At 47.1% G+C, this 57671-nt stretch carries 56 protein-coding genes, 1 tRNA gene, 6 pseudogenes and 1 riboswitch; of the genes and pseudogenes, 30 read left to right on the forward strand and 33 right to left on the reverse strand.

The window, feature by feature from the left end; genetic code table 11:
* Window positions 1–665: 665 nt before the first annotated feature.
* From JCM2765_RS03115 to JCM2765_RS03125, 3 genes are all read right to left on the reverse strand, one after another.
* Complete coding sequence (locus tag JCM2765_RS03115; RefSeq protein ID WP_054733605.1) at window positions 666–1094, reverse strand: EutP/PduV family microcompartment system protein; 429 nt, start codon at window positions 1092–1094, stop codon at window positions 666–668.
* A 164-nt stretch (window positions 1095–1258) separates the two neighbouring features.
* The gene (locus JCM2765_RS03120) at window positions 1259–1945 is read right to left on the reverse strand and encodes a DUF4430 domain-containing protein (protein WP_054733609.1); all 687 of its coding nucleotides are present in this window, start codon (window positions 1943–1945) and stop codon (window positions 1259–1261) included.
* 35 nt (window positions 1946–1980) lie between these two features.
* A complete protein-coding gene (locus tag JCM2765_RS03125; protein WP_156301659.1) occupies window positions 1981–3027 on the reverse strand; it encodes a fucose-binding lectin II in 1047 nt (348 codons plus the stop codon).
* A 320-nt stretch (window positions 3028–3347) separates the two neighbouring features.
* Between JCM2765_RS03125 and JCM2765_RS03130 the strand changes: the two genes are divergently transcribed.
* A complete protein-coding gene (locus JCM2765_RS03130) occupies window positions 3348–3653 on the forward strand; it encodes a MazG-like family protein (protein ID WP_054733614.1) in 306 nt (101 codons plus the stop codon).
* Here JCM2765_RS03130 and JCM2765_RS03135 read toward each other — a convergent pair.
* Window positions 3638–4891 (reverse strand): annotated as a pseudogene (locus JCM2765_RS03135) (MFS transporter). The gene JCM2765_RS03130 and the pseudogene JCM2765_RS03135 overlap by 16 nt on opposite strands.
* Window positions 4892–5440: 549 nt before the next feature.
* On the opposite strand from JCM2765_RS03135, the gene JCM2765_RS03145 reads away from it, so the two are divergent.
* The 7 genes from JCM2765_RS03145 (at window position 5441) to JCM2765_RS03180 (ending at window position 11472) form a co-directional block, all read left to right on the forward strand.
* A complete protein-coding gene (locus JCM2765_RS03145) occupies window positions 5441–5815 on the forward strand; it encodes a hypothetical protein (RefSeq protein ID WP_054733617.1) in 375 nt (124 codons plus the stop codon).
* A 70-nt stretch (window positions 5816–5885) separates the two neighbouring features.
* Window positions 5886–5958 (forward strand) — tRNA-Ala (locus JCM2765_RS03150).
* 471 nt (window positions 5959–6429) lie between these two features.
* A complete protein-coding gene (locus JCM2765_RS03160; protein WP_054733625.1) occupies window positions 6430–7857 on the forward strand; it encodes an MFS transporter in 1428 nt (475 codons plus the stop codon).
* A gap of 14 nt (window positions 7858–7871) precedes the next feature.
* Window positions 7872–8558: a YjjG family noncanonical pyrimidine nucleotidase gene (locus tag JCM2765_RS03165; RefSeq protein ID WP_054733629.1), complete on the forward strand. Its 687-nt coding sequence runs from the start codon at window positions 7872–7874 to the stop codon at window positions 8556–8558.
* A gap of 316 nt (window positions 8559–8874) precedes the next feature.
* Window positions 8875–9849, forward strand: a complete 975-nt coding sequence (locus tag JCM2765_RS03170; RefSeq protein WP_054733632.1) for an asparaginase — start codon at window positions 8875–8877, stop codon at window positions 9847–9849.
* A gap of 108 nt (window positions 9850–9957) precedes the next feature.
* Window positions 9958–11124, forward strand: coding sequence for a hypothetical protein (locus tag JCM2765_RS03175; protein WP_054733635.1), 1167 nt, complete (start codon window positions 9958–9960; stop codon window positions 11122–11124).
* Between the two features lie 12 nt (window positions 11125–11136).
* Window positions 11137–11472, forward strand: coding sequence for a hypothetical protein (locus JCM2765_RS03180; RefSeq protein WP_054733638.1), 336 nt, complete (start codon window positions 11137–11139; stop codon window positions 11470–11472).
* A gap of 70 nt (window positions 11473–11542) precedes the next feature.
* On the opposite strand, the gene JCM2765_RS03185 is transcribed toward JCM2765_RS03180, so the two are convergent.
* Window positions 11543–12190: a C40 family peptidase gene (locus tag JCM2765_RS03185; protein ID WP_054733642.1), complete on the reverse strand. Its 648-nt coding sequence runs from the start codon at window positions 12188–12190 to the stop codon at window positions 11543–11545.
* A gap of 203 nt (window positions 12191–12393) precedes the next feature.
* Here JCM2765_RS03185 and JCM2765_RS03190 point away from each other — a divergent pair, with 203 nt between their 5' ends.
* On the forward strand, window positions 12394–12588 hold the full coding sequence (locus tag JCM2765_RS03190) for an LBP_cg2779 family protein (protein ID WP_173585537.1): 195 nt from the start codon (window positions 12394–12396) through the stop codon (window positions 12586–12588).
* Between the two features lie 368 nt (window positions 12589–12956).
* Here the strand turns inward: JCM2765_RS03190 and JCM2765_RS03195 are convergent, their stop codons facing one another.
* From JCM2765_RS03195 to JCM2765_RS03290, 19 genes are all read right to left on the reverse strand, one after another.
* Window positions 12957–13454 (reverse strand): O-acetyl-ADP-ribose deacetylase, encoded by a 498-nt coding sequence (locus JCM2765_RS03195; RefSeq protein WP_054733649.1) that lies wholly within the window; start codon window positions 13452–13454, stop codon window positions 12957–12959.
* 552 nt (window positions 13455–14006) lie between these two features.
* A complete protein-coding gene (locus JCM2765_RS03200; protein ID WP_054733652.1) occupies window positions 14007–14369 on the reverse strand; it encodes a hypothetical protein in 363 nt (120 codons plus the stop codon).
* Window positions 14370–17828: 3459 nt separating this feature from the next.
* On the reverse strand, window positions 17829–18248 hold the full coding sequence (locus tag JCM2765_RS03205) for a hypothetical protein (protein ID WP_054733654.1): 420 nt from the start codon (window positions 18246–18248) through the stop codon (window positions 17829–17831).
* Complete coding sequence (locus tag JCM2765_RS03210) at window positions 18245–18520, reverse strand: helix-turn-helix domain-containing protein (RefSeq protein ID WP_156301655.1); 276 nt, start codon at window positions 18518–18520, stop codon at window positions 18245–18247. The genes JCM2765_RS03205 and JCM2765_RS03210 overlap by 4 nt, the downstream gene beginning before the upstream one ends.
* An 83-nt stretch (window positions 18521–18603) precedes the next feature.
* Window positions 18604–18849: a hypothetical protein gene (locus JCM2765_RS03215; RefSeq protein WP_054733660.1), complete on the reverse strand. Its 246-nt coding sequence runs from the start codon at window positions 18847–18849 to the stop codon at window positions 18604–18606.
* Window positions 18842–19120, reverse strand: a complete 279-nt coding sequence (locus tag JCM2765_RS03220; protein WP_054733663.1) for a hypothetical protein — start codon at window positions 19118–19120, stop codon at window positions 18842–18844. The genes JCM2765_RS03215 and JCM2765_RS03220 overlap by 8 nt, the downstream gene beginning before the upstream one ends.
* A gap of 5 nt (window positions 19121–19125) precedes the next feature.
* A complete protein-coding gene (locus JCM2765_RS03225; protein WP_054733666.1) occupies window positions 19126–19455 on the reverse strand; it encodes a hypothetical protein in 330 nt (109 codons plus the stop codon).
* A 95-nt stretch (window positions 19456–19550) separates the two neighbouring features.
* Complete coding sequence (locus tag JCM2765_RS03230; protein ID WP_054733669.1) at window positions 19551–19967, reverse strand: HTH domain-containing protein; 417 nt, start codon at window positions 19965–19967, stop codon at window positions 19551–19553.
* A gap of 10 nt (window positions 19968–19977) precedes the next feature.
* On the reverse strand, window positions 19978–20391 hold the full coding sequence (locus JCM2765_RS03235; protein WP_054733672.1) for a hypothetical protein: 414 nt from the start codon (window positions 20389–20391) through the stop codon (window positions 19978–19980).
* Between the two features lie 866 nt (window positions 20392–21257).
* Window positions 21258–22691 carry an AICE element replication initiation protein gene (locus tag JCM2765_RS03245; protein ID WP_156301656.1) on the reverse strand — a complete coding sequence of 478 codons (1434 nt, stop codon included), beginning with the start codon at window positions 22689–22691 and terminating at the stop codon, window positions 21258–21260.
* A 2-nt stretch (window positions 22692–22693) separates the two neighbouring features.
* Entirely contained in the window at window positions 22694–22987 is a 294-nt protein-coding gene (locus JCM2765_RS03250) for a primase alpha helix C-terminal domain-containing protein (protein WP_054733679.1), read from the reverse strand.
* On the reverse strand, window positions 22977–23516 hold the full coding sequence (locus tag JCM2765_RS03255) for a bifunctional DNA primase/polymerase (RefSeq protein ID WP_054733682.1): 540 nt from the start codon (window positions 23514–23516) through the stop codon (window positions 22977–22979). Before JCM2765_RS03255 ends, JCM2765_RS03250 begins: the two co-directional genes overlap by 11 nt.
* Before the next feature lie 15 nt (window positions 23517–23531).
* The gene (locus JCM2765_RS03260) at window positions 23532–23792 is read right to left on the reverse strand and encodes a hypothetical protein (protein ID WP_054733686.1); all 261 of its coding nucleotides are present in this window, start codon (window positions 23790–23792) and stop codon (window positions 23532–23534) included.
* Entirely contained in the window at window positions 23782–24084 is a 303-nt protein-coding gene (locus JCM2765_RS03265; protein WP_054733689.1) for a hypothetical protein, read from the reverse strand. Before JCM2765_RS03265 ends, JCM2765_RS03260 begins: the two co-directional genes overlap by 11 nt.
* Window positions 24081–24371, reverse strand: coding sequence for a hypothetical protein (locus tag JCM2765_RS03270; protein WP_054733691.1), 291 nt, complete (start codon window positions 24369–24371; stop codon window positions 24081–24083). The genes JCM2765_RS03265 and JCM2765_RS03270 overlap by 4 nt, the downstream gene beginning before the upstream one ends.
* Window positions 24372–24728: 357 nt before the next feature.
* Window positions 24729–25022: a hypothetical protein gene (locus JCM2765_RS03275; RefSeq protein WP_054733694.1), complete on the reverse strand. Its 294-nt coding sequence runs from the start codon at window positions 25020–25022 to the stop codon at window positions 24729–24731.
* Between the two features lie 5 nt (window positions 25023–25027).
* Entirely contained in the window at window positions 25028–25297 is a 270-nt protein-coding gene (locus tag JCM2765_RS03280) for a hypothetical protein (protein WP_054733697.1), read from the reverse strand.
* Window positions 25294–25881 carry a BRO-N domain-containing protein gene (locus JCM2765_RS03285; RefSeq protein ID WP_263849310.1) on the reverse strand — a complete coding sequence of 196 codons (588 nt, stop codon included), beginning with the start codon at window positions 25879–25881 and terminating at the stop codon, window positions 25294–25296. The genes JCM2765_RS03280 and JCM2765_RS03285 overlap by 4 nt, the downstream gene beginning before the upstream one ends.
* A gap of 97 nt (window positions 25882–25978) precedes the next feature.
* The gene (locus JCM2765_RS03290; protein ID WP_054733700.1) at window positions 25979–26167 is read right to left on the reverse strand and encodes a hypothetical protein; all 189 of its coding nucleotides are present in this window, start codon (window positions 26165–26167) and stop codon (window positions 25979–25981) included.
* Between the two features lie 157 nt (window positions 26168–26324).
* Here JCM2765_RS03290 and JCM2765_RS03295 point away from each other — a divergent pair, with 157 nt between their 5' ends.
* The 4 genes from JCM2765_RS03295 (at window position 26325) to JCM2765_RS03310 (ending at window position 30496) form a co-directional block, all read left to right on the forward strand.
* Window positions 26325–27269 carry a helix-turn-helix domain-containing protein gene (locus tag JCM2765_RS03295; RefSeq protein ID WP_054733702.1) on the forward strand — a complete coding sequence of 315 codons (945 nt, stop codon included), beginning with the start codon at window positions 26325–26327 and terminating at the stop codon, window positions 27267–27269.
* An 82-nt stretch (window positions 27270–27351) separates the two neighbouring features.
* The gene (locus tag JCM2765_RS03300; RefSeq protein ID WP_054733704.1) at window positions 27352–28530 is read left to right on the forward strand and encodes a site-specific integrase; all 1179 of its coding nucleotides are present in this window, start codon (window positions 27352–27354) and stop codon (window positions 28528–28530) included.
* A 205-nt stretch (window positions 28531–28735) separates the two neighbouring features.
* Window positions 28736–29575, forward strand: a complete 840-nt coding sequence (locus JCM2765_RS03305) for a DegV family protein (protein ID WP_054733707.1) — start codon at window positions 28736–28738, stop codon at window positions 29573–29575.
* Window positions 29576–29902: 327 nt separating this feature from the next.
* Complete coding sequence (locus JCM2765_RS03310; protein ID WP_054733710.1) at window positions 29903–30496, forward strand: hypothetical protein; 594 nt, start codon at window positions 29903–29905, stop codon at window positions 30494–30496.
* 94 nt (window positions 30497–30590) lie between these two features.
* Here JCM2765_RS03310 and JCM2765_RS03315 read toward each other — a convergent pair whose 3' ends face one another.
* The 5 genes from JCM2765_RS03315 to JCM2765_RS03335 form a co-directional block, all read right to left on the reverse strand.
* Window positions 30591–30941: a hypothetical protein gene (locus tag JCM2765_RS03315; RefSeq protein WP_054733713.1), complete on the reverse strand. Its 351-nt coding sequence runs from the start codon at window positions 30939–30941 to the stop codon at window positions 30591–30593.
* A gap of 70 nt (window positions 30942–31011) precedes the next feature.
* Window positions 31012–31668 (reverse strand): energy-coupling factor transporter transmembrane component T family protein, encoded by a 657-nt coding sequence (locus JCM2765_RS03320; RefSeq protein WP_054733715.1) that lies wholly within the window; start codon window positions 31666–31668, stop codon window positions 31012–31014.
* Window positions 31665–33119 carry an ABC transporter ATP-binding protein gene (locus tag JCM2765_RS03325; protein ID WP_054733718.1) on the reverse strand — a complete coding sequence of 485 codons (1455 nt, stop codon included), beginning with the start codon at window positions 33117–33119 and terminating at the stop codon, window positions 31665–31667. Before JCM2765_RS03325 ends, JCM2765_RS03320 begins: the two co-directional genes overlap by 4 nt.
* A gap of 17 nt (window positions 33120–33136) precedes the next feature.
* Window positions 33137–33709: an ECF transporter S component gene (locus JCM2765_RS03330; protein WP_054733721.1), complete on the reverse strand. Its 573-nt coding sequence runs from the start codon at window positions 33707–33709 to the stop codon at window positions 33137–33139.
* A gap of 139 nt (window positions 33710–33848) precedes the next feature.
* Window positions 33849–33938, reverse strand: a riboswitch (TPP riboswitch).
* A 218-nt stretch (window positions 33939–34156) separates the two neighbouring features.
* Window positions 34157–35392: an MFS transporter gene (locus JCM2765_RS03335; protein WP_054733723.1), complete on the reverse strand. Its 1236-nt coding sequence runs from the start codon at window positions 35390–35392 to the stop codon at window positions 34157–34159.
* 702 nt (window positions 35393–36094) lie between these two features.
* On the opposite strand from JCM2765_RS03335, the gene pyrF reads away from it, so the two are divergent.
* The 5 genes and pseudogenes from pyrF (at window position 36095) to JCM2765_RS03360 (ending at window position 40238) form a co-directional block, all read left to right on the forward strand.
* Entirely contained in the window at window positions 36095–36817 is a 723-nt protein-coding gene (pyrF, locus tag JCM2765_RS03340; protein WP_156301660.1) for an orotidine-5'-phosphate decarboxylase, read from the forward strand.
* Window positions 36810–37442 (forward strand): orotate phosphoribosyltransferase, encoded by a 633-nt coding sequence (pyrE, locus tag JCM2765_RS03345; RefSeq protein ID WP_054733727.1) that lies wholly within the window; start codon window positions 36810–36812, stop codon window positions 37440–37442. Before pyrF ends, pyrE begins: the two co-directional genes overlap by 8 nt.
* A gap of 167 nt (window positions 37443–37609) precedes the next feature.
* Window positions 37610–38458: a hypothetical protein gene (locus JCM2765_RS03350; protein ID WP_054733730.1), complete on the forward strand. Its 849-nt coding sequence runs from the start codon at window positions 37610–37612 to the stop codon at window positions 38456–38458.
* A gap of 118 nt (window positions 38459–38576) precedes the next feature.
* Complete coding sequence (locus tag JCM2765_RS03355; protein ID WP_054733733.1) at window positions 38577–39386, forward strand: Cof-type HAD-IIB family hydrolase; 810 nt, start codon at window positions 38577–38579, stop codon at window positions 39384–39386.
* A gap of 55 nt (window positions 39387–39441) precedes the next feature.
* A pseudogene (locus tag JCM2765_RS03360) lies at window positions 39442–40238 on the forward strand (Cof-type HAD-IIB family hydrolase).
* A gap of 50 nt (window positions 40239–40288) precedes the next feature.
* Here JCM2765_RS03360 and JCM2765_RS03365 read toward each other — a convergent pair.
* Window positions 40289–41247: pseudogene (locus JCM2765_RS03365) on the reverse strand (nucleoside hydrolase).
* A 156-nt stretch (window positions 41248–41403) separates the two neighbouring features.
* Between JCM2765_RS03365 and JCM2765_RS03370 the strand changes: the two are divergent.
* From JCM2765_RS03370 to JCM2765_RS03385, 4 genes and pseudogenes are all read left to right on the forward strand, one after another.
* A complete protein-coding gene (locus JCM2765_RS03370; RefSeq protein ID WP_054733736.1) occupies window positions 41404–42423 on the forward strand; it encodes a PrsW family intramembrane metalloprotease in 1020 nt (339 codons plus the stop codon).
* Between the two features lie 18 nt (window positions 42424–42441).
* A pseudogene (locus JCM2765_RS03375) lies at window positions 42442–43430 on the forward strand (NAD(P)/FAD-dependent oxidoreductase).
* Between the two features lie 90 nt (window positions 43431–43520).
* Entirely contained in the window at window positions 43521–44177 is a 657-nt protein-coding gene (locus JCM2765_RS03380) for a histidine phosphatase family protein (RefSeq protein WP_054733741.1), read from the forward strand.
* A 623-nt stretch (window positions 44178–44800) separates the two neighbouring features.
* Window positions 44801–46938: pseudogene (locus JCM2765_RS03385) on the forward strand (LTA synthase family protein).
* A gap of 364 nt (window positions 46939–47302) precedes the next feature.
* Here JCM2765_RS03385 and JCM2765_RS03390 read toward each other — a convergent pair.
* A complete protein-coding gene (locus tag JCM2765_RS03390; RefSeq protein WP_173585538.1) occupies window positions 47303–48226 on the reverse strand; it encodes a VOC family protein in 924 nt (307 codons plus the stop codon).
* Window positions 48227–48540: 314 nt separating this feature from the next.
* On the opposite strand from JCM2765_RS03390, the gene JCM2765_RS03395 reads away from it, so the two are divergent.
* Both JCM2765_RS03395 and JCM2765_RS03400 read left to right on the forward strand, forming a co-directional pair.
* The gene (locus JCM2765_RS03395) at window positions 48541–48963 is read left to right on the forward strand and encodes a GNAT family N-acetyltransferase (RefSeq protein WP_054733744.1); all 423 of its coding nucleotides are present in this window, start codon (window positions 48541–48543) and stop codon (window positions 48961–48963) included.
* A gap of 112 nt (window positions 48964–49075) precedes the next feature.
* Window positions 49076–49522 (forward strand): MerR family transcriptional regulator, encoded by a 447-nt coding sequence (locus tag JCM2765_RS03400; RefSeq protein WP_054733747.1) that lies wholly within the window; start codon window positions 49076–49078, stop codon window positions 49520–49522.
* Window positions 49523–49933: 411 nt separating this feature from the next.
* Here the strand turns inward: JCM2765_RS03400 and JCM2765_RS03405 are convergent, their stop codons facing one another.
* Entirely contained in the window at window positions 49934–51490 is a 1557-nt protein-coding gene (locus JCM2765_RS03405; RefSeq protein WP_156301657.1) for an MMPL family transporter, read from the reverse strand.
* Window positions 51491–51510: 20 nt separating this feature from the next.
* Window positions 51511–52677, reverse strand: a complete 1167-nt coding sequence (locus JCM2765_RS03410; RefSeq protein WP_054733754.1) for an MMPL family transporter — start codon at window positions 52675–52677, stop codon at window positions 51511–51513.
* A 237-nt stretch (window positions 52678–52914) separates the two neighbouring features.
* Here JCM2765_RS03410 and JCM2765_RS03415 point away from each other — a divergent pair, with 237 nt between their 5' ends.
* The 6 genes and pseudogenes from JCM2765_RS03415 to JCM2765_RS03440 all read left to right on the forward strand — a co-directional run bounded on the left by JCM2765_RS03415 (window position 52915) and on the right by JCM2765_RS03440 (window position 57308).
* Window positions 52915–53157, forward strand: coding sequence for a hypothetical protein (locus JCM2765_RS03415; RefSeq protein ID WP_054733757.1), 243 nt, complete (start codon window positions 52915–52917; stop codon window positions 53155–53157).
* Between the two features lie 2 nt (window positions 53158–53159).
* A complete protein-coding gene (locus JCM2765_RS03420) occupies window positions 53160–54137 on the forward strand; it encodes a linear amide C-N hydrolase (protein ID WP_054733760.1) in 978 nt (325 codons plus the stop codon).
* A gap of 140 nt (window positions 54138–54277) precedes the next feature.
* The gene (locus JCM2765_RS03425; RefSeq protein WP_054733762.1) at window positions 54278–54901 is read left to right on the forward strand and encodes a glycoside hydrolase family 73 protein; all 624 of its coding nucleotides are present in this window, start codon (window positions 54278–54280) and stop codon (window positions 54899–54901) included.
* Between the two features lie 454 nt (window positions 54902–55355).
* Window positions 55356–56128: pseudogene (locus JCM2765_RS03430) on the forward strand (TerC family protein).
* Window positions 56103–56423: a thioredoxin gene (gene trxA, locus JCM2765_RS03435; RefSeq protein ID WP_054733765.1), complete on the forward strand. Its 321-nt coding sequence runs from the start codon at window positions 56103–56105 to the stop codon at window positions 56421–56423. The pseudogene JCM2765_RS03430 and the gene trxA overlap by 26 nt, the downstream one beginning before the upstream one ends.
* An 18-nt stretch (window positions 56424–56441) precedes the next feature.
* On the forward strand, window positions 56442–57308 hold the full coding sequence (locus JCM2765_RS03440; protein WP_054733768.1) for an NAD(P)-dependent oxidoreductase: 867 nt from the start codon (window positions 56442–56444) through the stop codon (window positions 57306–57308).
* Window positions 57309–57671 lie beyond the last annotated feature (363 nt).

Genomic DNA, 57671 nt, shown 5'->3' on the forward strand with positions numbered 1-57671 from the left:
AACTAAGTGAAATTTCACGGCTGAGCACAATTTTCTGACCGACCTCTTGTTTGCGGGTTTTCGGCAGCAAGACCGCACTCCCGAAAATTTATCATGAAGGCCAAACTGTCACACGCTGACAATTGATAACATCTCAGTAAACGTTAAATGATAACGTTACAGCATTGCTGCACAGTCCATTCAAGCACATTAAGTCAACGTTCAGAATAGATCGACATCTTGTCCGTCACGATGACGAGACATCGACTGCTAATCAACTTTAGCGTTTGTCGACGCAACGTCAGTCATTGTGATACTGTCGCAAGCCGTTCAGTTAAGCACTTGAGATGATCTGCAATAGCGCCGAATTACGCAATGTGAGATGCAGGTAGGCGACTAGGTGGATGCTGTGTCGCGATAATTTGGTGGTTGTTGGTGCTCTTCCAACAACCGCCAATTATCGGGGACGAAGTTAAGACTCGCGTGGGTTTTGGCGAGGCTTAACTTCGAGGTCTGAGACCGCCCTTCGGCTCAGACCGGCCCCACAGCAGGAACCTAGTCGCCTACCGAAATCGCCAGTCCACGCAAATCACCACACTTCACAAACTGAACAGAAGAATGCTTACGCTGGACACAAGCGTAAACAAAAACAGCACCAACACAAAAACGTGCTGATGCTGTTGAAGTTAAATTTCCAAGTAATCTGAGATTTGATCGATATTGATGTCATCAACGGCGGAAACCGCGAAGATTGGTTTGGCGCCGGCGTCTTTTAGGCGAGCTGAGACGGTATCGATATCGGCTTGGGTAGCTAAGTCGGTCTTGGTGACGATGCCGATCGTGTCGCAGCTAAACATGGTACTGAAGCCGGTGGGTAAGATGACCCGTGAATCGGTGGCGCTTTGCATCAGAACGATGACTTCAGCGCCCATGGCGGTGGTCATGAGGTTGGAGTACATATAGCGGTGCTCCACGTATTCGCCGGGGGTGTCGATGATGTTGTCGTAGTACTCGATAGTTTGGGTCTTATCGTAGTGAATGGCGTTATCGTTGAGACGTTGGATCAACGTTGTTTTACCACAACCGATGGCGCCGATGAACATTGCTTTTTTCATGGGGAACCTCCAATGAATCGAATAAGATATTAGTTCCATTATACCAAGATTAAGCGCTCACAACAGCGTTCTGACTCAATCTTTCTGACCAAATGACCACAATAAAACGCGTCCCAAGATAGTGACCATCTTAGGGCGCGTTTTAAATACGATTTTATTGAAATTTAGTAGCCATTAACCGCAAAATACCAGTGAACCGTGTCGCCAGCTTTGACTTTCTTGCTGTCGGCGGCGGTTTCGATGAATTTGCCATTAACGTTATACTTCCAGCCACTCCCCACTTTAATGTCGTTTTCGGTTAAGCCGTTGATGGTCTTCACGTAGACGTGAGGCATCTGGGTATAACTGATTTTGAGTTTGGTTGCCTTCAGGAGTGAGAACACCGTGGTTTTACTCGTGACCGGTAACTTGTGGGCGTAGAAGGTTTTCTTGTTGCCGGTGACCTTAACGTAGACGGTCCGCTTAGGGGCTGTCGTTTTGGCCTTGGTTGTCCGTTTGGCCTTTGGTTTGGTGACTGGGGCTACTCGGCTACTTTTGGTGGTCGTGTGCGCCTCCGTTACTGATTCTTTTTGGGTTGATTTCGTCAATGATTTGATACTGTCGGCGCTGGCAGTAGTGGTCGACGATTCAGCAGCTGAGGTGGCTGTTGTGGCCGCTGACGACGAACTTTCAGCTTTTTCGGCAGTTCGGGTTTGACTTGAGGCAGATGACTGACTCGATTCACTCTGGGATTTGGCGACTTGATGGGTTTCGGGTTTAGTTTCACTGTGTGAAGACACGACCTGTTGAACACCCAGCGCGAGTCCCAGTGTGGCGATGATCGCCAAGAGGATCCCAACGATTTTATTCAATGTAAACACTCCTTAAGCAGTGACTAGTTTGATGATTATAGGGTATAGATCGAGTGTTTTTGTTGTGCCTTTTGGTAGGCTGCGGTTGCCAAGTTCACTTGACCAACTCCGAGTAATTGACTAGTAGCGCCCTTAACAGAACCGGTTGAGCGGACGTAGCTGAGCATTGACTTAAGCGCAGTGGTTGATTGACCGGATTTGGCAGCGCCGTTCACGTACTTCAAGGTGTTGAGTTTCGTTGAAAATGCCGTGATGGCTTGAGCGGTTGAGTTGGCGTTCAAGTAAGTTTTACCGCCGTAACTGAAGCCGTAAGCCCCGTTTTTAGCAACGGATTGACGTAGGTAACTTTGGCCCTTGGTGATGGCTGAAGTGACGGCCTTGCTGGATGACTTACTCCGAGCGAGCGCAATCACCGCAACGCCGGTGGTATCACTATCGACACTCTTAACGTCGTTGTTGTAGGCCCAACCGTTGTTGCTGAGTTGGCTCTTTGCGATGGTTGACGCGAGGCTGGTCTTGGAGAACTTAGCCTTAGCTGGTCGCTTGTAAGCTGAACTAGTTGATAAGGCAATCAGGGCTTGGCTCTGCACGTTGACGGTTTGGTGGGTCATCGATTGCTTGTAGAGGGTCGACACGAGGTTGACGCTCTTCTTAGCACCGGCGGGTTTGAAACTTTGAGGGTTCAAACCAACCGCCTTCAACGCAACGATGGCCGTTGACAGTGTTGCCGGAGTGGACTTACCGTTGATGACCAGGTTAGCCTTGATTCGGCTCAGATCAGTTTTGGTGAAGTGGTAACCGTGACCGCGAAGGCCTAGCAACAGGTCAGAGTAACCAGCAGCGGCTCCTGTTTCGGGATATGCTGATTTACTAAAGATCGTACTTGTTTTACCAGATAAAGCGGTCTTGTTCTTCGCTAACATTTTCTTAGCGTACTTGTAGTTAGCAGCAATGGTCTTCTTTTGAAGGCTGCTGCTGGCGGTACTAATGCTACTTGCTGAAGCGGTTGTTGCGGGCAGGTAGCTGCCGAGGGCCATAACCCCAATGAGTGATAGCGTGGCGAATCGGTGTCCCTTGTGCATCATAAGTAATCCATCCTTTTTAGTCATTTAGTGGCCTTACTAGCAATCTAGGCAGTAGTTTGCTTTCATGAAAAGTAAGTCCTTTCAGTAGTATAACATTAAACTGCGGGTTGGCGAAACTAGTAACGGGCTATCTTAATCAAACTGTCATGAGCCGTTAAGGTCGGGGGTTAACAAAAAAATAGGTCAAAGTGGATGGGGTGAATTGTAGTGAATTATTTTCTGAAAATTGTAATAAATTAATGGCGTTAACAATCAGGTTTAACCATCGAAATCACAGGTGTACAATAGAAGGCATCAAACGAGTTGGAGGTCCACCAATGGACGACTTATGGCACCAAATTCAGCAGGCATCATCTCAGGAACCTAAAACACCGGATCAGCAATTTCTCAAATTAATGGAAGAAGTTGGGGAAGCCAGTCAGGCGTATTTATCCAGCCAAAAGGCCTCTGGTGCGGATTACAAGCAATTAACAGTCGCGAATACCCAAGAAGAGTTGGTTGATGTGTTGTTAGTCACCTATGCGTTGCTGCAGAAATTAGGTACGAGTGATGAAACGTTAACCACGCTTCTGCGCACTAAGACCGCCAAGTGGTTAAGCAAACAAACTCATTCAACGGACTGAGTGGGTTGCTGCGGTTGTAAGTGTTGATCATATTGACGCGCTTGTGGGAATAGGTAAGTGATCAGACCGCAAATCAGGGTGCCCACTCCGGCGATAATGAACAGTTTCTCAACACCGATTGCATCCGCTAAGGGACCCGCAAAAATTAAGCCAACTGGTCCGGTTAGACTGAGTAGGGCATTGATAATCCCCATAATGCGACCAAGTTGCTGTGGGGGATAACTTTGTTGGATCATGGCCATTAACAGGGTGTTGAAGAACGGCGTTGCGATGCCGGCCAGTACGTTGAGGGCAACGAACCAGTAGAAGCCGGTCTGGTTGCCAGGCAGTAAACCGCTGGCCCCAATGGTGATACCAATGACAACGTACGCCAGTAGCACTAATTTAATCCGATCAGACCACTTACCAAAGAGGCTGATTAGCGCGCCACCAGTCAACATACCGCCTGCGTAAACCATTTCGATCAAGCCAGCTTGGCCAACTGTGCCATGAAAGTAGCCCATGGTCATCAGTGGGTACAGACTAGCGGCTGGCATGAACAGGAGCGTGAACAGGGCGCCAATGATCGTAATTGCCCAGAGTCCGCGATTTTTAATGAGTTGCTGAAGGCCGAGCTTTGTATCTGAGAGGACGTGCACTTGTTCGATAGCGTGAGTAATGGTGGGAATGTGAACGACCATCAAGAGCGCAACGCCAATGATAGCGCCCAAAACGTCTAACAGAATCAGCCATGGCAGAGGCAACACGGCAAACAGAAACGCGCCCAGTGCTGGCGAGATGATCATATTGGCAGATTGGACCATCAAGCTGACCATTGGCGCGGGTGAGTTGGTCGTCGGGGACCATGATGGGTAGAATTGATTGAATCGTGGGCATTTGGAACGTCTGGGCAACTGAACGCACCAGTAACGCCGCAAAGATGAGCCAGATGGGCAGTTGGTGAAAGAAGGTGCCGGAGGTGAAGAGCAGAATGGCAAATGCCGCTGCGACTAAATCAGGAACAATCAAGAGCGCCTTCTTGTTAAAACGGTCAACTAACGGCCCAATAAACGGACTCAGTAGCACCATCGGAGCATCCCAAGCAGCGTTGCCATGCTGAGAATCGTAGCTGAACCCGTTTGCTTGGTGAGGTACCAGATGATGGCGTACTGAACAGTCATACTGGTGATACCAGAACAGAACTGACCCGTTAAAAAGAGGCCGAGGTTGCGTTGCCAGTGTTGGGGAATGGGTGTCATAGGGAAACCTCCGTAGCTGTGACTTAGGCAAACAAAAGGCCATCCTGCGTGGGGTGGCCTTTTGTTGTATCACTGTAAAATTGGTTTGAACGGGTTCCTGCAAGTTCCCGTTACCTGTTATCTTGCGAAGGAGAGACAATTGTGAAAATGGCTAGATTAAACGTTAATTTATGAAATCGCTTACAAGATAACTTGGTTTTAATTATAACCGTCCCGTTTTGATTTGTGAACCCCAAATTGGCACTTTTTTTCGACGAACGTGATTTTTTTGTAGGCGAGGCGTGTCAAAATACATTGTTTGGCAAAATGACACTAATTCTGGTTCTTGAGGCAGGTTAGTTGCCATGTAATCAAAGGTTACTTAGCGCCAATAACCATTAAATTGTGCTAGTTTGGTGGCGAGTTGGTGAATTTTTGAAAAATTGAAATCGGGCTCGCAAAATTTTGACATTTCGATGATGACTTTATATATTGGAAGAGATAGTTACTGGGAATAATTTTTGAAGGCACCGGTGACTTGGAATTCTAGAGATTGAGGGAACAATTAATATGACAACGGATGATCGTTACTACCAGCCCCAAAACGCCAAGGATGCGTTGCGCTACATCGAAGGGCTGTTTAACCAGTACGCCCAAGCGCCATTAACGATGGAACTAGTTGCTTACCACCAAAAGTTGGTCAAGCAACTGCAAGAAGACATCTTGCCAACGGCGCAAGCGGCGGGGCAAAAGGTCCAGGTGGAAAATACGCAACAGATGATCCAAACCATGCAATCGTGGTTGCGAATCCGAATGAGCGGCCAACCGTTTGCGGGGAAGATGCATCACTTTAAGTTCGAAGCGGATAACGCCAAGCCGAAGTTCAAGCGCCACGTCATCAAGGGCCGTCGAAGTGGCGGTGGCCACCGGTCAACGCGACACTAGAAACGGCGGTGTAACCGAAAAGGAAACGCTTAACAAACCAATCGAGAAGTGTTATCCTACTACTTGTATCGGGTCCTTAGCTCAGTTGGGAGAGCGCCTGCTTCGCATGTAGGAGGTCGACGGTTCAAGTCCGTTAGGATCCAGAGTGGGAAATAGCGCGGTTAGATCCCAGAATATAAGCAAAGAAAGCAACGACTTGCCGATTTTTGGCAAGTCGTTGCTTTCTTTGCTTATATGGCCGGGATCTGCGCTATTTCCCACGTTTCGGCGTGGCAGCCAAAAAGCAGTTAACTCACCAAACTTCACTAGAGATAAGTTAATCAGCATCAAAAAGTCAAAACCGAGCCGAAACAAACGTAGCCAGAGAGCGCCAAAGCATGCAGTAAAGGACAAGGCGGTGTGCTTTACTTATATGGCCGGAGTCTGAGTTTTGGCCCACGTTTCGGCGTGGCAGCCAAAAAGCAGTTAATTCACCAAACGTAGCCAAAACGGTAGCCACGTCCCAACACCCAACGCCTACCACCCCCATAATGTTCCTACTTGACTACCCCACCACCAAAGCGTACATTTAAACGTTGTTAAAGAAAATTGTGCGGTTAATAAGGAGGAACATCGTGGCGGAAAAAAGTTATTTGGCAGACCCACACGTTCAAAAGCACCGGTGGTTGATTTTAGCGGCCGTTGGGCTGTTTACGTTTATGTCAACGCTGGATGGGAGCATTGTTAATATTGCGTTGCCCGTGATCAGTAAGGATCTAAAAGTCCCAATGAATCAGGCGGAATGGGTGGTTTCCATTTACCTGATCGTGATTTGTGCGTTATTGCTATTGTTCGGAAAACTAGGGGATTCCCTAGGGAAAATTAAGATTTTTCGCATCGGAACAGTTTTATTTATTATCGGATCACTTTTCGCGGGCTTTAATGGGAGCTTTCCCATGTTACTGGCGGCACGGGTCGTTCAAGCGTTAGGGGCGTCGATGACCATGTCAACGAACAACGGGATCATTACAGAAATTTTTCCGTTTAATGAACGCGGTCGAGCACTTGGGATGATTGGTTCCTTCGTGGCGCTGGGGTCGATTGCCGGTCCCGGTATCGGTGGCATCGTCCTCGCTCATTTAAGCTGGGGCTACATTTTCTGGCTGAACGTGCCAATTGGAATCGTGACGATTATCGTTGGGCAACTGATTTTGCCGAAGGATATTACGATGTCACACGATCATATCGACCGAACGGGAGCGGTGACCATGGCATTGCTGATGGTGTCGTTGTTTACGGGCATCTTCTTGGGGCAAGAGGTTGGCTTTACTAATCCAGCCATTTTAGCCCTGTTCGCGGTGGCGTTGATTGTCAGCGTCATCTTCGTTCGAACGGAGAACCGGCAAGCCAAGCCATTATTATCGTTTAGTTTATTTAAGAATAAACAATTCTCACTGAGTTTACTGTGTGGCTTCCTAATTTTCGTCACGAACTTCTTCTTCAACGTGATCTCACCGTTTTACTTGGAAAATGCTCGGGAGCTCAAACCCAACGTGGCCGGCTACATCCTGATGATTTTCCCAATTGTTCAAGTCATCGTGGCGCCGATTGCAGGGTCGTTATCCGATCGTATCGGACCTGAATTGATCACCTTCGTTGGCTTAGTGTTGATTTTGCTCAGCCAAATTGGCTACATGCTGACAGACTTGGGCACGCCGCTTTGGCTATTCACCGCCAACATCGGGTTAGTTGGGTTTGGGAACGGGATTTTCCAAGCGCCAAACAACACCATTGTGATGAACGCGGTAGCGCCAAAGGACTTAGGGATTGCCGGTGGCATGAACGCGTTAGCTCGAAACCTCGGGATGGTGATTGGGATTTCCAGTGCCACGACGGTTTTGTTCTCGGCAATGAGTTATAATAAGGGACAACACGTGACCACGTACCTTGCGGGGCAGCCCGAAGTCTTTATTTACGGCATGCACGTGTCATTTTTAATTTCGATTCTGATTTGTGCGGTGGCAACGGCAATTACCGGCTACCGTTTAATTACGCGACACTAGAAAGGACGACTTTGATGACCTACAAAACGCTACTTTTCGACATTGACGATACTTTGTTAGATTTTCAGGCGGCTGAAAAGCAGGCCCTCGTTTCGCTGTTTGAGCACCTTAAATTACCACTGAGTGCTGAAAATTACGCCTACTACCATGAACTCAATGCCCATTTGTGGCAACAATTTGAGCGTGGCCAGATCACAAAACCGGAGCTATTGGTACGCCGATTCTCAGGACTGTTCGAACACATGGGCAATACGGAACTGGACGGTGGTGAAGTCGAACTGCAGTACCGCCACTATTTGTCACTAGGTCACCAGCAGATGCCAAATGCCACCAAGTTATTGGCCAATTTGAGCCAGCAACACCAACTGTACGTGGTCACCAACGGCGTAGCCAAAACGCAGGAACGTCGCTTGAGCGAGGCTGACTTTAACCGCTACTTCCAGCAAGTCTTCATTTCGGAACAAATCGGTGCGCAGAAGCCGGAACCGGCTTTCTTTGAACACGTTGCGGGGGCCATTGAGGATTTCGATAAGGACAAAGCACTGGTTATCGGTGATTCACTGTCATCGGATATTAAGGGGGCCAACGGTTTCGGGTTAGACTCAGTTTGGTTTAATCCGACGCATAAGGCCAACGATGGTGTGGCGAAACCAACCTATGAAATTGACCAGTTGTTAGAATTGGAGTCAATCGTTGCTTAAACATAAGCGCTATTAAAAAACTAGCAGTCATTGCCATCATTGGCGTGACTGCTAGTTTTTAGGTTCAACTACTTCTTACGCGATTTAAATAACGATTTGACCCACCCAAACAGCGGGCCCCAGTTCATAATGCCCCCAGAACTCGGCGGAACTTTCACGTCGACTTTGATCTCCGGAAGACTGTGGTGGGGCTTGTTTTGATCCTTTGGCATGAGATTGCCACCTCCTTTTCACGGCTTGTTTAGTTTATTTTAACCTAAAATCAGCGCAAAGCGATTAAAATAAAAGCATTAACTCACCAAACGGAGGAAAACACTTGAAAACGATTTTAGCGATTCATACTGGCGGGACGATTTCAATGTCGCAAAACGAGCAGGGCGAAGTGGTACCAAATACAGAAAATCCGATTGCCAAGGAGGCGACGATTCTAAACGGGCGGGTCAACTTGCTGACGGATGAACTGTTTAACCTACCTTCACCGCACGTGACGCCCAGTGTCATGTTACAACTGAAGGAACGCATTGATGAAGCTGAAGCCAACGGTGTCGATGGGGTGGTCATCACCCACGGGACCGATACGTTGGAGGAAACGGCCTACTTCTTAGATTTAACTCTGCCAAGCACGATTCCAGTTGTGTTAACGGGAGCGATGCGGTCGTCTAATGAAGTTGGTTCGGATGGCCTGTATAACTTCCAGAGTGCGATTATGGTTGCTGCGACCGACGAATCACGTGGTAAGGGTGCTTTGGTCGTCATGAATGATGAGATTCATACGGCGCGGTACGTCACGAAGACGCATACGACTAACGTAGCCACGTTCCGGACGCCAACCTTTGGCCCAATTGGGGTCGTGGCGAAGGGCAAGGCCCAGTATTTCCAAGAACTGATTCGACAAGCCACTTGTCCAATCGACCACGTGGTGGACCACGTTTTCTTGATCAAGGCTTACGCTGGCATGACCGGTGAATTGTTTGATGCTTTAGCGGAACAACCAACGCAAGGGTTAGTGATCGAAGGGTTAGGTGCGGGTAACTTACCGCCACAAACGATTCCGGCTGTGCAACGCTTGTTGGATCAAAATGTGCCCATTGTGTTAGTGTCGCGCTGTTATAACGGTGTGGCCCAAGACATCTACGACTACGAGGGTGGCGGCATTGAATTAACAAAAATGGGCTTAATTTTATGTCAGGGATTGAACGGACAGAAGGCACGGATTAAACTGTTAGTAGGGTTAAGTAACGGGATGACCGGTGCTGAATTAAGACAGTTTGTGAGCAACGCAATTTCTTAAAGGGGTTGCGCCAAATTTTGCGCTTAAGCGGGTCTGACTGTTACACAGTTGTAATCAAATTATGGTATCATGGCTGTTTAGAATACCGGATGAAAGGGTGGCATGTGAATGAATTCAATCGTCAGCGACCTACGATATGCATTGCAGCGTAAGGCGCTCGTGAATGTCTATCAGGTAAAGCAAGACATCGTGTATACGGGGTACGTCGCCATTATCGACGATCAGGGGATCATTCTCACCACGTTCGATGATAGTGGCATTGAGGATGGGGCCGTGTACCTCACCTTTGGGGTCATTGAATTTGTCGAGTTCGATAGTAGTGATTTGGACAGTATGCAGTTTCGAATTGAAAACGCTACGGATGAACATTTCGTGACGTACGGGCAGATGGTATCAGCCTTTGATACCAAGCGGCCACTGATTCGCCAAGTGTTAGAGAACTCGATGGTTGACGAAAGTGCTGTGATGGTACTGGATGCGGATGACCAGTCACTCAACGAGGGTCAGGTCGTTCGGATCTCAGGCGATGACTTTGACTTTCGGATCTTTAATAAGTTTGACTTAGGCGATCGACCGAAGAAGCACTTTACCTTTGATCAGGTTGGCCTGGTCGAATTTGAAGGCAAGGAGTTAACGCTGCAGACGGTGTCCATGGCGTTTTTTGATACCATGACGTCGGTCCCAACGAAGCGCATCAGTAGTTTGACCGGTATCACGGAAATCTTGCATCAGGCGCAGGAAACGCAACAGTTGTTGTCGTTTAATCCGGTTGCTGATGAGGGAATGTTCTTTGTCGGCACGGTCAACACGATTACGGATGAGAACGTGATGATCAACCTAGTTGACATGACTGGTCAGTTCGGTGGTTATTGGCTGGTACGGCTAAATGCCATTGCACAGGTCACCACCCAATCGGACTACCTTGAAGTGATGCAGATGTACATCTCCATCGACCAACGCTTAGGGGTCACGAAACAACCGGGCTTGAACGATGAACGGTTGTTTGATGCCACCACGGATCTGTTCCAAACGGTGTTGGCGCAGGCCACAAAGTTCCACCGCGTGATTCGGTTGCAACTCAAGGATGATCAGGTTGTTGTCGGGTATTTAAGCAAACTCGGCGACAAGCAAGTGATCTTCCACCAAGTTGAACAGGGGACCGTTATCGATCCGCTGGGCACGCTAATTAAAATATCGGAAATCGACGAGGTCGCGTTTGACTACCTAGATGCGATGTTGATCGAAAAACAACTTCGCAATCAGGGCGAATTATAAGGGGCGAGTGTCGTGTACGAAAAGTGGGACAAGTTACCAAAGTGGTTGAAGGATACGGTTCAAGTGGTGCTCATGATGGGCATTTTGTTAATTGCGTATGACTTAGTGATGCCACAATTGACGCATCAGGGGTATTCGATCAACACGATGGTCTCGTTTGCGTTTCAGATGCTCTTTGGCTTCTTAGCAGTGGGCATCTACAACTACTTTAAGGCTAAGTCAAAGGCGAAGGAACTCGCTCGGAAGGCTGAAATCGCTCGAATCGAACGGGTAAAGAAGGAACAACAGGCGCGGCAACATGAAGAAAATGCCTCGCGGAATGCTGGTAAACAGCCAGTGAATAAATAAATCGAAAAAGCCCCGATACCAATCTGAATGACTGGTACCAGGGCTTTTTTAGTTGTCATTAACGCTTAAATTAACCGTTCACTTTTCCAGCAAAGCTTGGCATGAAGTAGCTACTGATGGTTTCAACTTCAACGTTGTCACCGGGTTTTGGTGCAGCAACAAATTGATTGTTGCCGATGTAGATGGCAACGTGGTAAGTTGCACCTTGACTGCCCCAGAAAAGGAGGTCGCCAGGTTGCGCTTGAGAAACGGCTTCCTTAGTGACTTTACCTTCTTGGGTGACGGTGTAGTGACCGAGACTAATGTTGGCCGCGTGACGGTAAACGTAGTCGGTTAACCCTGAGCAGTCCATCCCGCTCAATGATTCGCCACCCCAAACGTAAGGGATATTTTGGGTCGCCAGTTGTTTGGCTAAGGCAACAACGGCCTTGGCTTGGCTGGTGCTAGCAGTGGTGTTTGCGTTAGTTGTTGTGCTAGTCGTTGCATCGCTCGTTGAACTAGCCGAGCTAGTTGATGCGCTTGTTGCAGTGGTCGTAGTTGCTGAACTGGTTGTGGTGGTGTCGTTTTCAACGGCATCGTGAGCGGCCTGGGTTTCAGCTTGGTTTGGTAAGGCCTGAATCGTTGTGCTATCAGTTGTTGCGGCCGAAGCAGTAACAACGGTCGTGCCGAAGACGGCAGTGGTAGCGGCTAAAACGAGTAGGGTTTTAGTTAATTTCAAATGAACACCTCATTTTCGAATTTTTGAAAGGCGTGATCGCCATCACACGCTCTCCAAGTCTATACCAATAGCATAACCGCTCAACATCACAAATTGATGACAGGCAAGTTGAAATGTGATAACAATTCCCAAAAACAATGCTAGAATAGAGACAAGAACCTGAATTAGTTTAGCTTTAAGTCTATTAAGTGGAGGGAAATTTTATGAGTCAAGAGATGAGCGATATTGCAGAAAAGATTATCAACTATCAACGGAAACATAATTTGACGGATACTGAACTGGCTTTAAATCTTCACATTACGGTTGAACGGTTGCACAATATCAAGTCGATGGAAGCCCAACCAACGACGGAAGAAACGGCTAATTTAACGCATTTTATTGGGCAGAGTGTCAAATAAAGCGGTTAAACCCCAGAATATAAGTAAAGCACGCAATGACTTGCCGGGTTTTGGCAAGTCATTGCGTGCTTTACTTATATGGCCGGGGTTTGCTTTATTTGACACGTTTCGGCGTGGAAGCCAGAAGGCAGTTAAATAACCAAACTTCACAAAGAAATATGAACCCCAAGAAGGCAAAATTCACCCAGCGCCGAAAACAACGTAATAGCAAAGCGCGTCGCCAGTAGCACAAAGTAATATCTGGGATTCTGACCTTTGTTGCGCTTATATGGCCGGGGTTTGCTTTATCTGACAAACGCGCCCCAACCACCTCGCTATCTAGGTCAGCTTTGAACTATCAACTTTTCTCATAACCACCTAGACCACTACTAAGCCTCACCAACCGCCTGCTTAAACGCCTCCCAAGTCGGCTCATCCCAACACACTATCGTCACATCCAACGGCGCATCAAAGCTCCGAATCGCATCAATCGCAATCTGAGTCGCTGCTGGCAACGGATATCGGTAAACGCCAGTACTGATTGACGGAAAAGCAACGGTGTGACAATCATGAGCAACGGCTTGTTTTAAACTGTTTACATAACTACTGCGTAACAGCTTCGCTTCCTCAAATGAACCATCACGCCAGATAGGACCGGGCGTGTGAATGATGTATTTAACGGGCAAATTAAACCCTGGCGTTGTTTTGGCTTCACCAGTTGGACAACCACCGAGTTTGCGACAGGCGATATCGAGTTCTGGACCCGCCGCCCGGTGAATTGCGCCGTCAACGCCGCCACCACCAAGTAGGCCGGTATTCGCGGCGTTAACGATGGCGTCACCGTGGAACTGCGTGATATCACCATGAACGATTTTTAAGTACGCCATATTAATCACTCCTTTGGTTGTTTGCGCGACCACCAATGACGCTTTTTCGGCTTCGCATCATCGGTTAAGCCACGGCGCTTTTTATCATCGGCCCAACGATCCATGCCAACCCGCATGGGTTCATGGCTAGGTCCGAGATATTGAGCGGCTTTTTTTCAGGGGTTTCATCGGTTAACTTCTTGTCGGAATCGGGCATTTTACGGATTCTCCTTTGAAAAATACGGTATAATGGTTGTAAAGCGTATTTGTATAATTGCGAGATTTTGTGATGGCTCGCATACCTTGATACAATAGCTTTTCTACTCGTAATCATTTTACTACAACGTTCTTAAATAATCTGTAATGGCATTCAAAAGGGCATTCAATTTCACCACATATTGAACTACAAATTCACCGGTGGGCGGTGGGGTGTGAGCTAGTTAACGCTAGCTCTTTTTATTTGCCCTGAGACATAAAAAAACGGCCGCTGCGAGAGCGAACCGTTTAGCCTGATTGATGACTTCAACCAGCTTGATGAATGATCGTGCTGTAATTGTACCACACTGGCGGTAGCTATGCGCCATACAGTACGCCGGGGTGATACCAGTTCATGAAGTCGGCATCTCGTTCTAGCTGGCAGCCTAGTTTCTTCACAGCATGGTATTTAATTCGATTGTAGGCGGTTAGGCTTAGGCCCATCCGTTCACTGGCGTTCTTTGCACTCAGGCGCTGCACGTAACCAAATTTGATAGTATCTAGCTCTTGTTGGTCGAGAGCTTGTAAGGCATGTTCCATGATGACGTTGAAGCGAATGGCGGGGCCGTCATAGGATGATGGGAGTTCCCGGCCCTGTTGTCGCCAGTCGGCACCGAAAGCGGCCAGCATTAGCGCAAGGTGGTAGTCATACATAATCGTTTTAAACGTCTTCGTTTGCATTTACTCACCCGCCTACATAAAATAACCGGCTACCTTGTGTGGTAGCCAGCTATCGTTAAATTGTACGCTAACAAAGCCAATCTAAATTAATTGTATTTGTTAATTGCATTATACATCTAATGTGGTCATGGTTCACTGTCTCAAAGCTCAATGTTGAATTCTGATCCTACTTGTTTCAGCTCTCCAAAGCTATGCTAAGCTCTCCCGAACGGCGTAACGATAGCAACGGTAATAGCTGGCTAAGTGCCTAAGTTAAACTTAGGGCGTCATGGATAACATCAATACGGATGCACTTTAAACGTGGACAAAAGTAGACAAGTGGGGAACTTTTACGACCGTTCCAACACGCAACTATACTTAGTACATCAACGCTTATAGCGATAAGTTCATAGCCCCGTTTGTCCTACTACACAAACCTTAGCAAAACTACTCAACCACCTACCCAAAACCTACCCATTTTTTGGTTGTCTACCTAGTCAAAACCTCATTACTTTACTCGAAGTTCATCAAATGAGCCTTAACTTTTAAGGTTCATCTAATGAACCTTAAACCGTGGTAAATCTAATTGACCTCGCTATGCTTCTGATGCAGAGCGGATTTTCTAAATACTCCTGATGTATTTAGAACAAATGGCTCAGCCCCATCTGTTTTGGGCAATTTACCACTTCGCTATTGCTTTGAACAAGAGCAGCTCGTTATGGGTCTGTTCCATCACGGATGTACTCACTAGCGCCGCTCTCACTGTCGAATTTTCGACCGTAGCATTCTCAACTAACCCTTTCCTTACTCCAGTGCACTAAAAAAGAGCTGCACCCACCACAGTGCAACTCTTCCAGCATACTAGGCTGCATGCTAAACGTTGATACGTGCTTATTGTATGATGTTTTACCCCCCCGTCAATCCATTGCGTTATCGCTTTGCTGATCTGCCTCGTTAAAACCTCGTTAATTTTAAACTGGTCGAAATCGACGGGTTTAGAATTCCTTTTCTGCACCTAATCTGCATGTTATGACTACCAGCACCGGTGCAACGACGTTTATTCTGCATTCTTTCTGCTGGTTTATCTACGATTTATATTTGAAATGGTTAACAAAAGTTAACATGCCGGGGCTGTTTATATTTGATAATTATTTGAAATAGGGTATCGGTACTGTATCAATACCGTATCTGAGTTTGAATTCAATCGAAGCGCTTAGCCTGAAATCTGAAACAAACATAACACGAATTACCGAAACAACTCAACACAGATTACCGAAACAAACAACACAAATTCTGAAACAAACACAACACAGATTAGGCACTGGAACGCCGTTACATTGGTAATCGTGCAGTTAATTGAAAAGGATTGCTCAATGGTAACGCTCCTATTGAACGCTCCTTTTGAATGGTAACGCTCCTTTTTCAGCGCTTCGATTCAATCGCAGGTTTTAACAGGTTTCAGCTATCAAAACATGTCAAGTTTTGACAAGTTCCAGTTAACAATTTATGTCAGGTTTTGTAAGGTTCCAAGGTCGTTTCTGGTTACAAGGGTAGTTGTGACTACGGTTGTTAAGTTGATGTTGAGTTGATGTTAGATTCTGTTTAGCCCATCCGTTCAAAACGGCCGTATGATAGCGATACATGGGCCTAATTGGTTGTTACGTTTTGCAGGTCGCTTGTTAGTTGCCTGTTAGTTGCTTGTTAGGGTAATTGTTCATTTAGAGCTCAACGGAACACTGGCGGGCGTTTTGAGGTTACTAGTTGCTTGTTAGTTTTTAGGATATTTGTATGCGTACTCTTTTGCGCACTATCAGGCCATTAAAGTACGCAAGTAGGGTGTAGTTGTAACTACTCCCTTTTAAGGGTGTCCAATTTGTCCAGTTTTACGGATGAAGGCCGGTAAATAAGCACTGCTTTCTGGTTGATAATTGGACAATCAACTTCAAATTCCAGTTAGGTGTCCAGCAGCTTAGATATGTCCATTTTTGGACCGCCCCCAACAAACGCGGTTCTGAAATATCAACAATTCTCTCAGCAAAAAGGGTGCACATCTTGGGGAATCTTGGTAAAAAGGGTGCACCCTCTCACTGGTTATATGGCGCAATAGCATCCGTTTAAGCGCTCCTTTTCGATTAGGAACGCTCCTATTGAACGCTCCTTTTCAGACTGCAACACTGTTGCAACGCAACACGCAACAAAACGCAACGCTGTTGCAGCAAGGATGCTAATATTCTGCGTTTTCTTGCCGATCAACGAACACAATAAGTTCCCGAAATCTTAGCAATTCTTGATGCAAAAAGGGTGCAGTAAGTCTCTGAAATCTGAGTAATTCTGAGCATCATAAGTTGCAGTGAAGTGCTGAAATCTGGTGAATTCTGGTAATGAAAAGGTTGCAATAAGTTCCTGAAATCTTAGTTATTCTTAGTCTAAAAGGTTGCAACCATACGCCTCAAATCTTGTGAAATCTTGCAATCTAAGGGTGCACCCCTTTTGAGCTTTAGGGTGCAGTATGGGTGCACCCCCTTGCGATTCAACTGCACCCTTTTTGTGTGCACACCTTTTTCATTTTGTGTGCAACCTTCGCATACAGTTTTGGACGCAAAAGGTTGCAACCATCGACGCTAAAAATACCATCATCCATGCTGGGGTTTGCTAGGGTACTGCCGTCCAAAAAATACCATCATTTACCATCATCAACGGCGTTCTAATAACGATTGTATTACTATCGAATCAGCACAATACCCGTTGCAACAGTGGTGCATTTTGTTGCATAGTTGGCACTGATCTACAAAACGCCATCATTCGCTAACATCGTTGCATTTACTTTCGCTTAATACCAGCGTTTGTGAGTGTTGCGCTGTTGCAAAATGCTCGGAATTGCTCGGATAGTGTTGCGCTGTTGCGAGGTGCTAGGTTTTGCTAGGTTATTATGTTAGTGTGCTGGTAGCGTACTACCTTAGCATTACTTAGCATCAACGCCAGTATGGTAGGGGTTAGGGCCTTGGTATTACGTGGGGGAGAATCGTGCAACACTGTTGCAACACGTTGTGATTTCGTTGCGCTTCTCATGAATGATGTTGCAACAATTTTAAGAATTTCAGTTTTTCTCCTTTTAGGGCGTCAGAAATGTCAGATTATCTCTTTTTAAGGCCTCTGAAATCTCGGGATGTTTCTTTTTTAGGGCCTCCCGAATCTCCGGTTTATTCTTTTTAGGGCCTCTAGAATCTCTATATAGCGAATGCAAAAACGCCCCCGTATGAACGAGGGCGTTGCTTATTCTGCTTTTTAAGGTGTGCATAATTTGCAGAGTTTATTCTAAACGATTTTCGTAGGTGTAACCGGGATGTTCTATGTCGTCATTGAAGTATATTTCAATCTTAACGCCACGAATACGTTGGTAGTCCTTGAATATGCGGTGTAAGGTACTCACGCAATACCATAACAGTTGCTCTTGCATCATGGGCCAATTCATAACCGGTTTCATTCGTTGCCCCCTGATTCGTTTAATTGTGCTAACATTCCATAGGCCATTTGTCGCTGTTCTTCGGTAGAATCTGGATCGTTTAACTGTTGATTAGCAACTGCACGAATTACATAGGCGTCTGCTATCCAGCCTAGTTCAGTTCGTTTAAAATGGCTGTCTGCAAACTGTTCGTACATTGGGTACATCCGTTTCATGCCTGCCACGGTGGTTGGCTCATAGTCACCGTTTGAAGTCTGTTCACACTCATCAATCAAGCCATTATCAATAGCTGCTTGGGTAGGCTGTCCGGTTTTGTCAATCATACCGGTGTCAATCATTCGCTTGTAAACCTGTTCTTTAGTTACGTTTAGGCCCGCTTTTTTCATCATCGCAAAACCTTGTTCTACTAACGTGGGATATTCAATATTCATCTTCATTGCTCGTTCTCCATTCTGGTTAGTTTGTACTCGTTACCGTGGTTGTCGAAGTAGCGGTGACTATCACCATTGTAAGTCACGTCATAAAGCGTCATTGCTTGCTGTTGTACCTTGGGCATATCGTGAGTACGGATGTACTGTTTAACGGCTGTCGCACCTATTTTGAGCCGTCTAGCGATAGCCTGAACACTTAACCCGGCCCATATTAGTTCAGTCATGTGCGCTTGTTGGTATGGAACGGTAACAGTGCCAGTTTGTTCGCCAATTTTCAATTCTATCTGTACGGGTTCCTGCCTTACTCGTCTGTGGGGGCGCTTAGGCTGCTTATACAGCTTTACGGCTGTGAGATACTTAATCACCTTGTCATCAGCCAATCAACGTTAAACGCAATTTCTCGCACCGTCATGCCATCTAGGTAGCGGGCACTGATCCATTCTTTCGTACTCAGGCGGCCGGGTTCCTTACGTTCGGCTTGTTCACGTAAGCGAGTGGCGTACTCCCAAAAGGCTTTGCAAGTGGGACAGTCGGGCTGGTTGCAATGATAAACATCGTGCTGGCCCTCGATACTGGTCAGTTCCTTAACAGTGTATTGGTCATTCATCGAACCACTTCTTTCGATCGAATAGGGTGGCCAGCAGTTCAATCAATTCACGGCGCTGGTATTGTTCCATGCCGTTAGTCATGTCCCTAGCAGTGGCGGTAATTTCACCAGCTAACACGCCTTGCGTTAGTAGTGCGGTAAGTTTATCCTGTTGGGTGCCGGAATGTGATAAACAGTACATTTTGGCGCCCGATTCAACTACTCGCTTGCGTAGCGCACATAAATACTTGATTCGTTTGGTGTCTTCTTCGGTTGGTCTAGTCTTAATCATGGTTGTTATCCCTCCAGTTCATTTTCTAGGTACTGGCGTTTAGCGGGGCCGTCTTCAATCTGGCCCCATGTCATATCATTCAAACGGTCGGCAACGTCATCGAGGTTAACCAAACCGTTGTTCACATCGTGGGATAGTTTAGCAATCTCGGTTTCAAGCTTTGCCGTATAACGGATGCGGTCAGCTAACAACTGATCTAAATGCCAGTCATCCGTTGCCAGCAGCTCTTTAATGAGTTCTGCAATGCGGGCCTGTTCGTAGCGGTAAAAGTCACCGTGTTCCATGAAGTCCCGAATCTGAAACAGGGTAGCAGCGTCAATATATTTTTTAGTCATCGTTTCACCTCGGTTAGTAGTGGCAACGCTATGGGTTTGTCATCCGTTCGCATTACCAACGCATAGCGAACGCAATGCGATTCTATGCGGCCGCATTATAGTGTGTCCTTAATGCGGATGGTGGCCCCGTCACTGGTAGTGGTGACTTCTAACAAGTCAGAACCAAGTTCCCGCCACAACACGGGATCGTCAGCAACGGCACTCAGGTAGCTGTTAATGTCGGTCTGCTCTAGTTGGCTTAGATTGCGCTGCTCAGTGGCAATTTGTTTCTTGTACTGCGCAATCCCGGCTTGTTTCTCGTCATCCGTTTCAGCGAGGTAGTAACCTGAATCTTTGTTGTTGCGGCTGGCCATGATGGGGAGGCCCACCGCTCTTAGTGCTTCGATTGAATCATATACGGCCCGTTCGCTTAGGCCAGTGGCGGTAATAAGCTGCTTCTTACTGGTTTTGTGGGCTTGACCCTTGTGGATGCAGCGTAACACGGCAACGTCTTGCTTGATTAGTTTTCTCATGATAGCCCCCTTAGTTCCACTGATTAGTTGATACCTGACGTACCCGTTCAACACTGGTTGCTGTAATGTGATACCGCCAATTCATTTCGTCGGCGTTCCATGGTTCAAAGCCAGCAATCAACATAGCTCCTTTGAACTCACCATTAGTCACGTAAAAACCAAGTGGTGAGTGTTCAAAATAGTGCTTTAGTCCGTATGAAGTGTGTTGACGGCAAACTTTAGTCGCTGGTTGAAACACGTTAATCATCCAAGCAACTAAAGTCGTTTTTTCGTTGGCTGCTAGTCGTTTAAACTGGTCAGCGGCATTGTCATTCGAGTTGTTGGCCACTCCTAATTTGCTAACCCGTGGTTGATCTAATACGGATTCACGTTCAGTAATCCAAGCTAACAATTTCTCTCTATGGTGCTGTAATAATGTTGTCAAAATAGTTCACCTCGTTATTTGATATTCGTTAAATACTGAGCGTTACGGGTAACCAGTGTAGTTGTCGATAGCTGCGCTGAATCCGTGCGATTGGAAGTGTCAGCGTCTTGCCATCGGTGTAATATGTCAAAAGGTCGCTGACGTGCATTTTGATGTGGTCACGCACGAGTATGCGATTGATCAACTCGGTAGCCTGTTGGTTCCAGTCTGACCAATAACATAGGTTTTGATGATGACTGGAAGCGATGAGTTGGTTACCATGCCATTCAAAATTGCAGTCGTCGAATAATTGTTCGAGTCTGCGAAGCTGGTGCCGGGATTATCTTTCACATAATTAACTATGTGCTGTTCTACGTCAGATACGGTTGTGGTTTTCATATTGATTACCTCGTTTTATAGTTGGTTTGGGTAGCGGTGGTAGCGATAGAGCGGGTTTGGGTAGCGATACAAATGTTATATCGCTACCCACCTAAATGCCGTTAGATTAACGTTTGTAGCAATTTGGGTAGCGATGGTAGCGATAGGGTGCTAGCTCTTTATTATTATGGTTATGGTTCTTTTTTTAGATTTATCTATAAAAAGGAACAGATAACCGCTACCACCGCCACCCAACCGGCCTGCATCTCTTTGATACCAACGGATGTGGGCATTTTTGTATCGCTACCCAAAATTGGTTGTACCGCTACCCAACATTTTCAAACGTAGTTGTACCAAGGTGTTTCGGCCTTGGGGTATCGCTACCCATATCGCTACCCATTTTTATTGCTCACGCTTAAATTCAACGTATTTTTTGCCATGGGACTGACTTTCGATGTACGTAATGCCAGCTTGTTTCAGTATCGGCTGATCACGCTTCAATCTACCTTTTACCTGATTGGACTTCGGAATAGCCCCCCGGTTGTCGTAGGGTCGTAGCTGTCGAGTTGCTTAATTTTATTAATGAGTTGGGCCTTTTGAATTCGTAGTTCGGACTGACTACCCATTATTTCTAGAATGCCACTCACGAATGGGTTAGTTTCGATGGTGTCCATTACTGACTGGTGACGGTTCTTGTCGTATACATCACCGAAGTAGGTTCGGATGGCGTTTAGTCGTCGGTGTCCGTCTTCGATGAAACGGCACCAATCGACCATACGGCCATTGCTATAAGTTGATTCGCCATGGTGCTTTAAACTGTCTACGGCCACGTTGAGTAAGGCACCTAATATCAACGGATGATGTTCATCGAACCAAGCGTAAATCTCTTTTTCTGGCCGCCGTTTGGTTACGGGTACCACTTCGAGAACAATTGAGCGGTCTAATAAGTCCTGACGTTTTGCAAGGTCATCAATCCCGTTAATGATGACGGATCGCCCCAACTTAACAAGCACCTCGTCACTGTCGGTGTAGAGTGAACGCTTGCTATAACTCTGGTTGGTTGCAATGGTACAGAGCATATCACTGACTTCTGGGGTTATACTACCGGCTGAAAAGTTATCGTAGGCTAATGTATGCTGGTGCATGGTGTCGATGGCTAGGCTGTCCACGGTGGGACGTGGGCGTGAGATTAAGTTTTTACGTTTGGCCGGGTCGATGACGCTACGAATGATTCTGCTGGCGGTTGATTTACCGGCCCCGGCCGTACCTTGTAACACTAGAATGGGCTTTGCGTGGTCACATAGTAGGCCGCCGATCAACCAGCCTGTGACTAGGGTTAGACTGTCGTTACTGTTCCCACCAAAATTGAGCACCTCGTTGAAATTTTGCAAGTCTGTATAACTGCCATTGGAATCTGGTATCGGCAAGGCGTTCATATCGGGCGTTCGACAAAACCATATTGGGCTGTTAGCAATGATATGCCAGCCGTTAGAGGTGATTTCGACAACCTCCCAGTTCTCGTTACAGAGGTCTAAATAGAGATTGCCATTGTGCTCACTAGTTCGTAAGGCCACTTTTTTGAAGCTGCCATGAGTACGGGCGTATACACCGAAATATTCTGCTATCACATCATAAATTGCACGGGCCAACACCTTTTGAGTAGCAGCATCGTATCGACTGTAAACGTAATCGTGAAACTCTAATGAATCAACGCCATATACCTCGTAATGGTTCTTCACTTTGCGGCGAATAAAGGCCCGCCGTTCATCGTTGTACCCAAACTCTATATGATCGTCTAAGATTAATTGCTTAACCTCGTTAGTAACGCTTTTTCCCTGTTCGGCGCTGTCGCTTGCGGGCATGATACTGGCCTCGTAAGATTCAGCGGCGGCCATCATCTCCGCATCCTTAAACACTGACGTATCAAGATTTCGTTTTGTCAAAATCACTTCACTTCGCTTTCTCGTTTGAGTATTGATTTGAATATCTGATTAACTTCCTTATCGGGTAGGGGTGTTGGCAAGTTGCTGTTTGCCAAGTGTAGTGCCTGATATGCGGCATCCGGGCGCACTGGCGTTGCTAAAAGGCGGCCACATAGCGAGGTTAGGTAAATATTGCGGGTACCATCATCGGCGTTGGGGTAAAACAGTTCACCAATTAAGTTACCGGCCGTGTTTGTCGGCGAGCCAGCTTCTTGAAATGCTGAGGTTCCTTGTTTGTGAGCAAGCTTAGTAACCACTGAGGCACTCGGCGGAATCTAGTGGAGAAGTAACACCATTATCAATAGCTTGATAACATCCGCTAGCGGTTGTTGTACCAGCGTATGGGGTTCCGTTTGCTTGTATGTCGATACCGGTGTAGGCGGCTAGTTTTGGCTCACTGAACTTACATAATGCGGTGCTCTTGATATGAATGTCGGTGGGGTGGCGGAAAAAGTAGTGTAACCCGCCATGTGGAGTTTTCATAATGTAGGTGTTTTCGGTTAGGCGATCATATTCAGCAGCTAACTTGCGATAGGAACTTAAACCGTCTAATTTACTCTTGTGATTCACATCAATATCAACGATTAACAAATGATTGGATTCTAGTGCTATGCCGATATTAAAACGCCGGTTGTTATCGAACCAGCGTTTCACAGTAGCTACATCGAGGGCAGCGTCATGAAAGCCGTGTGCACTGATTGGTTTAGTTCCGTTTGTTTGTAGCGGGTAAACGGGTATACCAGCGTCAACCAGTTGAAGTGCTGTTTCCAGCTTACTTTCGGTCATGATTGCCACCTCCTGTTAATGGCACGTAATGTTAAGCAGCGGGATCATGGGCCGTGGTGCCGTGATCGTCTTTTGAAGAGCGGTCAGCCAAGACTGCGTATTGTTTGCACTATTCTGCAATGACTTGCGCAAGGCCAGTAGTTGCTGCCGCCGTTCGACTGATAACCGTGTTCTGGTTAACATTTCATCTAGTGCAGTCAGTTGTTCCAATAGGGTGCTTAATGATGACTGAGCGTTTGAAATGTAGCGTTCTTGTGCGTTGATGTTAGTTGTCATGGGTGTGAGCCTCGCTTTCACGTTCAGAAATTAGGTCTTCGAGATATGGAATGATTCGCTGTCCATCATTGATCCGTTGTGCCACGGTTCTGTTTCGGTCAGTTAGTAGTATTGAGGTCATGATTAGTGCATCTGGCATGGCCTGAATTGCCGCATCGTTTAGACAGTAAAATTCTTGGGTGGTCGTTAGTTCAGGATTGGCGGTTTGTTTCATCAATCTTTGCAGATGTTGAAAGGCACCTAATGCCGACTGGTGAATATAGAGCATCATTTCTTGTGCGTCATCGCTCATTTATTAGCCTCCTGATTGTCGCTTAAGTCGCCATGCAACGAGTCGGCTAGTTGCGTGTTCAGCGTTGCTAGCTTGATTGACTCTGTGACCAATGCTAGGGCGCTTATTATCGCCGCCTGTTGCTGTCCAAGTGCGTGAATGACCGTTTCAGTGGTTACGTTGCTGGCGTCGTTCTGTACCGCATTAAGCGTCATTTTAGCGGATGTGAGTAATTCAATGATTTGATAGTTACGTTGGCTAAGATGAATTGCTTTCATCCGTGCCGGTTTATTTTGCTGATTGTTCAATGTAATCTCCCCGTTTCCTTATAATTTGGGGGCAACTCTGGTAGAATGAATACACGAAAAGAGCTATACGGAATGCCTTTTTCATAGGTGTGTGCTGGGTCGCCAAACTTACAGCATACGCCGTTTTTGTATTCTCTAACATAATCGTCCTAATCCTCTTTCATGAACTGTGCTAAGTAAATGCCAATGCTAATTCCGGCTATCAATGCTGGTATTGCTGAAATAAACATAACACCACAAACGTTACTCATTGTTACTCACTTCCTTTCAGGCTGACGGATGATCTACTAATCGAATGGCTGCCAATACATCACTAAACAATATTGCATAACCCTACCGCCCACCGGTTTGATTATTTTAGAGTGTCTTCATAAACTCGTTTAGTTCGTGCTTGTTGGCAACAAACATGTCCACGTCACCAAGGTAGGTCACTGGCAGCCCTCGTTGATTAATTAATACGTTAAGGGTCGAGGTGCTTACGTCCAGCCATTGTGCGATGTGTTTTTTTGACGCAATCCATTGCGAATCTATCCCGGTTTGTTCCCGGGCCGCTTCTACGGCGTCTGTGATGGTCGTCATGACGGTTTCACGTAAGGCGGCAGTGTATTCGGGGTCTAATACTACTTTGAGCTGTGGTGCCGATTTATCCATGTTGATCAATCCTCCTTAGTAAACTTCAAACGTGAGTCCCTGTCGAAATAGGTTTCATTCATCCGTACTTCATCAATCGTTACACTGTCTTGATAGCCTTCGTACTCTTCTGTACAGTCGCCAGTAGGTACGTCATCTCTTGCCCATTTCATGGCAAAAGCATCACGGGCACGTTCTGCCTTCTCTCGACTGTTAAAGATACCGATTAATGCGGATGCTGAGGGCTTATCAATCCAACGAATACTTACATTCATAGTTGCCAAAAATAATTTCATTGTGCGGTTTCTCCCTTCTTGACTGGCAACGTAACTTTAACGTGCTGATGAGAGTAAACAATCTCGTTTACTTTAATATCCAGCCCATACTTTTCCTTCATCGTCATTAGCTCAACGACTTCATCGAGTATCTTTTCTCGATCAATTAACATCGCCGGTGTCATATCACGTTTGGCAATTAACTTAGGCAGTCCATACATATTTGCAATAGCCTTGTTGGTGATCTGGTTAGCTTTGATGAAGTTAACCTTTCTATCATCTATTGCTTGAACCTTTGCCATAGCTGCCTTCTGGTGCTCAACGTCCATCATGGTGAATACTTGCGTTGGCCCTAAGCCGATTGACTGGCGTAACCCTTTAATCACATCATGCGTCCAGTGCTTGAATCTCTTTGCTTCGGGTAAATGACTACCAGCCACTAAATCATAAATGCCACCTTCAGTGATAACTACTCGCTTTGGATTACCTACAATACCGTCGTGAATCACGACGGTATTCTTGTCTTCGGGATCAACGTGCCGTCGAATAGCATCACGACTATTCACATAATCCAGCGCATCCGTTACATCATTGCCGTATGCCACCCATTCCCCGTTAACCTCAATAAAACGATGATGTGACCATTCCAGTTCTCTGTTCTCATGGTAATTCTCCTCTCTGCTGTGACGTGGTAGCAGATGACTACTGCTTAACCGACTGAGTTAGTTCAGCGATAGCCTTCTCAACCCGCTTACGGCGGTCATCGTTGAGTGGAGTACGAAGCCATTTTGATAGTGTTGTATCAGCAATGCCACAGGCCTCTGCTACCTCCCAATTTTTTAAATGCGCTTCATAAATACTGTCTCTAATGGGTTGATTTTGAATAGCCATAGAATCGCTCTCCTAATGTTCATTTTTATGAACAAATCAAAACGGAATAACCGTAAATTTGTTCAACAATCAAAATATAAGCTGGTTCATAAAAAAAGTCAAGAACAACATTGACGTTCATTAAATTGAACGGTATATTGTGTGCGGAGGTGTTTTTTTGAAAAATAACTTGTCAAAAATTTTGGAAAAAGAGGGAATGACAGTTTCTGAATTAGTCGAGCTGGCACATGTTGGTAGAACGACTGTATCCCAATTAAAGAATTCTGAAACTATACCCGAAAAAACTAAAATTGGAATTTTGATAGACATTTGCAAGGCATTAAATATCTCAATATCGGATTTAATAAGCATAGATAGTTTTTCATTTGAAGTTGTGGATTTTATACCAATTTATTCGAGCAAAAACACTGGTATAACTGTAATAAAAGCCGTTGACGATACTTCATATTTTTTCACATTTTTAGTGACGGAGATTAAGCGAGATATTTCGTATGAACATCGAAGAGAGATGGAGAATGAAACAGAAAAACTCGAAATGAATTTTGAAAATTTACTAAAAAAGAAAGGTGAATCTGCATACTTTGAAGATGATGATGATGATTTTGATGAAAAAATAAGAATAATAAAAGAAAAATACTCGGATGAGTATATAGAAAAAATGCAAAAAAAAGCTGAAATTACAGATTTCTATTTCAATAAATATCCGACCAAAATAGTTCGAGTTGAATTGACTCCTATGGAGGAGTTTGAATGGAATACGATAACTACAAAAAAATCTCAATTAAGTAAACAATTATTAAAATTTACGCCACTCAAACCTGGTGCTTTTGATATGACAATATCTAATGAGCAACTTATCGAGCTTACCGTGGACATTGAAAACATGCTTTCTCAAGGTAACAGGGACAATGTGGATAATCCTAGATATTCATGGCATTTATATGACACGCGTGATAAAGAACAAAGATTAAAAATATTTCAACGTGCTAAGAATCAAGATAGGTTAAAAGATTTACGATCGTCTGTGCTAGAATCAGTGAAATTAGAAGAAGCGGAATCTAAAAGTAAGTTACTGCGTCTGCTCCATTTCTACGAAAAATGATCCTAGTTAAACTGCAAATTAACTATTGCTACGTGTCATGTCTACATACCTACCGCCCACCGGTACGAAAGGGACTGACAGCATGGCAAGCTTTAAGAAGTACACCGATAAGACCGGCAGCGAACTCTGGATGTTTCAGGCTTATCTAGGGATTGACCCGGCCACTGGTAAAAAGGTTAAGACTACACGCCGTGGTTTTAAACGCAAAAAAGAAGCCCAACTAGCCTTGAATCGGCTAAAATTGGACTTCGATAAAAGCGGGCTGGCACGCTCGCAAGTATTTACGTATCAAGAATTGTATGAACAGTGGTTAGTCGGCTACCGGGTAACTGTGAAGAACAGTACGTTGGCAACCGTCCAACGGTTATTTACTAACCGTATTCTACCAGCTTTTGGCAATCGTTGCATTGATAAAATCACGCTGCCGTATACGCAAAAGGTCGTTAATCAGTGGGCCAAAGAACTTGCGTCGTATCGTCAAGTGCTGACGTATGCGGGCATGGTGTTCCAGTACGCACTTAAACTTGACCTGATCGTTAAAGACCCGTCCAAGCTGGTGACGCATCCGAAACCAAAAGCGGCGCCGGGACCTAAAAAGTTTAAGCTGGCGGATGACTGGGAGAACTATTACACGAAAGAAGAATTACAACGCTTCTTCGATTGCTTAGATGATAATGAGAAGATTACCGGGCGTCATCAAGTCAGCGTGTTTTTCAAAGTAATGGCATTAACAGGAATGCGTGATGGCGAGCAGCTTGCGTTGAAGTGGTCAAATGTTGATTTGGTTAACAACGTGATTAACGTTCGGCAGACCCTTGCGAAAGGGACTAGCGGGGCGTGCATACAATCACCCAAAACACCTAGTTCTAACCGGTCAATCAATATTGACGATGATACGGCTAGGTTGCTAAAAAAGTGGCAGTTGATCCAACGGCAGCAGCTACTGATGACTGGGTACAATGTTAAAGCCCACGCTGATCAACTGGTGTTTACTAACCGCAAGAACACGTTTTTAGCTCAAACAACCGTGCAGCAGTGGTTAGTTCACATCATCGAGAAGTATCATTTGAAGTACATTCGTATTCATGGGTTGCGTCACACCTACGCTTCACTGTTATTTGAATCACACGCCAGCATTAAGGCCATGCAGAAATTGATGGGGCATTCAAACATTCAAACGACGATGAACATTTACACCCATTTGTCTGAAACGACTAAGCAAGAAACGGTTGAAAACATGAGTAAATACGTTAATTCTTAGTAGATGGCATTCAAAAGGGCATTCACGTCCAGCCTTTAGCAACGAAAATGCCCGGTTAGCACAGTTATATCAACATTCCTTGAAAAATACGGTATAATGGTTGTAATTATCTAGTACTAGTATAGCGCCGAATCTCGAAACGGGCACCCCAGAACTTTGCCGGTGGTCGATTGATTCGGTAACTTGACCAAAAGAGGTGGCCCCATTGAGTATTCAAATCGTAACGGATTCAACTGTTCAGTTAACTGAATCAGAATTAGCTGAATTACCCATTACCGTTGTGCCCCTGATCGTTCGTCTGGGGACGAAGGAGTATTTAAATGACGGTGTTCAAATTACTAATGCCCAATTTTTAAGTCATTTGGCTAACGATGATGAACTGCCGAAGACTAGTCAACCATCGATCGGTCAATTTTTGGAAGTGTTCGACCGTTTGGGTGAAAATGGCGATGAAGTGCTTTGCTTGAACCTAACTCATTTTCTAAGTGGCACGGTCAACGCGGCCCGGCAAGCGGCTGAGATGACTGATACCAAGGTCACCGTCATCGATACATTATCGATCGACCGCGGTCTGGCCTTTCAGGTGATCACCGCAGCCAAGTTGGCGAAGAACGGTGCGCCAATGGAAAACATTCTGGCAGCGATTGATTTGCACCGGTCACACACCGAAATTTTCGTGTTCTTAAATACGTTGGAAAACCTAGTCAAAGGTGGCCGACTGAGTAAGGCGGCTGGTGGTATCGCCAGTCTGTTGCACATTAAAGTGATGGCAGAAGTGGTGGACGGCGAACTCCAAGTTGCGGCGAAGGGGCGTGGCAAGCGATTCTTGAACAAACAACTGGATGAACTAGTTGAGCGAATCAAAATGGAATCACCAGCGAAGGTTGGCTTGACCCACGTTGATAATCTGACTCAAGCTAGCGAAATCGCCAACCGAATCCACGAAGCGTTGCCTAATACGCTGATTACGATCCATGAAGCGGGTCCCGTTATTAGTACCCATACGGGTGTGGGGGCTTTGGCGGTGGAGTTTTATACGGATTAGAGAGTGTCAAAAATCGCGGTTAGGACCCAGAATATAAGACAACAAAAGCCTAGCTTCCCGGTCTTGGAAGCTAGGCTTTTGTTGTCTTATATGGCCGGGTCCTGCGATTTTGGCACGTTTAGGCTAGATAAAAGCCTAGAGGTTCAAGTAAGATCCAAATTGATCACAAGTCAAGAGACCATTTCAATCCTTACCAAAGTAACGCCCCTTTAGCCAAACCAAAACTTGACCCCAGCCCACCAAAAACAACCCCCCCAACCCCCAATTTTCCCCACCCGCTATGCTATAATAAAGGTAATCAAACCGGTCAAAAAGGGGGACGAGCTGATGCACATCAAACAGGTCGTTAAATGGGGATTACCGCTATTAATGTTAGGCGTTTTAGGAGGCTGTGGGCAGAACAAACAGTCGCAGTCACAATCAGAGTCAACGGCGTCCTCTAAACAGGTCAAGCAGTCAGATCAATCATCAAGTGATTCAGCAACGTCGGCGTCAACAAGCAGTGAATCGGATGCAGCAACTAGTGCTAGCGATGCAACCAGCACAACGCAATCAAACGCGTCAACGGCTGCAACGAGTTCGAGTCAGTCAGCAGATAGCACCCAAAAGAACACTACCAAATCGTCGAGTGCCAACACAACCGGCACCGTCAGCCAAGCCAGCGTCCTCAACCAAGTTTACCAACAATTGAGTGGTCAGTACGCCCGGCAGGATTTGCTGATGCAGGTCAGTCAGGGCCAACCCGGTATTTATACCGTGCAGGTTCAAGAAAATCACCAGTCGGCGAACATGAAGTCGGCGGGCGCGGATCCAAGTACGACGCCAACGGTGGCTTGGTTCCAGACGAATCAGCAGGGACAGCTGCTTCGTTCAGATAATGGGGGCGCAAGTTACTATGTGGTTGGTAAAGTGACGCAATAAAAGACAAATTAAAAACGAACTTAGCAGTTTTGCGCAGGCAAAGCAACTAAGTCCGTTTTCATTAAAGAGGTTTGCAGTCGCAGATAACGACGTCCTACCAAGTCCCGTGACGATGACGAATCGAGCCACGAAGCTGAAAAAGGGCGACGATAAAAGCGAAAAATGCAATGGTGGCGATGATCGTCCAGAGCCAGCCAGTGGTCTGAACGAAGACGTAGTAACCGATTCCGATGGAACTGATCGCAGTGAGTGCTAGTGACAACGGTAGTGAATCAAGACCGTAAAAGGCATGACCTACGCTGATGGCAATGGCGCCTGTGAAAACAGTCTCGGCGCTTTCAAGACTACCTGGATGGTAGAAGATCCCGCCGAGTTCAAGCAGCAATCCAATGACGATCAGCGCAATGCCGAAGAGGGTCGTAAACTTGAGTGAGTTGCGTTCCATGATAATCACCTTCTTTAATCAATATTATAAAACTTTCTTGAAAAAAGCGGTATGAAAAATTACAAAATGATTAGGAAAGGTGTAACCCAAAGAGGGCAATTTGCAGAAGAATTAAACTGCCAATTAAAATTGCCCAGTCACGCCAACTCACACTAACCGTTTTGTAGAAACTTCGCGGTGCACCTTCGACGAAACCGTGAGACGTCATGGCTTCCGCTAGGTTTTCGGACCAGTTCAACGAGGCCAAAATAGCTTTGAAGTAGAGCTGTGGTGACCAGAAATGCAACGTCTGGCCTCGCATATTACCAGCTGCCCGAATGATGTTCACTTCACTCACAATTTTCGGTAATAGATTAAAAGCGCCTAAGAATCCGTAGGCGAATTTGCTGGGCAGGTGCGCATTTTGTTCTAATGACATAATCAGATCCGCAATCGGCGTCGTTAACGTAGCGGCAGACCCCACGAAGACGTAGGCGTAGATCCGGGTGAACAGAACTAGCGCAAAGTGGGTACCGGCGTCAGATTGTAGCAAAATTGCGACAGCCAGTGCAACCGCTGGAATCAACGGCGTCACCAGTAAGAGGCCAACTCGCTTCCAAGGGGTTCGGTGAATCAGAATTGCGAGCAGGCCAATCGCTGCCAGCACCACGTTGACGATCCAAGTGTTGGTAAATGAAATCTCCAGTGCAATCAGCACGGCTAACAGAAACTTTAAACTCGGGTTCATTGTGCGAGCCTCCCAACGTACTGAAGTTGCTGATCCGCCAACGCTACGTGGTAGTCAATCAGGGTGTCGATGCCGAATAGTTGGTGACTGACAATGATGTAGGTTTGGTGGCAGTCGCGAACGACCTGTTTCATGAGTTGCAGAATCTGTTGTAACGACGTAAAGTCCAGACCGGTAAAGGGTTCGTCAAATAACAGGACGGGCGTGGCCATCATCAGCATTTCTAAAATTTGAAGCTTCTTTTTCTGGCCGCCGCTTAGTGAGTAGACGACCTGTTCTTGAAGGCCATCGAGGTGTAACTCGGTTAAAAAGCCGTCGAGCTTGTCCCGGAAGTAGTCGGCTTGCTGGCTATTCTTCAAGGAAAGGTCGAGTTCTTCTGCTACGGTCACGTTTAAGAATTGCTGACTAGCATCTTGGAAGACTAAGCCAAGTTGCCGGTAAAGTGGCTTGGGGCGGAGTTTACTGACTTCTTTATCCGCTAGTTTAATGGAGCCATCGTAGCGTCGCAGTTTAGCAATCGCGGTCAATAAGGTTGATTTACCAGAACCGTTTAGCCCTGTCAGTAGGGTGACACGGTTTTGATAGAACTTAAAGTCGGGTTGATCTAGTAAAACCCGTTCGCCAGCTTGCAGGTGCAAGTGGTCAAGGGTAATCAGAGCCTGTTCATCCTCTGGCTTAGGCAGTGCTAGTGACGTTTCGGTGACGGTTTCGCGTGTAAACTGGTTCAATCGATCACTGGCCTCGGTAGAACTGAGATGGGTGAGTTCGGTGCCACCAGCGTTTAGCAGGTACATCTGATCCACTAGTGGTGCGTAGTCTTCCAAATCGTGATCAGCAATGATGATTGTTTTATGTTCTTCGCGTTGCAGTTGAGATAACTTCGCCAATAATACTTGCCGCGCATCAGGATCAACGCTGGCAAAGGGTTCGTCCAAGAGAATCGTATCAGTGGCCATAACAACGATAACTGCTAAAGCCACCTTTTGCTTTTCACCACCAGATAAACTGTTCAGTTGCCGGTGACGTAGATCATCGATGCCAACGTAGGTCAAGGCGTGGTCAACGCGATCAGCCATCTCACTAGGCGCTACTTGTTGGTTTTCCAAGGTGAAAATCAGTTCATTTTCCACGGTATCCATGGCGAACTGCTCATTGGGATTTTGAAACATCATGGCGACCATTGCTGCGCGGTGCTCAGCGTCGATTTGGTCAACCGGTTGGCCGTCCAGCGTAATCTCGCCAGCTACTTGATGTCCCGCAAACTGGGGGTATAAGCCACTGATGAGTTTCAACAGGGTGGATTTGCCAGAACCGGATGGGCCGGTGAGCAGTGAAAACTGCCCCGTTGGAAATTCCGTTGAAAGCTGATCCAGAGTCAACTGAGCGTCAACGTTGGCGTCATCGTTACTCGGATATGCGAATGAAAGTTGATTGACAGAAACGGTTGCCATGGTGTGAGACCTCAATTCTAACGAGAAGTTTGTGGAAGCAAGTGGGTGCGGTCGAGAAGGTTAACGATGGCTCTAGAAATCAAGCCGCCGAAAATAAACATGGAAATTAACCGAATGACGAAGAGGGCCACTAATAGACCAAGGTGGTAGGCGGCGTAACCGTTACGTGCCATGTCCCAAGCGAAGGTCACGATGGTGGTGGTCAACACACTCAGGTTCAGGCTGAACCAGTCGTAACGCTTGTAGCCAGTGAAGGCGAAGCCGAGTTCGGAAGCGACCCCTTGAACGACCCCGGAAATCATGGTTGCAGCGCCCCATTGGCCGCCAAAAAACATTTCAACCACGGAACCCAAGAATTCACCTAAGGTTGCCGAACCGACTTTTTTGAACAGGTAACCAGCCAGTGGACCGGCCATGCACCAAACGCCCATTAAGATGTCGTTGGCAGCGGGGCCTAAGCCAATTGGCGTCATAGCCACGGTCAAGATGTTGTAGACCGGTCCAATGACCCAGTAAATAACCCCGAAGAAAATAGCGATCAATGCAAGTAAGATAATGTCGCGTAAATGCCATGCGTTAGAATATTTCATGAATAAGTCCTTCTTTCAATAATATGGCCTAAACGGTGACGTTGAGTGATCAAGTCAACGTCGGACGCAAAACGAGCCAGAGATAAACGTTAGTTCATCTCTGGCTCGTCCTTTTGGCTTTTATGATTAATTAATCGCGATTAAAAAAGTATTATGCTCCCTTCGCTGGTACTAACCAGATCAGGTTCAATGGGTGTATCTCAGCCAAAAGGCACCCCAGATAACGTTTAGTTCACTCTAAAGTCTACACGCCAGCCGGGTATTTTGCAATGATTATCTCTGATTGGTCTGTGCCAAACCGGGATTAGTCGAGCATGGACTTACGTGTGATCGATAGTGGGGTGGACGATCAATTAATGGTTATTCGGGAAACTAAAAACACACGCTAGGCTAAAGACCATAGCGTGTGTTTATTTTGATGCATTCAGTGAGTTTAGCGGTTCGTCACTAAGCTTCGTTGACCTGTCCCAACCGCTTTAAGTTTGGAATCGTCAGCATGGTGACGAAGCTGATTAGGTAGAGCACGGCTAGGAAGCCCATGACGACCATCAGTGAGTAGTGGTCCATCAGGAAACCGATGGCAACGGATGAGAATCCGCCGATGGCCCGACCAACGTTGACGATCACGTTGTTGGCAGTTGAGCGAATCTCAGTTGGGTACAGGCGGCTGATGACCGCACCGTAACCGCCAAACATCCCGTTGGAGAAGAAGCCTAGAATGGCACCGGCAATCAACAAGGTGACTTGGTTAAAGGCAAGGGTGATGCCAAATACCGCGATGGCTGAAGCAATCAGGAAGATACCAAACGCCCGCCGTGGACCGAAGTAGTCTAAGATGCTGCCGAAAGTCATCATGCCGATACTCATCCCAACGATGGTGGCGATCATCCAAACGGAAGAGCCAGAAACGCTCAAGCCAAGCTTTTGTTGCATGATGGAAGGCAACCAGTTCATCAACCCGAAGTAACCGGCGATTTGAACGACCACCATGACCATTAAGGCAACGGTTTGGTAAGCTAAGGCTGGTGTTTTGAAGAGGGCACTGATGCGAACCGTCTTCTTGGGGTCAACTTCAGCTTTGCGAGCGGCGATGAATTCGTCGCTTTCGTGTAGGTGGCGACGGATGAAGTAGGTCAATCCAACTGGCACAAGGCCGAAGACGAAAAGGGCGCGCCAGCCGAGCATTGGTAAGATGATTGCGGCGCAGATGGCAGCGAGGATCGCCCCAACTTGACCGCCAATCGCGGCAATCGACGTCATTTTACCGATTTTGTTGCGGTTGAAGTTTTCAGCAATCAGCGTAATCCCAACGCCGTATTCCCCACCAGCCCCAACGCCGGCGATGAAGCGGAAGATGTAAACCAAAGTGATGTTGCTAGCAAAATACATGGCAGCAGTGGCGAAAGCAAAAATGAAAACGGTGTGGGAGAAGGTCCGCACCCGGCCAAAACGGTCGGCAATCAGGCCAAACAAAATACCACCCGCTAACATCCCTAAGTTAGTGATCGATGAAATCAATCCGGCTGCGGCACCGTTGATATGTAAATCAGCGATGATCGACGATAGGGCAAACGAGAGAAATAAAACGTCCATGTTCTCTAGTGCAAAGCCCGCCGAGGTTGACGCAATCGTCCACTTCTGGTTGGTTGTTAACGCGTGGTCGCGTACAGTTGATGTTTCCATTATTCAGTTCCTCCAAAATGCTTGCTCACAGGCAAGCGTTATTTTTTACGGTTCGTGCCGTAGTTGTTGGGAGTATTTTGCCATAGATTTGAGATTGATGCAAGCGGAAGTTTTGAGGTTTGATGTTGTGTGAGTGGTTTGTTACTTCTTTACGTTTGTGTCCAGTGACAGTGTTGGGTGAATTTTGTGCGAAGGCTGTTTATCGTCGCTTCGCTCGCCAAAGCCGCATGAAACCGGCGCTCTCAGGCTACAAAATTCGGCGCCACTTTGGCTGTTATTTCTAGGGTTCCTAAAGTTTAAGAAACTTGTCAACCACGCGCTTTCTGGCCACCACGCCGAATGGCAGATAGGCTTCTGACTTCGTCGAGTCGTGCTGCGCGAGACTGAGAGCTGCATGTAAGGGGCTTCGATAAAACCGCCAGGCCCGGGCGCTTTCACCGAAGTGCCCTTACATTACGCTCTCAACCCGTCTCGCTCCGCACACTATCGTAATTAAAACGTACTTGACGCAAATCGCTCCCTGCGTTAAGCTTAAATCAAATAGATAACTTTAACTTAGCCCAGAGAGACTAATAAGTTTACGACCAACCGCCACTTCTTGTGGGGACGAGTGAACCGTTTAGCCGTGAGCTGAACGGTTTTTTTACGCAGGTGGTAAACGAAAATGACTGAGCGGGTTGATTGCAAAGAAAGGTGACGAGAATCGTGCGGCCAATTATTATTGCGTTAGATTTTGAAGATAAAGAGCAAGTGTTCGCGTTTTTAGATCAATTTGACCACCAAGAGAACTTATTTGTAAAAGTTGGGATGGAGCTCTTCTACTTTGAAGGCCCTAAGATTCTAGCTGAATTACGGAAACGGGGCATTCACGTCTTTTTGGATTTGAAACTCTACGATATTCCGAACACGGTTGAACAAGCGATGTATCAGTTAGGGCAACAAGAAGTGTCAATGGTGACCGTGCACGCCGCTGGTGGCGCTGAAATGATTCGCCGAGCTAAGCAGGGCTTGTTACGCGGGAGCGAAAAAGCCGGCGTGAAACCAGCTAAGTTGTTGGCAATCACGCAATTAACTTCGACTTCCGAAGAACAGATGCAAGACGAACAATTGGTCACGGTCAGCTTAGCTGAATCCGTTAAGCACTACGCCCAATTAGCCCAGGAGAGTGGCGCAGATGGCGTCATCTCCTCCGCTTTGGAAGATCCTCGAATTCACCAAGCAACGTCACAAGATTTCTTATGCATCAACCCCGGGATTCGGTTAGCCAGCGACAGCGTTGATGATCAAAAACGGGTCGTGACGCCATCCGAAGCCGCCAGATTAGGCAGTAACGGGTTAGTGGTCGGTCGTTCGATCACCAAAGCCAGTGATCCAGTAGCAGCATACCAAACTATCGCAAAAGAATGGGGACTATCAAATGACTGAAATTGCACGCCAAATCGCAGCTGATTTATTAGACATCAACGCCGTTACCTTATCACCAAGCAAGCCGTTCCTGTGGGCCAGCGGTATCAAAGCACCAATCTATACCGATAACCGCCGGACGATTGCCTTTCCAAAGGTTCGCCAACACATTGCGGATGGTTTAGCTGACTATATCAAGACGACTTTTCCAACGGCAACGGTGATTGCCGGGGTTGCCACAGCTGGGATTCCTCACGCTGCTTTGGTCGCTGATCGTTTAGGCTTGCCAATGAGCTACGTGCGTTCAAAGCCTAAGGATCACGGGACTGGGAAGCAAATTGAAGGTCAAGTGACTGCGGACGACCAAGTTGTATTGATTGATGATTTAATTTCAACTGGTGGCAGTGTTCTGGGTGCCGCTAAGGCCGTTCAAGCAGCAGGCGCGACGGTGCTCGGCGTCTTGGGGATTTTCTCTTACGAATTGCCAGATAGCACCAAGAACTTTAATGATGCTAAATTGTCATTACACACGCTGACGAACTACAGTACGTTGGTTGAACTGGCTAATGAAAAGCATGATATTACGGATGCGGAACTGGCATCATTGAAGCAGTGGCGTGAAGACCCGTGGAAGTGGGAAGCGTAATTAAAGTGAATTGAAACGTAAAAGCCTGTCGGTGAGTATCATGCTGGCAGGCTTTTTGAATTAAAGAATTGTTAATATCGGCAGTGGAAATTATTTGAAACAACATCACAATGGTATACTCATTGTGATGTTGATACATAGTTTGAGATAGAATAGGGGCGTTTAATATGAAAAAATGGCATGCGCTTGCGGTAACGGGGTTAACAACAGCGTTGATTGCATTGACGGGAATTGGGGCAACTTCCGCTTCTGCTGATAGCTCAGCCTTTGAAGCAAGTCTCAAAACAATTCCGGTTCAGGTGGGGAATACAACGGTTAATCTGACTTATACCCAACCGCAATCTTATCGCTATTACCGGTTGAATGCGGCGCTTAAGATCAAATTATATGGCACTACGCAGTCGGTAACTTTGCCGAAGAATACCATTGTCTATGGTCAGATTGATGGTAGCGGTAGTTATGTCACAGGCGATGTTAAGCCTTACGCTCGGTTTAACTTTAAGGTGTTAAGTTCTCACATCCGGAAGAATTGGCCGAAAGTTCACGCTGGTGGTTCTTGGACATCAAGTGGGACAACGTCTCAACTTAGCAAGTTGACGCCAATCACGACGCCAAGTCAGATGCTAACTAAGGCTGAAACGGCAAATGGCGATCAAGCGGTTCTTTATAACGCCGCAAAGTATGCCTCTCAAACGCGCATGTTGGTGGCAACAACGGATGGTTATTTGGAAACCTATGCGTTGAAGAAGGGTACTCAAATTCCGGTGAAACCCATCCACTCGGTGACGATTCGTAAAGTAACCACCCATGGCAACACCACGTATTACTACACCAAGTATCATTTGACGGGTTACAAGGATAAGCACGTCCGCAAAACCGGTAATCTGCGTTATCGGTTAACCGTAACCAACAAGAAGCAGACTGTTACGGTGAAAACTGGCGGTGATCCTTATTATAGAAGTGTTTATACGGTTGGTGGCGTAAAATACTATGCTGCAGCACCGGATCCAAGTTAGTTTGATTAAGTCAGCTTTCTCAATCAGGAAGCTGACTTATTTTGATTTGAAAACGTCGTTCGGGTAGTGACTGACGGATGTGGTAAACTTGAACTATCAACTCATTGGAGGCAACGCAATGACAATCAAAATGATTGCAACCGACATGGACGGGACCTTTTTAGATGGCGACAGCGCGTTCAATCGGCCACGGTTTCAACAGCTACTCAACGAGATGGCAGCTCAGCAGGTGAAGTTTGTGGTGGCCAGTGGGAATCAGTATCCGCACTTACCACCGTATTTTGACGGGTTAACCGGTGAAATCACCTATCTGGCCGAAGATGGTGCGCACATCGTGTTGGCTGGAGAAGCCATCAGCGAAGACGTGATTCCAGCGGCAACGTTGCAGCAGTTTCTAAACTGGTTGCCTACAACGCCCTTGTTCGCCAGTGCCTGGGTGATTCTTTCCGGTCAACAAGCTTCCTATACCGAGATGTTGCCTAACAGCAAGCGATTCAAGGCATCACACTATTTCTACGGTGACATGCAGCACGTACCTGATTTGCGTGAGGTGACGGATGGCATCTATAAAATTGATATCACCTGGGCGCAGTTTGATGTGAGCGCCCAAGAGCAACTCGTCAATGCCACATTTCCCGGGGAATTGCGGGCGACCTCTAGTGGGTTAGGCGGCATTGACGTTGTGTTGCCACACGTCAACAAGGCCTACGGATTAGCCAAACTTCAGGCGAAATGGGGCATCACCCGTGATGAAACCTTGGCCTTTGGTGATAGTGGCAACGACCTGGAGATGCTGGCGATGGCCAAATACGGTTATGCGATGGCGAATGCACCGGAGAATGTTCGGCAAGCCGTGGATTATGTGACACCGTTGGATAATGATCATGATGGGGTGCTGGACGTGATTGCCCAGTATTTAAACGTTTAGAATTGAGCAAAGTACGGTACAATAAAGGTGAGACTATTTTGAACGAGGTGGACAAATGATTAAATTAGTTGCGTTGGATCTCGACAACACGCTCCTGACCAACGATAAAAAAATTAGCTTAACCAACGAAAAGGCCTTGAAGGCAATTCACGAACAGGGCATCAAAGTCGTTCTGTGTACTGGCCGGCCAATCAATGCGATTTGGCACTACATTGAACAACTTGGACTGACTGAGGCAACGGATTATACGATTACGTTCAACGGTGCGTTGGTCATCAACAACACTAGCCGAGAAGTTTTGGCACAGCAAGGCTTATCGAAAGCTGACTTGGTACCACTTCACGAGTTCTGTGCGGCCAATGGCTTCCCAATGGACGTGTTGAACTTCGAACAAGTTTACCCAATTACTGACTTAAACGACTCCATTTACCAACTTGGTGGCGACATTAAATTTGAACCAACGAGCTTTGATGACCTACCAGATCAACTGTACGCCAAGACGGTAGCCGCTGCGGATCCAGCAATTCTTGACCGATTACAGGCAACCTTGACGGATGAGTTGAAGGCCAAATACACATTGTGCGGTCTCAACCCCACATTCTGGAATTCTTGAGCTTAACGACTGATAAGTCGGTTGGCTTGAAGGCGTTGCTGAACCACTTTGATGCCGATTACAGTAACCTGATGGCGTTTGGCGATGCTGAGAACGATACTGGTATGTTGAAAGCAGCCGAAGTTGGCGTGGCAATGGCGAACTCGCAACCAGCAATTTTGGAATTGACTGATTACCACACGGATACCAATGAGAATGACGGTGTGGCGCAGTTTGTGAACAAGTATTTTGCGAAGTAAGCACAAAAAAGATTCAGACCAACTGGCCTGAATCTTTTTAATTATAATGGTTAGTTAGCTGCGAACAGCTTCGTGAGGTACTTCATGAACGTTGCCAAGTAACGGTCAGCGTCAACATTGATCCCAACGTTCACGTTCGTTTCGGGTTGATCCAAGCGGGCTTGGTCACCGATGGTCCGGCCGTAAGTGGCTGGGTCAGTGGAAACAAACATGTTAAGGCCTAACGTGGTCAAGAAACTTGGGTCCAGAGCAACCCCAACGGCTAATGGATCGTGCAAGGCACAACCAGGCACTTGTGGGTTGGTTTCTTCGTAGGCCTCGATGTAGTAGTCCACGAGGTCAGCGAAGGCCGTTCCAGCAGCGGTGTTGAGTTCACGCCACTGTGACGTTTCCTTGCGGGTCAATAGGGTCCGCAGGGTAACGTCCAAACCAACCATGGTCAACTTCATTGGGCTGGTAAATACGGCGTTGGCCGCTTCAGCATCTTGGTTGATGTTGGCTTCGGCGTAAGCGTTCACGTTACCTTCAACGGTCAACGCGCCACCCATCAGCGTCACGTTGCCGATTTCGGTCGCAATTTCAGGGGCCTTTTCAAGCGCCTTGGCTAAGTTGGTCAAAGGACCGGTTGGCACTAAGGTCAAATCCTTGCCGTACTGGTGAACAGCGTCAATCAAGAAGTCCACGCCAGACGTGTTTTCAAGTGCCCGCTTAGGTTCTGGTAGGTCAACTTGGCCAATCCCGTTTTCACCGTGGATCCGGGCGCTAATTGGCATCCGGTCAAAGTGATCGCTCACAAGTGAGTGGCTTTCGCCCAAGTAAACGGCACATCAGTCGTCCCTAAGAGTTCCAAAATCTTAAGGGCGTTGATGCCGCCTTCCTTAACGTAAACGTTCCCGTAAGAACCGATGATCCCAATCAGATCAACGTCCGGAGCAGCTAAAGCGTAGGCAATCGCCATTGCGTCGTCAATCCCAGTATCTAAGTCTAAAATCATTTTCTTTGTAGCCATTCAAAAACCTCCATGGGCGGCAGTAAGGGGTGCCACCCGATTTAATGAGTTGAAAGCGCTAAACGATACACTATAATGATAAGTGAACTGAAAACTAAACACAACACTTTGCAACTAAGTTTTGCGTGAGAATTGTTGCAAGCGAGAGGAGCTGGCATGAGTCAAACTGAATTGAAAGAACCAGGCAAGAAGCGTCATCGCGATAATCTCTTCGATGACGCGACTAAGGAATTGAACGAATGGACGGGAGAAGACACCGTCGTTGAGATCCACATGTTTCGGATGTTTTCGGAAGTGTTTAAGCGCCATAATAAAGATGAAGCGGATGCGCTGTTTATCGTTGGGACGAAAACAACAACGCCTAGTTTGGAACAGGTGTCCTCCGCTCCGGTCAAACCGTGGCTGTTTACCCGGGTTATGGCACTATTGGGTGCTAGCTTTGGGTTATTAACACTATTGTTTTTGGTGTTTCACAGTGATAAGGCTGTTCCCGGAATGATTTTTATCGGGTCATTAGCGGTGCCGTTTTCGTTAGCCATTATGTTTTTTGAAATTAACGTGTACCAAAATATCTCGGTGTTTCAGGCCACACAGGTCTTTTTGATTGGCGGTATCGCGTCTCTGATTGCCACGATGGTGTTGTACGAGATTATTCCGTCGGGCAACGGTGTCGATTTACCATCAGCGTTAGCGATTGGCTTCATTGAAGAAACCGCAAAGTTGCTGATTATCGGTTACTTCATTAACTCGTTTCGGGTAAACTATATCTTTAATGGGTTGTTGATTGGCGCCTGCGTTGGGGCTGGCTTTGCGGTCTTTGAAACGTCTGGCTACACCGGTGAATTTGGGTTAGTGACCCTGTTTGTGCGTAGTTGGCAGGCGATTGGCACCCACACCATCTGGTCGGCCATCGTTGGCGCGGCAATTATTTTGGCTAAGGAAAACCGCCAGCCGGTTCAAGGTAAAACGATGGCCCGACCGAAGTTTCTGCGGTTTTACGTGCTGGCGATGTTACTGCACGCTGGCTGGGATTGGCAGGTGCCGATACCGTTTTTGAATGTCTTTGATTTACAAAAATGGTTGTTGATCATTGCCGGATGGGTGGCCATCTTTGTGCTGATCAACGCTGGGCTTCGAGAGGTTCGAACGCTACAAGGACAACGCATTATTAATTGAAAGTAGAGGGATGACACAGTGACAGAAAGTTATGATTTAACGATTATTGGTGGCGGCCCCGCGGGGATTTTTGCGGGTTTTTACGCTGGCATGCGCGAAGCAAATGCGCAGTTGATTGAGAGTTTACCGCAGTTGGGCGGTCAGGTGCAGGCGTTGTATCCAGAAAAGCACATTTTGGATATTGCCGGTATTCCAGATATTCAAGCGCAGGACTTGATTAAGCAACAGGTCAAGCAGTTAGCCCAATTTCCAATCACTCAGAAATTGGACCAAACCGTGACTGATATTCAACGGACAGCGGATGGTTTTACGGTGACAACGCCGGCTGGAACGAGTGAGAGTAAGGCCATTGTGATTGCTGTTGGGAACGGCTCGTTTTCACCGCGGCCATTGGTGATCGATAACGCGGCTGAGTTACAGGGAAAGCACCTCTTTTACGCAGTGACCAACGTTGAACGGTTCCGAGACAAGCGCGTTTTGATTGCAGGTGGTGGCGATTCTGCCTTGGATCAAGCGTTGATGTTGGCACCGGTTGCGAAGAGCGTTCAGTTGGTGCACCGGCGTGATGAGTTCCGGGCACTGGAACACACTGTGGCGCAAGTGAAAGCTTCTGATATTGAGGTCACGACGCCGTACATGATTAAGGCGGCTGAACCGGTTGCTGATGGGTTGGCAGTCACGTTGAAGAAGATGCGTACGGATGAGACGATTACCACGGTGTGGATGATATCGTGGTGAGCTACGGCTTTACGTCCGACCACAAGACGGTGGATGCTTGGGGCATTGATTTGGAGACGGAACGGCACTTGTTTAAGGTTGATACCACGATGCAGACGAGTGAACCCGGTATTTACGCCATTGGTGATGGGGTCACGTATCCTGGCAAGCAAGCGTTGATTGCCACGGCCTTTGGTGAAGCGCCGATTGCGGTGAATGCCATTATGCAAGAGCTGTACCCAACGCGGCGGGGACCAGCCCACAGTTCATCAATTCGTCCGGTTAAATAGCTTGACTGAAATCGGTTTCAGAATCAACTAACGCCCGTTCGGACAAAATGCTATACTTGACTTAACAAATCGAAATGAGGTGTCAGGGTTATGACTAAGCTTAACTTATACGTGGTCCGTCACGGTCAAACGTACTTTAACATCTACAACAAATTGCAGGGGTGGAGTAATTCACCGTTGACCCAAAAGGGAATCGATGGGGCTGAGGCGACCGGCGAGCGGTTGGCAGATGTGCATTTTGATGCAGCTTACTGTAGTGATACGACTCGGGCAATGGATACGGCGAAAATCATCTTGTCGAAGAACACGGCATCAGACGTCAAAGAACCAACGACGGCGATGAACTTCAGAGAAGAGTTCTACGGCTACTTTGAAGGCAACGATATGGCGCAAGCATGGTACTTAGCGGGCGCCCCACACGGCCTGCCAACCTTTAAGGACATTGTGGCGAAATACTCAATTGCTAAAGCCAAAGACTACTTGAAGGATGCCGATCCATTCCACCAAGCCGAAAATAACGACGAGTATTGGCAACGAGTCGACAAGGGCTTCGATATCATTCGTCAAAACCCTGACTTGAAGGACGGCGACAACGTCTTATTGATCAGTCACGGCAACACCTTACTGAGTTTGATGGAACGTTATGCGGGTGGCAAGTACGATTTGAGCGTGCGGCCAGCTAATGGGAGTTTGACTCGGTTGACTTTGACTGATAGTGATATTTTGGTGGAGAGTTATAATCAGTAGAGCGTGAAAAAAATCGTTTAGAGAGTGGCGTATAAGGGCCTCCCAACAGTACCGTTCGGGTTTTGAACGGTACTGTTGGGAGGCCCTTATACATAACTCTCTGATTTTTTCACGCGTTTCGGCGTGGTGGCCAGAAAGCGATTGAGAGGGCAAGCTTCAGAATGCTGATGACGTGCGGAAAAGCAAAAGTTAAATCGGAGCCGAAAACAATGTAATCGCAAAGCACGTCGCCAGAAGCAGTTAGTAGCCGGGCTTTGGCCAGTTTTATTGGGGTCTCGTTGTATGCAACTCTCTGCTTTGGTTGGCGCGTTTCGGCGTGGTGGCCAGAAAAAGGTTGAGACGACAAACTTCAAACTGCCGGTGACGTGCGGAAAGACAAAAGTTTCATCGGAGCCGAAAAATACGTAGTAGCAATGCACGTCGTCAGAAGCAGTCGGTGACGGCTGGATTTCTAGTTTGCTTGTCGCCTCGTCGTATACAACTCTCTGCCCCGGTCCCTAACCACCTTGTACCACCAGCTACTTAAATTTCCCATAAAAACCCCACCCCACCCTGCAAAATCCCCCAAAATCTGCTACACTGATTATCAGCTATACACGTCGTTAATTAAAGGAGCCATCATCTTGGATTTGCTGAAACGTATCTGGCAGAAAACCAACACGCGGCTGGGGTTTACGACATTATTAGTCATTTGTTTTTGGCTGAAGACCCTAGTTGCCTACTTTGTTGATTTTCACATCGTGTTAAACGATCCCTTACAGTTTATTCTGTTTGTGCTTAACCCGATTGCGACTGCATCATTCTTTACAGTCTCGCGCTGTATGTTAAACCAGCGCGGCTGTTTTATTTACTGGTTATTGTCATCGACATTTTGAACACTGTGCTACTGTACCTCAACGTTATCTATTACCGGGAATTCACTGATTTTATGACGGTGGCGACGATGCTGGGGTACTCGAAGGTCAATCAGGGGCTGAGTGGGAGCTCGATTGCCCTGACATCGTTTCATGACGTGCTCTTCTGGATCGACATTGTGGCCGTGGTGGTCTTGCTACTCACTCGTCGAATCAAGACGGATCAGCGACCACTCAACTGGCGGGCGGCCTTTGCCACCACGTCAGTCGGCTTTTTAGTCCTCGGCCTCACGATGGCTGTCAGTGAAATGAACCGGCCACAGTTGTTAACGAAAACCTTTGACCGGTCGTATATTGTCAAATACCTGGGGATCGATACCTTCACGGTGTACGATGCCGTTAAAACCCAACACACCAACGACGTTCGGGCAACCGCTAAGAAGTCGCAATTAAGTGGCGTCTTTAAGTTCATGAAGAAAAACTACGCTAAACCCAATAAGCAGTTCTACGGTAAGGCGAAGGGCAAAAACGTCATCGTGATCCACTTGGAGAGTTTCCAACAGTTCCTGATCGACAAAAAGGTCAATGGTAAGGAAGTCACGCCGTTCTTGAATAAGCTGTATCACAGTCAGTCCACCTACGCCTTTGATAACTTCTTCAACGAAGTCGGGCAGGGGAAGACCAGTGATGCTGAAAACATGTTGGAAACTAGTACCTATGGCTTGCCACAGGGGTCGTTATTCTCGCAACTGGGGAGCGATAACACCTTCCAAGCTGCGCCAGCAATCCTGAACCAGCGCGCGGGCTACACCTCAGCCGTTTTCCACGGAAACGTGGCTAGTTTCTGGAACCGGAACAACACCTACAAGAATATGGGCTACCAGTACTTCTTTGATGCCAGCTACTACGACACCTCAGGCGATAAATCGCTCGGATTTGGCCTGAAGGATAAGCTCCTGTTCAATGATTCGGTGAAGTACCTAGAACGGCTCCAGCAGCCATTTTACGTCAAATACCTCACTGTGACGAACCACTTCCCGTTCTCCTTGGACAAGGAAGATATGGATCCGAACTTTAAGGCGCCGGATACCGGTAATAAGACCGTGGACAACTACTTCGTCACGGCTCACTACCTAGATCAATCGTTGAAGGAATTTTACAGTTACCTCTATAAGACCGGCCTAGCGAAGAACACGCTGGTCATGTTGTACGGTGACCACTACGGCATTTCTAACTCTGAAAACAAATACCTCGCTAAGGAACTGGGTAAGGATCCAGATGACTGGACGGACTTTGATAATACCCAACTGCAACGGGTACCGTTAATGTTTAACATGCCAGGCACGAAGGGTGGTCGCATCAGTCACGAATACGGTGGCGAAATTGACGTGCTGCCAACGTTGTTGCACCTGTTAGGCATCAGTACCAAGCAGTACATTCAGTTCGGGACGGACCTGTTCTCAAGAGAACACCAGCCAGTAGTGGCATTCCGAAACCAAGATTGGATCACGAAGAAGTACACGTGCCTGTCGGGTACCTTGTACGACAACCATACGGGGCAAGAAATCCAGCCGGATAAGAAACTGAAGGCGAAGATGGATAAGATTCAGGATCGAGTGAGTGAAGAACTGCACCTATCAGATTCATTAAACCAAAAGAATCTGCTGCGGTTCTACACACCAAAGGGCTTTAAGTCGGTTGATGCGAGAAAGTACAACTATGCCGATGGTCTGTTGAAGGAAGTTAACATTGAAAAGAAACTGGGCAAGAAGTCGACTAGCTTGTACAGCAAGCACGGCGGCACGACCCAGTCACTCTTCAAGACGGATGCGCCAGAGTTGAATCATAAGTCAACGGATTCTAACCGGATTAAGATTACTAATCCGGATGCGGATTCGACAAAATAGAGCGAAAAAAGAAGCGTTTAGGGAGTGAAATATAAGGGCGTCCCAACGTAACTGGCCGGGTTTTGGCCAGTTACGTTGGGACGCCCTTATATGCAACGCCCTGCTTCTTTTTTCGCGTTTCGGCGTGGTGGCCAGAAAGCACTTCGGATGACAAACCTCAGAATGCTGATGACGTGCGGAAAGACAAAGTCCAACCAGAGCCGAAATCAACGTAATCGCAATGCACGTCGCCATCACCACCCGCCAAAAAACGCGGCTTTGTCCAGCGAAGCGCCGGCAAACAGCCAGCACAAGTAACAAAAAAGCGATGAACACCGCTAATTCGTTAGCAGTGCCCATCGCTTTTAAATATCATTCAACCCAACTACTCCACCGAACGCCCATCATGAAAATCAACGCCCTGCTTCGCATAGTAATCCAAAATCTCCTGCCGATGAGATTCAAACTTAGGCGTCAACCCAAGGTCATTGCCCATCGTCAAAATCGGTTCGTCCAAACTAAATCCAGGAGTTGGGGTCGCTAACTCGATCCGGTTATCACCAGGATCACGCAGGTAGAGGCTCTTGAACCAACCACGGTCCCGGTACATTTCAATCTGCCAACCTTGGTTTTCAGCTAAATCATATAAGCGAAGCAATTCAGCCTCATCGTCAACGCGAAGGGCAACGTGGTCGATACTGCCACGGCCAAAGCGGGTGACTTCGTTAAAGTCCGGTGTTTGGACCAGTTTAATTTGGGCTTGGTCCTCTAACTCAACCACGTTATCAGTAACGGTTAAATTCAGTAACTGTTCAAAGAAGGCTTGGGAAGCTGCAACGTCTGGGACGTGAAGTTCTGTACCTAGGAATTTCGTAATTTGGTATTTGGCATCAATACCGTTATTCGGTACGATTTGCCACTCGGTCAATTGCGTAGGCGTTTCCACCATGGTGATTGGAATCTGTTCCGGATCATCGAACTGCAGGGTTGTCCCAGATGGCGTGACGGTAATGCCATTTGCGGTCAACCGTTCCTGCCAAAAATCAGCACTACCCGTTGGAATCCCTAGTCGGAACCCGTTGATAAAGTGGTTGCCATCGGTTCGGCGTCCCAGCAGTGGGAGCACGAAGAAGGTAATCACAGAACCAGGCGTCCCCAGATTATCGCCGTAGAACAGGTGCCGAATATGAATGTTTTCCTGATTAACGGTGTTCTTAACCAACCGCATCCCCAGCACTTCAGTATAGAAGTGAATATTCTTTGCGGCATCTTTCGTCAGAAGTGAAATATGGTGTGTTTGCACGACCATCGCCTACTTTCGTAATTTGAGTTAAGTATAGCAGAATTGGGAAAGAGTGTGTCGGAAAACGATTTGAAAGCGGAGCGTAAGGGCAACCGGACAGAAAGTCGTGGGTTTTGCGACTTTTTGTCCGGTTGCCCTTACGTGCAGCTTTCAGTTTTCCAGAACACGTTTAGTCTCGAGGACAGCAATGAAACAACGCCATATCAACCACCAAGCAACACCACGATCACCCAAACAATAATCAATTCCAACAACCGCTAGCCAACCTCCCCAAACCGTGTTAAATTAGTCCTACACGCTAAAAACAAAGGAAGTTAATCATGCTAACCATTAAAAAAGCAACCGGCACCAACAACTCAGTCTATCCCGATGCCGCCAAAATCAGACAAGCGGTGTTCGTCAAGGAACAGGGGATCGACGCCGACTTAGAATTTGACACTTTAGATGATCAAACGACCCACTACGTTGGCTACCTAGATGACCAACCAGTTGTCACGGCGCGGTTAAATGCAACCGACGAGTGGCATATTCAGCGAGTGGCGACCCTAGCCTCAGAACGGCATAACGGGTACGCTGCACAGTTACTCAAGCAACTTATTGCGGACGCCGAACCCGGCAGTTTACTCAGTTTAAATGCGCAGGAAACTGCTACCGGTCTCTACAAACAACTCGGCTTTGAAGTTATCGGCGCGCCATTCCAAGAAGTGGGCATCACCCACGTTGCGATGCAACGGAAAAAGTGACCCAAATGTAAGAATCCGGTGAGTTTTGGGGTTTTTCAGCGGAATCATTTGCTACTGGCCCTATGAATGTGAAATAATGAAAGTAGCAATCCCTGAGAGGTGGAGCACCCACATGGAAAATAGAAAAAAATTACCGAACTTTGTTGATTTAGACCTGTTAGTTTTTCGAATCGGTGAACTGAGTCGAATGACGGGCATTTCATCCCGTCAATTACGTTACTGGGAACAACGCGGCTACATTTCCGCGATGGACCGTGAAGATGAGCATAAAGCCCGGTTGTATAACTTTCATACCTTGATTCAGGTCCTGATCATCAGTCGGTTACTAGACGAAGGGTATCGATTACCAAGTGCCGTTGAAAAGATGCACGACATGGTTAAAAAAATGAGCATTACTCGGGAGTTCTTCACGCGGGCGTTCCAAGGCATCGAAGTCGATGGCGACACCGTCAAGATGAACCTCGGGTACTTCGATGATGCGCACACGCAGACGTTATATGGCTTGAACGAAGACGGTCATATTCGTTATGAAGTTGAACCTGCGCATCCTGAACAATGATATTGATTGAGCCTAGCTGTTATCAGTTGGGCTTTTTTGTTGTAGTGTGCGGAGCGAGGCGGTTAGAAGGTGGCGTGTAAGCATGACCCAGCGAAGCTACCGGGTTTGGGTAGGTTGGCTGGGTCATGCTTACATGCAACCTTCTGCCTCGCGCAGCACCATTCGGCGTGGTGGCCAGAAAGCGCGTGGTTGACAAGTTTCTACAACTTCAGGAACCCTAGAAATGACAGTTTAAGTGACGCCGAATTTTGCAGCCTGAGAGCGCCGATTTTCGTGCGGCTTTGGCGAGCGAAGCGATGACAAACAGCCAACACCCAAATCGTACCCGACACTTACGCTGGACACAAACGACAACAAAAAACGACAGCAACGTAAAAGTTAGCTGTCGTTTTGGTGTTAAGCCATGATTAACTATGCTTCAGGATCCTTCTTCGAACGCCGCTTCAGTAAATGATGTGATTGACGTGGTTTCTTAGCTGGTAAGGTAATGGTGAGCTTGCCAACTGCGGTGACGATGATTGGGAGGATCAAGTTGAAGATGATGGCGGTGAAGCCAACGATTAAGCCCGCTTGGGTCAGTGGGTTAAATCCGGTGGTGAAGAGAACCAAGCAGAGAACTAAGATCGCAAACAGGTAGTGACGAACGGTTTGCCCAAGGGCAGTGATGCCTGGTAATAACCAGTCAAGCATTGGTTCATCGTTGAACCGGTAGCTTAGCCCAAGTTCGACTAATTGGTAGGTGCCTAAAACAATGACGGGCACGAACGCAACCAGTGGGACTTGCCAGTTAAAGTCGGCGTCACCAGTCATGAAGTGGTTGGTGAGTTGCGCTAATTGGAAACTAGCGCCAAATGACAGGCCGTAAGCCATCAACCAGTAGAGTGGTTGGAGAACGGAACGGCTGATCAAAGCAACCATGAACAACAAAACGCCAACGATGAGGGCGGTTAAGCCAATCGCATTATCCTTGATGGACTGACGAATTGTATCTTGAACAACGGGTTGACCCGTGTAAGCGATGGTTGCGCCAGCTAATGAAGTGCCTTGAAGTTGGGTGTTCACCTCTTGTTGCAAATGTTCAAGGGTTGCGGAAGGGTTCTTAGCAGCCGCTGAATCGGTGAGGTAAACCGTTAACTTGGTGGTCTTGTAGTTTTGGCTGGTGTTTGATAACAGTGATTGTTGGAACTGCATGCTGGTCAGTTGTTCTGGCGTGATGTAGTAAACCTTCGCTGCATCGGAAGCTTGTAGGGCGGTCAAATAACTGTAGATGTCCGTGTAGGATTTGATCAAGCCACCCAGACTCGTGCTGGACTTCTTCAAGCTAGTTTCGATTGCGGATAATTGGGTTGCGTAGCCGGAAACGTTGCTTTGAACGCTGGACGTTTCGGACTGTGACGTGCTGACTTGGTTACCCAAGGCCCGCATGTTTGAGGCAACGGTCTGCAGTTGCGTGTTGATCAGGCTTAACAGCCGTTGGTAACGACGGACTTTAGCGGAAGCCGTGGATTGTTGTGAAACGCTAGCTCGACCTGCAATTTGCGAAACCTGTGACTGAACCGTGCTGGTATCAGAGGATAACTGGTCAGCCCGGCTGACTAACGTATCGATCTTATCAGCTTCTTCGGCTAATTTAACGGCACTTAAGTCACTGCGGTTACTCTTTAATTCAGTTTGGATGGTGCTGAGTTGATCCGTAGCACCCTTTAAACTCATGTTCATGTTGTTGAGTTGATTGTTCACGTAGTACTCGTTGATTGGTTGCCCGTTAGGCTGCGTCAATGAGGTGACGCTGGCAACGCCTGACATGGATTGTAACTTAGTGGTTAAGTTATCCAGTTGCAGTAGGGCACGTTCGTTATCGACCCGATCAGTACTTTGAACGTAAATGGTGACGGGGGTTGCGGTGCCTTCACCAAAGTGGGCGTTAAGCACGCGCATCCCGGTAACGGCTTGGTTATTCGCTGGCACCGTTTTGGCTGCCGAGAAGTTCAAGTTGTTGCGGTATACGAAGCGAATGGCCCAACGATGTACAGCACAGCGATGATCGCAACGAATGGTTGCCAGAGACCGAAACGGCCAAGGCGGTTCCAAAGTTGGTGTTCAGATGCACTGTTATCAACTGCTGGCCAGAAGAAGCGTTCGCCAAGCAGTGAAAGGAAGATCGGTGCGATGGTCAAGCTGCCAAGGGTGGTAATGATCGTGACAACGGCAAGACCGGACATGGCCCGCAACGTTGAGAACTTGAATAACCAGAACCCCGCAAAAATCAGGGTGAGGATGAGACAAATCATCCCGAGGAAGTACCGGTTATCGCGGATACTTGCGGTTGTTGCTTCCCGAGGTGAATCGCCAGCTTCAAGGTGTTGCTTGAAGGCTCTAAATAAGTAGAAGTGACCAAGCGTACCAAGAATCAAGGTCAGCATCAGCATTAATAATGGCATGTACTCGGAGTACGGGAAGTTTGCTCGGGTGACGAGGTTGTTGACTAAGCCCATGGAAACGGCGTACATCATCAACATCGACAGGGTGGAGATCAGTGGGGCAATCAGGGACTTAAAGATGATTCCGATAATCAGCAAGCTTAAAATAAAGCCAACGATGGTGGCGATATTCGTTGCCTGACTGATCTTTTCGTTTGAGGCATCATTGATAATTTCTGGACTCGTGACGTAGGTGTTAAGCCCGTTCGTCTTAACCTGATTCTGGAGTTGTTGGGTTAAGACCCGTAGATCACCTTGGTTGCGATCTAATGCCAGTTGCACGATTTCGGTCGATTGATCTTTAGAATAGAACTGGCTCTTGGCCGTTGGGTTCGTTTCTAACGTCTGAATCGACTTAATCCCGTACAACTTCTCCTTATCAGTTAACCGTTGAACAGTTTTATCGATACTTAACTGTTGAGCGGTGGTCAGTTTACCGCTGGGGTTGTTGAAGACAGCCGTCACGTTGTATGTACCGGAAATGTTGCGTCCCCAGTTGTTTTGAATCGCTCGAGACACCATTGGCTGACTAGTATTCGACAGCTGAGGCTGGCCGTATTCTTGAATCAAACTCGTTGTATTTGGCATCATCACAATTGCGACAAAAATCGCAATTAGCCAAACCAACAATGAAAAGATTCGGTTTTCGTGTAAACTGCGTATCCGCTCTCTCATTGCATAAAATCTCCCTTAAAACGTCACCAAAATTTGGCGCACAGATATATTCCTCTATTTTAACATAGCTTTTTCAATCATAGCGGGTGATTTCACGCTTTTTTCGATTAAATTTGGGCCGGGTATGCCGGTGGCGAATCACATTAGTGTCAATATGCCCCAAAGTTGGGTATAGTTAATGATTGCAGTCGGTCGAAAGTGACCGAACGAGTTATGACTAAGAAAGGATGTTTGACTATGTCATCATCGTACCAAAGTCCCTATGCGGCGTTAAATACCGACCAACGGTTTGCGACCGCGCTGAAGTTAGCAACGCAGTATCACCTAGATGTCAGCGAAGTGATGTTTACGTACCTGAAAGTGGCAGAACCTGAACTACGTCAACATCCAAACGCCGCGGGAATTCCAGATAAGGTTCAGCGACGAATTGATGCTCAATTTGAACAGACATTGAAAGCCTTGCAATCAAAGGAGTCTTAGCTATGTGTACCAGTATTTACCAAATTGCGTTAGATGGCAGTCATGTGCTTGGGCGGACCATGGATTGGCACGCTTTGGGTGCGGCACCGGTGTTTGTGCCAAGAAACCACGTTTGGCGGTCCGTTTTTGACGATCACCAATACCATAACCGCTATGCCATGATCGGTAGTGGCGGGGCGCACGACGATGAAATTGATATTTCGGATGGTGTGAACGAGTATGGGTTAAGTGTGCAGAAACTGACCTTTACGAATGGCGCTTTGTTTGACCAGATTGCCGACCCGAACCGCACTTCGTTAGCCCCGTTTGAATTGCCATTCTATCTGTTAGGCAACTTTAAATCAGTTGCCGAGATTGAAGCGCACCTGCCAGAACTACAGATGATGAGTGGTGAAAACGCCGTGCACCAGTACGGCTATCCAGAATTGCATTTCGTTGCCACGGATCCAACTGGGCGCATTGTGGCCATCGAAACGTCGCACCAACCCTTAAAAATGATTGAAAACCCACTCGGTATTTTGACAAATGCGTTTGATTTTAAACGTCAAATTCGGCAACTCGACAACTACATGACGCTGACCGAAGCCTTTAAAGCGGGGCAGGTGCCGTTAAATACACCCCGGGTCAGTACCGGGAGTTTTTCGGGTAAGAAGGTGCCGTTGGGCTCATATACCCCAGGGTCTCGATTTATCCGGGCGGCCTACTACAAGGAACGCGTTGACCAACCCGCCAACGAGGATGAAGCAGTCGTGAGCGTCTGGCATTTATTGAACAGTGTCAGCGTACCCAAGAGCACTGATTATCAACACACCTACACCGTTTATCGGTCAGCAGTGAGCTTGGAAACGCGGACGTACTACTACGAGCCGTATAACCGGCTGGGCTTGTTGAAGTTGCAGTTGACGGATGAGATGTTAGACTGGACGGAACCGCATTTTTACGGGACTGGCGATCAGTTGCATACGGAAACGTTAGCTTAGGGTGTCCGTAAGAATTTGCTAAGTTGTCACGCCATATTTTGCCTATTATCCTCAAATTCGGTAAACTATGAGGTGAAGTGTCTGATGGTGCAATTAAAGGCACCTAATCTAGAAAACCGAATGATGAGGAGTTAACCAAAGTGGCCAAAAAACGGCGACGAAAAAAGTCGAATCAACAGGGGACGGCAACGCTTATTTTTGTGTTGGTGCTATTAGTGATTGGTGGCGGATTCGGTGGCAAATACTTGATGAACCGAGTATTTGACCATCAGTCAACCCAGCCGACCACCCAGACTGAAACGCTAAGTCCCGAACAAAAACGACAACGTAAATTTATCTATAAAATGGCAAAACCGGCAGTTCAGGTGTACAAGAAAAATCACCAAGTCCTACCAAGTATCGTAGTGGCCCAGGCCATCATTGAATCCAACTGGGGCCAGTCGCAACTGTTCCAACAGGCGGATAATCCGTTTGGCATGAAGGGCAGCTATAATGGCAACACCAAGCTGTTTCCAACCAAGGAGTACGTCAACGGTAAGGAGGTCACGATCAACGCCTACTTCCGGGTGTACCCAAGTCTGGCAGCGGCCATCTTGGACCACGATGCCGTAGTGAGCCAACAATTCTTGCCAAGTGGTACGACAAACTACCGAACGGCGGCGAAGTACCTCCAGACAAACGGTTATGCGACGGATCCGAATTATGCTGATAAGTTGATTAATGTGATTAGTGGGTATAATTTGGCTAGGTTTGATGAGGAATAGAGAGCGAAACAAAACGCTTTGAGACTGGAGCATAAGGCCTCCTCGCATAAATCCCGGGTTTGGGGATTTTTGGCGAGGAGGCCTTATGTGCAAGTCTCAGTTTTGTTTCGCTCGTTTCGGCGCAGGCTAATCAAGGCGGTTACGTCAACAGGCTTCAAAATGTTATCGGTTAGCGCTACCTAAAGCCCAAGTGGCGCCGAAAATAGGTAGTAGCAATGAACGTCGCCAAAAGCATTCAAGAATAGTAAAAGCACCACAGGTTTTGGCCAGTCTTACATAGGTGATCCCTATACGCAACTCTTAGCTTTTCGCAGGCTAACCACCCACATCTCTCATCAGAACTCCATCCCATAAAATTCCCCATTCCTACGCACGCATCACTTGTCATCTCTCCACCAAATCTGTATGATGTAACTAGCTTAGAGACACAAGAGATTGGAGAGATGGTAGAAGATTGTTCGACTTAATCGGGAAACTTTATGGTCCCTTTTTTGATGGTCATAACTGGGCAACAGTCGTCACGTCTGGCAGTGATTGGCTGATTATTTTTTCGCTGGTGTTGATCGAGTGTTTACTCTCAGTAGATAATGCGGTGGTGTTAGCGGCGCAGACGCAAGCGTTGCCCACCAAAGAATTGCGCGAAAAGTCCCTGTTTTACGGGATTTGGGGCGCTTATATTTTCCGCTTTTTAATTATTGGGATTGGGACTTACTTGATTCATTTTTGGGAAATCAAGGTGCTTGGTGCACTGTACCTGCTGTTTTTAACCTTTCAGTATTTCTCAAAACCCGAGTTAAGCACACTCGGAAACTGGTCACTGAGAAGAAACGGGTCATTCCAATCTTTTGGTCGGTGGTGATCCAGATTGAGTTGATGGATATCATCTTCTCAATCGACTCGGTATTGGCGTCATTAGCGGTTTCAGCGAACCCCGTAATCGTTCTGATTGGTGGGATGATTGGGATCCTCGCAATGCGGGGAATCGCGGAGATGATCATGAAACTCATGCGCGTCATTCCAGAACTGGAACCGATGGCCTACGCGTTAATTGCGTTGATTGCCATCAAACTATTTTTGAGTATTCCGATGATCGATATTGAAATTCCGGCGGCGATTTTTGGCCTCATCGTATTGGGCGCCATTATCGTCACGCTGGTGATCCACTACACTAAAAAAGCACGAAAGGGTAAGGCGATAACGAATGGCAACGACGATCACAAAGGATAATTTAGCGACCGAGACCCAGGACGGGCTAGTATTGGTTGATTTTTGGGCTTCTTGGTGTGCGCCTTGTAAAATGATGGATCCGGTCCTTGAACAGTTGGAAGACGACTACGGCGACCGGATCAAATTTGGCAAACTCAACGTTGAAGATAACCAAGACCTCGCAATGAACTACAAGGTCATGAGTATTCCCAGCTTAGTGTTATTCCGGGATGGCAAGGCCGTTGAAAAGGTAACTGGCTTGTATCCAAAGGAAAAGTTAGCGGCGTACCTTGATCGCAAACTTGCTGCTGAATAAGTCAGGAGGCTGTTCAAAATGAAAATTGGGTTTATTGGAACGGGTGTCATGGGTGCCGCAATTGCTCAGCATTTATTAGACGCTGGTCACGAGGTTGCGGTGTATAACCGGACTAAGGCGAAGACGGATCAGCTGGTTGCTAACGGTGCAACTTGGTTGGCAACGCCGGCAGAAGTGGCTAAATTTGCTGAAATCACGTTCTCCATGGTGGGGTATCCTGCTGATGTGGAGGAAATTTATTTCGGTGACAAGGGTATTTTCCGGGAAATAACGGCTGGCAAAATTGTGGTAGATATGACCACGAGTACGCCATCGTTAGCGGAAAAGATTGCCGTTGTCGCTAAGCAACTTGGCGCGACTGCGCTGGACGCCCCAGTTTCTGGCGGTGATATTGGCGCAAAGAACGCCACGTTGACCGTTATGGTCGGTGGTGACCAAGCCAGTTTTGACCGGATAAAGCCATTGTTTGAACTCATGGGAAAACAGATCCACCTCTTCGGCGGGCCGGGGAAGGGTCAGCATACGAAGATGGCGAACCAGATTATGATTGCTGGGACTATGACCGGCTTGACTGAAATGTTGGTTTATGCGAAGGCAGCTGATTTACCATTGACTGACGTGTTGACCACGTTAAGTAGCGGTGGCGCTGATAACTGGAGCATGGATAACTACGTGCCACGCATTCTAAAGGGCGACTATACGCCAGGCTTCTTCGCTAAGCACTTCCTGAAAGATCTCCGGATCGCATTGGATGAAGCTGAGCGGATGGATCTTGATCTACCCGCGACTAAGTTGGCAAAGCAACTTTATCAGACAATGGTGGATGATAAAGGTTTGGGCGACGATGGTACGCAGGGCTTGATTAAACTTTACGAACAGAAATGATTTAATGGCATCGTTACGACTGACTGATAGTTGTGATGGTGCTTTTTTACTGTCGTTTGTGTCCAGCGTAAGCATCTTTAGTTTGTGAAATGATTCTGGGTTTCTATAGTGGAAGGATGCCGCGGGAGGCTCCGGCGCTATGCGAGGCTGGAACGCAGTGGCGGGCCTACGAGCTAGGAACGGAAGAAAACCACTTCCGTGCCGGATCTCTCCGGACCCGCGTATGACTAAGGCACTCGCACCCCGAACCCCACGAGGCACGACTGCCCAAGTCATACCGACACTGCTGAGCCTCGCGCGCCTCCGCCTCCCGCTACATGGTGCGCTGTCAGTAATAAAACTGCTGAATGTCACATTCTTAAG

It is taken from the genome of Secundilactobacillus similis DSM 23365 = JCM 2765 (genome assembly GCF_001311075.1).
In the GTDB taxonomy this organism is placed as follows: domain Bacteria; phylum Bacillota; class Bacilli; order Lactobacillales; family Lactobacillaceae; genus Secundilactobacillus; species Secundilactobacillus similis.

Excerpts from the sequence above, each read along its gene's own strand:
- JCM2765_RS03115 (WP_054733605.1), bottom strand. The coding sequence starts at position 1,094 with ATGAAAAAAGCAATGTTCATCGGCGCCATCGGTTGTGGTAAAACAACG.
- JCM2765_RS03125 (WP_156301659.1), bottom strand. The coding sequence starts at position 3,027 with ATGCACAAGGGACACCGATTCGCCACGCTATCACTCATTGGGGTTATG.
- JCM2765_RS03130 (WP_054733614.1), top strand. The coding sequence starts at position 3,348 with ATGGACGACTTATGGCACCAAATTCAGCAGGCATCATCTCAGGAACCT.
- JCM2765_RS03145 (WP_054733617.1), top strand. The coding sequence starts at position 5,441 with ATGACAACGGATGATCGTTACTACCAGCCCCAAAACGCCAAGGATGCG.
- JCM2765_RS03165 (WP_054733629.1), top strand. The coding sequence starts at position 7,872 with ATGACCTACAAAACGCTACTTTTCGACATTGACGATACTTTGTTAGAT.
- JCM2765_RS03175 (WP_054733635.1), top strand. The coding sequence starts at position 9,958 with ATGAATTCAATCGTCAGCGACCTACGATATGCATTGCAGCGTAAGGCG.
- JCM2765_RS03190 (WP_173585537.1), top strand. The coding sequence starts at position 12,394 with ATGAGTCAAGAGATGAGCGATATTGCAGAAAAGATTATCAACTATCAA.
- JCM2765_RS03195 (WP_054733649.1), bottom strand. The coding sequence starts at position 13,454 with ATGGCGTACTTAAAAATCGTTCATGGTGATATCACGCAGTTCCACGGT.
- JCM2765_RS03200 (WP_054733652.1), bottom strand. The coding sequence starts at position 14,369 with ATGCAAACGAAGACGTTTAAAACGATTATGTATGACTACCACCTTGCG.
- JCM2765_RS03205 (WP_054733654.1), bottom strand. The coding sequence starts at position 18,248 with ATGAAGATGAATATTGAATATCCCACGTTAGTAGAACAAGGTTTTGCG.
- JCM2765_RS03215 (WP_054733660.1), bottom strand. The coding sequence starts at position 18,849 with ATGAATGACCAATACACTGTTAAGGAACTGACCAGTATCGAGGGCCAG.
- JCM2765_RS03220 (WP_054733663.1), bottom strand. The coding sequence starts at position 19,120 with ATGATTAAGACTAGACCAACCGAAGAAGACACCAAACGAATCAAGTAT.
- JCM2765_RS03225 (WP_054733666.1), bottom strand. The coding sequence starts at position 19,455 with ATGACTAAAAAATATATTGACGCTGCTACCCTGTTTCAGATTCGGGAC.
- JCM2765_RS03230 (WP_054733669.1), bottom strand. The coding sequence starts at position 19,967 with ATGAGAAAACTAATCAAGCAAGACGTTGCCGTGTTACGCTGCATCCAC.
- JCM2765_RS03255 (WP_054733682.1), bottom strand. The coding sequence starts at position 23,516 with ATGACCGAAAGTAAGCTGGAAACAGCACTTCAACTGGTTGACGCTGGT.
- JCM2765_RS03260 (WP_054733686.1), bottom strand. The coding sequence starts at position 23,792 with ATGACAACTAACATCAACGCACAAGAACGCTACATTTCAAACGCTCAG.
- JCM2765_RS03265 (WP_054733689.1), bottom strand. The coding sequence starts at position 24,084 with ATGAGCGATGACGCACAAGAAATGATGCTCTATATTCACCAGTCGGCA.
- JCM2765_RS03275 (WP_054733694.1), bottom strand. The coding sequence starts at position 25,022 with ATGGATAAATCGGCACCACAGCTCAAAGTAGTATTAGACCCCGAATAC.
- JCM2765_RS03280 (WP_054733697.1), bottom strand. The coding sequence starts at position 25,297 with ATGAAATTATTTTTGGCAACTATGAATGTAAGTATTCGTTGGATTGAT.
- JCM2765_RS03290 (WP_054733700.1), bottom strand. The coding sequence starts at position 26,167 with ATGGCTATTCAAAATCAACCCATTAGAGACAGTATTTATGAAGCGCAT.
- JCM2765_RS03300 (WP_054733704.1), top strand. The coding sequence starts at position 27,352 with ATGGCAAGCTTTAAGAAGTACACCGATAAGACCGGCAGCGAACTCTGG.
- JCM2765_RS03310 (WP_054733710.1), top strand. The coding sequence starts at position 29,903 with ATGCACATCAAACAGGTCGTTAAATGGGGATTACCGCTATTAATGTTA.
- JCM2765_RS03315 (WP_054733713.1), bottom strand. The coding sequence starts at position 30,941 with ATGGAACGCAACTCACTCAAGTTTACGACCCTCTTCGGCATTGCGCTG.
- JCM2765_RS03320 (WP_054733715.1), bottom strand. The coding sequence starts at position 31,668 with ATGAACCCGAGTTTAAAGTTTCTGTTAGCCGTGCTGATTGCACTGGAG.
- JCM2765_RS03325 (WP_054733718.1), bottom strand. The coding sequence starts at position 33,119 with ATGGCAACCGTTTCTGTCAATCAACTTTCATTCGCATATCCGAGTAAC.
- JCM2765_RS03330 (WP_054733721.1), bottom strand. The coding sequence starts at position 33,709 with ATGAAATATTCTAACGCATGGCATTTACGCGACATTATCTTACTTGCA.
- JCM2765_RS03335 (WP_054733723.1), bottom strand. The coding sequence starts at position 35,392 with ATGGAAACATCAACTGTACGCGACCACGCGTTAACAACCAACCAGAAG.
- pyrE (WP_054733727.1), top strand. The coding sequence starts at position 36,810 with ATGACTGAAATTGCACGCCAAATCGCAGCTGATTTATTAGACATCAAC.
- JCM2765_RS03350 (WP_054733730.1), top strand. The coding sequence starts at position 37,610 with ATGAAAAAATGGCATGCGCTTGCGGTAACGGGGTTAACAACAGCGTTG.
- JCM2765_RS03355 (WP_054733733.1), top strand. The coding sequence starts at position 38,577 with ATGACAATCAAAATGATTGCAACCGACATGGACGGGACCTTTTTAGAT.
- JCM2765_RS03370 (WP_054733736.1), top strand. The coding sequence starts at position 41,404 with ATGAGTCAAACTGAATTGAAAGAACCAGGCAAGAAGCGTCATCGCGAT.
- JCM2765_RS03380 (WP_054733741.1), top strand. The coding sequence starts at position 43,521 with ATGACTAAGCTTAACTTATACGTGGTCCGTCACGGTCAAACGTACTTT.
- JCM2765_RS03390 (WP_173585538.1), bottom strand. The coding sequence starts at position 48,226 with ATGGTCGTGCAAACACACCATATTTCACTTCTGACGAAAGATGCCGCA.
- JCM2765_RS03395 (WP_054733744.1), top strand. The coding sequence starts at position 48,541 with ATGCTAACCATTAAAAAAGCAACCGGCACCAACAACTCAGTCTATCCC.
- JCM2765_RS03400 (WP_054733747.1), top strand. The coding sequence starts at position 49,076 with ATGGAAAATAGAAAAAAATTACCGAACTTTGTTGATTTAGACCTGTTA.
- JCM2765_RS03410 (WP_054733754.1), bottom strand. The coding sequence starts at position 52,677 with ATGAGAGAGCGGATACGCAGTTTACACGAAAACCGAATCTTTTCATTG.
- JCM2765_RS03415 (WP_054733757.1), top strand. The coding sequence starts at position 52,915 with ATGTCATCATCGTACCAAAGTCCCTATGCGGCGTTAAATACCGACCAA.
- JCM2765_RS03420 (WP_054733760.1), top strand. The coding sequence starts at position 53,160 with ATGTGTACCAGTATTTACCAAATTGCGTTAGATGGCAGTCATGTGCTT.
- trxA (WP_054733765.1), top strand. The coding sequence starts at position 56,103 with ATGGCAACGACGATCACAAAGGATAATTTAGCGACCGAGACCCAGGAC.
- JCM2765_RS03440 (WP_054733768.1), top strand. The coding sequence starts at position 56,442 with ATGAAAATTGGGTTTATTGGAACGGGTGTCATGGGTGCCGCAATTGCT.